The organism is Aliirhizobium smilacinae, assembly GCF_006335145.1.
In the GTDB taxonomy this organism is placed as follows: domain Bacteria; phylum Pseudomonadota; class Alphaproteobacteria; order Rhizobiales; family Rhizobiaceae; genus Neorhizobium; species Neorhizobium smilacinae.
On record NZ_VDMN01000007.1, the window covers coordinates 284,058 to 329,166 of the forward strand.

The window sequence follows — 45,109 nt, forward strand, 5'->3', positions numbered from 1 at the left end:
CGAGCAGCTTGACCGCTTCCGCCCCGTTTTTGGCCTCGCCGACGATTTTTATGTCATGCGCATTTCGCTCGATGATCGAGCGCAGGGCGCGCCGTTCCAGTTCCTCATCTTCGACAATGGCCAAATTGAACATCAAGATCTCCTTTCAAGCTGAGCCCCACGCCTTCAGAAGTCGAAGGGCTCGAATTCCAGGGGGAAACGCATGCGCACCAGCGTTCCGCGCCCCTGGCGAAAAGGACTGAGAATCTCCAGTCCGTGATCCGTACCGAAATAATAACGAAGCCGGCTATCGATATTGTAGATGCCGATACTTTTGCGCCCGCCGCGATCCGCCTCACCGCGCAGAACCGCCTGTTTGCGTTCCGGCGATATGCCGTCGCCATTGTCGACGATATCGATGATCAGCTCGACCCCGTCGCGATAGGCCGAAATTTCGATCAGCCCACCGCTCTCGCGTGGTTCTATCGCGTAATTGATGCAGTTCTCGACGATCGGCTGCAGCACCATGACGGGACAGAGCACGTCGAGAAACTCGTCCGGCACGTCGAGCGAAAACTCGAACCGGTCACCGACCCGAAGCCTCAGAAGGTGAAGGTAATTGCGGACATGCTCCACCTCCATCCGCAATGGCACGAATTGAGAGCCGCTCTTCTTGAGCACGTAACGCATCATGTCGGCGAAGGCATGCACCGTATTTTCGGTCTCCTGCGCGTTTTCGACCAGTGCAAGCCTGCCGATCGTATTGAGCACATTGAACAGGAAATGCGGATTGACCTGATAGGAAAGCGCCTGCAGTTCCGCCTCGCGAAGCAGCCTTTCGAGTTCGGCCCGCCGTTTCGATTCCTCCGCCAGCCGCAGGTTCTTGGCGTAAAGCTCCTGCGCTACGCCGCGGGAATAACTCTCCTCGACGATATGCGACGCGATATAGAACAGTGAATAGGCCGCCGACCGCAGCTTCTCATAGGAAACCTCATTGATCCGATGATGTTCGTCCAGCAGCGGCTGATGTTCCCGCCACGACCCTTCGATGGGAAAGATGTTGGAGAGATCGATCAGACCTGTCGCTTCTTCATCGGACGTGAGCTTGACCTGGCCACAGATTACCGCACCAAGATATTCGCCGCGCACGATGATCGGGGCCGCGAAATCGACAAGGCTGCAATGACATCGATAAATGGATGGGGAGCCGGTGGAAAGCGCAGTACGGCCACCCACCGCATCGCAGTGGAAACATCTTTCCCGCCAATCGGCGCGGGCGCGAACCGCACGGCAGAAGTCCGAGAAGCCGGACGGCTTTGTCACCGGCACCCCTTCGGGATCGACGATCACCATGGCGACACCCACCGCCGCGCTGAAATTGTCCTGAACCTTCTGGAGCATTTCGGTGCTCATCAGTTCCAGCAATCTCTTGCGCCGCGCAGTCTTCGTTGTAAGCGAACTGCCGGCGGGTCGATCGACCATGCCTGAAAAGACTTCCGGCAACTGCATAACTTCCGGTTTTACCTCCGGCACCGCCTCCTCAGGCTGTCCGCTCGGTCGGTCTGCTCCCATGACCACCCCTCCGCATTTCGGCCAAAATGGCCATAGGACGCGGTTTTCTCGAAGATCGGACGCCTAAGTCCGAGCACATCGATCATTCCGGATACGCTGAGCGGAAAAAGCTCGCGTACCGCCTCCTCAAGCAAACCGGAATCGACCGCCAATTTCTCCGCGGATGATACGGCCACCATTTCCGGTTCCGTCTGACCTATCGCAAACGCCAGAGAAATTTCGCAGTTTTTCGCAAGCCCGGCGGCAACGATGTTCTTGGCGATATACCGCGCCATATAGGCGCCGCTCCTGTCCACCTTGGTGGCATCCTTGCCGGAAAAGGCGCCTCCGCCGTGCCGGCCGATGCCGCCATAGGTATCGACGATGATCTTGCGGCCTGTAAGCCCGGTATCCGCCGCAGGTCCTCCCTTCACGAAACGCCCGGTGGGATTGATGAGGACACGCGTATCGCGCGTCAGCCATCGCCCCATTACCGGCACGATCACCTCTTCCAGCACGCCGCGCAGCAGCTGTTCGCGTTCGATATCCGCCGAATGCTGAGTAGAAACCACGACGCTGATCAGTTTCTCCGGCCGTCCTTGTGCATCGTGAGCAAAGGTCACCTGCGCCTTTCCGTCCGGACGAAGCCATGGCAGAAGGCCGTTTTTGCGCACCTCCGCCAATCTCCGGGTCAGCCTGTGGGCGAAGTCGATCGAGACCGGCATCAGGCTTTCTGTCTCATCGGTTGCGTAACCGTAGAAAGTGCCCTGGTCACCGGCACCGAAATTCTTTTCCTGCACAACGCCCTGCGCGATATCGGGCGATTGTTCGTGCAGATCGACAAGAATGAAGCAACTATCGGCATCGAAGCCGAGGTCAGGGTCCGTGTAACCGATGCGACGGGTCACCTCGCGAACGATAGCTGACACATCGATCCTGGCTCTCGACGTCACCTCGCCTGCGACATGTACCATATTGCCGGAAACCATCACCTCGGCCGCGACGCGTGCCATCGGATCCTGCGCAAGATGCGCATCGAGAACGGCATCCGAAATCTGGTCGCAGACCTTGTCGGGATGACCTTCGGTCACCGATTCTGCTGTTGTGTAGCGCGCGACCATCATCGCCTCCTTGCCTAAGCCCGAGATACGATCCCGGGTCATTGTCTTTTTCACTCAGCCGCCAATCATGCAGTGGAGACCGAGACCTTCGATTGCCGCCTTCAATGGCGTCATGTCTTCGGGCGTAAGGTTGGGAGCGTCCGCCATCGGATACGGCCGGCCAAGCAGCTCGTATTTATTCTCGCCATAAGTGTGATACGGCAGCAAATGCACCGTATCGACGCCCGGCATGAGCTTGGCGAAATTGCCGATCGCGCTCACCGCCTCGACGCTGTTGTTCACCCCTGGCACGACCGGAATGCGCACGACCGTGTGCGTGAGCGACGATATGCAGAGCGCGTTTTCGAGAATGACGCGATTGTCGATGCCGGTATTGGCCTGGTGCACCGCCGGATCGATCACCTTCAGGTCCATCAACACATGATCGACGTAGGGGATGACGTCACGGACGATCTCGCGCGTGGTGCAACCGGTCGTCTCCATCGCCGTATTCCAGCCCTGCTCGTGGCAGGCCATCAGCAGATGTTTGGCGAACTGGTGCTGGAACAGCGGTTCACCGCCGGACAGCGTTATCCCGCCGCCGGAACGACGGTAATGATGCGCATCCTTGCGCAATTCCTGCATCACCTCGGCAATGCTCATCGTCTTGCCCGTCCGCTTCAGCGCCTGGGTCGGGCAGACCGTCGTGCAAGTGCCGCACTTGATGCATTTGCTGCGATCGACGAACCCGGCATTGCCCGGATCGAGTGCCTTTGTCGGACAGACGGGAATGCACTGGCCGCATCTAATGCAGGCCGAGCGGCGATAAAACAGTTCCGGCTCGGGGTTTTGCGATTCCGGATTGGAGCACCAGCGGCAACGCAGCGGGCAGCCCTTGAGAAAGACGATCGTGCGCACACCCGGCCCGTCATGGATGGAATAGCGCTGGATGTCGAAGACGGTGCCTTCCTTGTCATAATCGATCGCGTTCATTTCACTATCCTGTCTTTTATGCCCGGTTCCGGCGCCTCCTCCGGCGCGGTTCAGAATCCGGTCTGTTGCGCCGCCGCGATCGCATCCATCGCCATGCGCACAGACGATGTTTCGCCCATGACCGCGAGCGACGTGACGTGTTGGGGGCAGGTTCCGTAAAGCTCCACGGTGAACACCCCGGCAGCCTTGAGCGCGAGATCCGAGAAGTAGAAAAGATCCGCCACCGGGATCTGCATCAGCCCGACGGAATCGACGCGGTTGGCCTGGACCCAGGCCCTGCCATGCGGCGGCATGCGCCGCTGAAGCATCTGCAGCACGTCGGGATGCGGAGCGTTGATGATACGGGTCGTCATGGCGGGTCTCCTCTCTTCAGCCTTCGTTTCAGGCGACGTCCTTGCCTCAGCGGACGTTCAATGCCTCCACCATCACGCACTTGCGCCGGCGGGCGAAAGACTTGGGCGAGGTCAGCCCCTCGCCGGTCGGCCCGGCGATGGTGAATGTCGTGTAACCCTCGCCGCCGACGCCGATACCGGCATAGGACGGCCCGTTCTTGACGAAGATCGTCGTCTGGATCAGCTTCGCCATCTTGGTGATCTTGCGCACGTCGGTGGAATGGATCATCGCGGTATGGCGATTGCCGTGTTCCAGTTCGACGGCAAGGTCGATCGCCTCGTCCACGTCAGTTGCGCGGACCAGCGGCAGGATCGGCATCATCAGCTCTTCCTGCACGAACGGATGTTCCTTCGGCAGCTCGATAAGGACGACACGGATCTCGGGGCCGACCGAAATCCCGACCTTGTCGAGCAGGTAGACCGCACTCTTGCCGACGCAATTGGTCTGCGGACCGCCCTTGGCGGTCAGTACCAGTTCCTCAAGCTTTTTGACGACGGCCGGGTCCTTGACCAGATAGGCGCCGTTCTTCTGCATCTGCGAAATCAGAAAGTCGGCAATCTGGCTGACGGCGATGACCTCCTTTTCGGCGATGCAGGGCAGGTTGTTGTCGAAACTGCAGCCGCTGACGATGTCTTTTGCGGCCTTTTCGATATCCGCGGTTTCGTCGACGACCACCGGCGGATTGCCGGCACCGGCGCCGATCGCCTTCTTGCCGGTCGACATCACCGTCTTGACGATAGCCGGCCCCCCGGTTGCCACCAGCATGCGCACTTTCGGATGTGCCATCATCGCATTGGTATTGTCGATCGAGGGAGCCTGAACGGTGACGACCAGGTTTGCCGGCGCGCCGAGTGCTGCAAGCTTGCGGTTGATCATCTTGATCGACAGTAGCGACACGATTTTTGCACGCGGATGGGGGCTGAACACGACGGCATTGCCGGCGGCCAGCATGCCGATCGAATTGCAGATGATCGTTTCCGTCGGATTGGTGGTCGGGGTGATCGAACCGATCACGCCATAGGCGGAATATTCGACCAGCGTCAGACCACCATCGCCGCTTTCGGCTTCTGTCTTCAAGTCCTCGATTCCGGGGGTCTTGGACGCGGCAAGCCGGTTCTTGATAATCTTGTCGGCAGCATTGCCCATACCGGTCTGTTGGACGGTCATGGTGGAAATCCGCTCCAGCACCGCCTGATCGAGAAAGACCTCGCGAATGCCGTCGACAAAGCTTTTACGCGCCGCCATGGAGCAGAAAAGATATTGCCTCTGCGCTTCAGCTGCGGCTTCCACGGCTTCATCCATGGTCGCGAAGACACCTTCGCCAAGCGTAATGGCATCTTCATCTGAGATATCGAGCGAGACCGGTGCGGAAGAAAGCGCGCAGTCGCTGCGTTCGCAGCAGGAGCAGTTCACCTCGCCCGCTGCCTTGGTCACCATCCCGTCCGTCACGATGCAGCCTTGGGCGAAGGGCGCAGTCGCATCCACGACCGGCTTTACGCCTCCCATTTCCGCAATGATGCGCGCCACGGTATCCTCGACCGAGGGTGCAGAACTTTTTATCGGAGGAGGGGCAGGAACGGGAGCCGGGGCGGGTGCAATTGCGCCGTTGAATCCGGCAAGCACGCGACTGACTGCAGCGCTGATATCGTGGTCGTTCATAATCCTGTTCCTTCCTTGGGGACCGTTCCCCTTCTTGCGGAAAATCCATCAATCGCATGGCGAGCGATCTTCATGTCTTCAGCGACCGTACCGCCACTGATGCCGATGGCGCCGATCACGGCGCCTCCGGCGCGGCAGGGAATGCCCCCGCCGAAAAGCACAACCTGTCCTTCGCCCGAGCCGTTACCGGCCCCGCTTCCGGTATGACCGACACCGAACAGCATGCCGCCCGGCTGGGCCAGCTGCCCGAGTTCATCTGTCCCCATCCGGTAAGCGGCAGCCGTCCAGGCCTTGGCGACGGCAAGCTTGGTACTTGCGGGCAGACTGCCCTCCATCCGGTGGAACAGCACCGGCCGTCCCTCGGCATCGGCAATGCAGATACAGACCGGCACCGCCATCTGCCGCGCACGGTTTTCCGCACGCTCCGCAACCGCGCAGGCATCGGCAAGAGAGAGGCCAGTTGCAGCAAACGCGCTGCCGACAGCTCGACCGGCCAGTTCGGCAGCAAGTGCCATTTCGATCCGCTGCATGTCGTGGGCGGCAAAATCACGGGTGGCGAACATCGCGCACTCCCCCGTCGGTTTCGACCGTATCGACGATGCCGACAATGCTGGCATCCACCACGGATTTCTGCAGTGTTCCGGCGAGACGGCTGGCGCTGCCGGATGTCACGATAACCGTTTCACCATTGCCGGCTCCGACCGTATCAACGGCGATCTCCGTCCGGTCCTGCGGCTCCAGCCGCTCGTTGAGCCGGGTAATGATCAGAAGCTTCGAGCCCGAGAGGCTCATGTCCTTGGTGGTGGCGACCACCCGTCCGATGACTTTGGCAAGATACATGACTTGGTCCTCACTCCCTCACGAGCGTGATGTCACGCGCCCGCAGTTCCTCGGCTGCGGCAGGCGTGACGATCACGGCATGACCCAGATGCAGTTCCCAGCCTTCCAGGCTGCGCGCCTCGCGCAGGCCGAACACACCCTCGGTCCGGGCGGCGGCAATCTTCGGCATCGCCAATGATGGCGATGGCACGGGCTGGCTACCGCCGACCGTCGCGGCAAGCTTCGCCGCCCAGCTCAGTTCGATCCCATAGTCTGCAAGCGTCTGCAGATATCCGCTCATCACCGCCTGATAGGCAGGGTTTGGCAGCAGCTCGCGGGCGCCCCGATCCCGCCCATTAGGGCAAACGCCGTCGCGGGCAGCGACGATACGCGCCCCTCTTTCGAGCGCTCCCTGAAGAATCCCCGAAAGCGGATCGTCGGCAATGCCCAGCGCGACCTTGGCGGCAAGCGATATGCTCAGCGCCGGAACCAGAATGACGGGGTGGCGGCCGACCAGTTCGCCGGGCTCGCCTTCGATTTCGGCAGCTTCCAACCCTGCAAGCCGATCCGTAAGGAATGGCCTCGCCTCGGGCGCAGTGACCGTCTCGAAAGACCAGCCCGCTGCATGAAGCTGCTGTAACTGGCCGAATGCGGGTTCGAGACCAAGATCCGTTCTGGCAAACAGCACCAGCGCCGAACGCGCCTTTGCCTGCACCCTGCGGCGCATCCGCTCGATGATACGATCGGAAAGAAGATCAAGCAGGATCCGATCGAGAACGGCATCAATGCTCATGCCTGACCTCCATCGTCATACATCGCGATGCCGAGCGGCGTCACCAGCAATGGCTCGACGGGCTTGATGACCCGGCGGCCGGTATGGCTGACGAGAACGGCGGCGAAATCCTTGAACGAGCAGGCGCCGCCGACGACATGGATCGTATCGACTTGAGGATAATCAGCGAGGAAGTCAGAGACGATGCGTCCCATCTTGTCGGCCACCGGCCGGATGATCGAAAACACATCCCGTTCGAGCGCATGATTGAGCTTTTCGGCTTCTGCATCCTCGAACGAAATCTTTCTGGCACCGGCCAGAACCAGCGTCATATGCGTGCCACCGGTCGGCTCGTCGAACGTGGCAACCACCTCGCCGTCCTTGAGAACGGAGATACCCGTCGTGCCGCCGCCGACATCGACCACGGCACCGTTTTTCACGCCCAGCAGGCGTGCGGCGGCCGTTGGTTCGTCGATAATTTCAGCCAGCTCAAAATCAGCCGCCTCGACCACATGGCCGATCGCCTTCGCATTGCTCGGATGGACGCCGGGAGGGATGGCGGTTGCAGCGCGCATGAGCGGCTGGCCCAGCCTTTCCTCAAGCTCGTCCTTCATCCGGCGGACCGCATGAACCGCACCGATATAGTCGACGACGATACCGTCGCGCACGACCGTCGAGCGCCAGGACGTGCCGGCAACCGGGTTGTTCTGCGCATCGACCACCGAAAGCACTAGGTTTGCCGTGCCGAGATCGACGCCGACCTTCAGCCGACCGGGCGCCCATTCCGGCTGCGGCACGATCGTGCCCTGCCGGACGAGTTCCCCGAAAGCCTTGAGCTTGCTGTCGATGGTCGACATGACTTTTCTCCGATCAGACTTTGCGGATCCGCACCATCGCGTCGTTCTTCAGGCCGAAAGCATTGGCCTCCTCGACATCGATATGCATTTCCATGACCGAGGCTTCGGCAGCGCGGATCGTGACATTGTGCATGATGCCCCCGCGCACGCCCCCGATTTCGACGTCAACCTCGTCGCCGTTCTTCAACCCGAGCTTTGCTGCTTCAGCCGGCAGCATGTGGATGTGGCGCAAAGCCACGATCACGCCGCGCTCTTTCTTGATGGTCCCATAAGGACCAATCACCTCGATCCCAGGCGACTCTTCGAGTTTTCCAGACATGCGCAGCGGTGGCTTGATACCGAGGGTGAAACCGTCGGCAACCGAAACCTCGATCTGCGTTTCCTTGCGCAGCGGTCCGAGCACCCGCACCTTGCCGATCTGTCCCTTTGGCCCGCGGATCGTCACCGTTTCCTCGGCCGCATATTGGCCGGGCTGTTTCATCGCCTTCATCCGCGTCAGTTCTGAACCGGGACCGAAAAGCGCGTCCATGTCAGGTCGGGAAAGATGGATGTGGCGGTTCGACACGCCGATCGGCACGAGCCACGGATCGGTATCCTGAGCGCATTTGGCGACCGGTTTTACCTGTTCCGCCGAGGCAGACAGGCTCTGTGCCAGAAGCTCGGCGATCACGCGTTCGATCATGGGTCTGTCTATTTGCATTGTGGTGTCCTGTTCGTCTCACCCGGCGTGACGACCGGGCCTGTCATGGGCGCAACAATCCACCCGGCGGTTTCTGCCGCCGGCGTTCGCTGTCGTCCTCAATGGTCTTCTTTGTCCGGTGCCGGTTACCGCCTGCGATGGCGCCGATCTGCCCGCGATTGCGACTGGTTTGCAGGTGTAGATGTCGCCTCGGCCACCACCTCAGCCTCTGGTTCAAGGGCAGTTTCCTCAATCGTGGAGAGTTCCGGTTCTGCGGCATCAACCTCCTCAACCGGTATTTCGGCAGCTTTTGTCACCGTAACTTCCGGCGCGGCTAATGGCTCACTCACCGGTTCATCCTCGACAGGCAGCGGAATTTCTGCCGCAGCAACTGCTGCGGCAGGTTGCTCCACACCAACCGTCTCCCTGCTGTCCACGATCTTTGCCAGGTCGTTGGCAGGGCGCGCGATGACACGGGTTGAAACGACCCGCCCGACGCGTCCCGCTTCTGCCGCGGCTGCGGAAACCGCAGCCGTGACGGCCCCCACATCACCGCGGAACTTGATAACCGTCATGCCGTCACCATTGGCGAGTTCGTAACCGACCAGAATGACATTGGCGGATTTCACCCCCGCATCGGCGGCTGCGATTGCAGCAGTCAGTCCGATGGTCTCGATCAATCCAAGGCTTTCCTGCGACATGACAGTCTCCTTTCAGGGTCAGATATACGGCTTGGTCGAGGAGGCCACCGTGGCGGGGTCAAGCGTCCCGAGCACCTGCTTGCCGACATCGCGAGCAGCACGGATGGCCTGACGAACGGCACCGGAATCGCCACTGAACATGAAGATCGCTTCGTTCGAGTAGCTCGTGCCGCCATTGCCCGGCGAGGCAAAACCGACCGGGGTAACCGTTGCGGCCTTTGCAGCAGTATCCGCCAGCAGCACGCCGATCGCGGCGGGAGAGCCGACCGTAATGCCGAAAGCCTGGCCGATCGGCGCGCCGAAAGCTTTGTTCAGCGCGTAGCTGGCCCGGGCGGTATACTGGAATTCCAGATGACCGGCTGGCGTGCCATAGACATCACCGAAAGTGCGGTCGAGCTCGGACAGCGTCACTTCAACGGCACGGCGGGCGTCGGAAACGTCCTCTGCACCGAAGACGATCAAGCTGCCGTGGCCACCGCCGCCTTCCGTGTCGCGCGGCAGTTCGATCAGCAGCACTTCACTGTTTGTAGCCTTCACCGCTTCGTCTGCGGCAAAGATATGCGGACCTGCACCGGTGCGTGCGCCGACGATGCCGATCGACCGGTACTTCTTGTCGATCTTCATCTGCTCGTGCAGCAGCGGGTCCACGTTGGCGATCACCAGACCGACGGTATGTCCGATGGCAGTGCCGACGAATTCGGTGAGATTACAGGCCTTCGGTGCCGCGGTGCGGACAGGCTTCTCAGCGGGAGAGGCGGCGACCGGGGCCGGGAAGCTTTCGCTCCCACCCATCTTCCGGATCACCTCGTCCATGAGTTTTTCGACAAGAGCATCCTGCATTGTCGATCCTCCTTCTTGCGTTCAGGGGTTCAGGCTACCTTGTGTTCCGGCAGAACCTTTTCGACTTCCATGTGAGGACGTGGGATCACATGGACGGACACAACCGTGCCGACCTTTTCGGCAGCGACGGCGCCGGCATCGGTAGCGGCCTTCACCGCACCGACGTCTCCACGGACCATGACGGTGACTAGGCCCGAGCCGATCTTTTCGTAACCAACCAGGGCGACGTTTGCCGACTTGACCATGGCATCGGCGGCTTCGATGGCGGCCACCAGACCTTTGGTTTCGACCATTCCGAGAGCTTCCTGTTGCATGACTTAACTCCTTAGCGTTTCGGTGTTCAGACGTTGATGTGATGACCGTTTATCGCGGGTTGGACTATCGTCGGCCCCCTCCCTCCCGGCCTAGCCCCCGGCCCGGCCGAGGAGCATTGAGAGCTCCGCGAGCGTAGGCTTGCGTGGGTTTCCTGCAGTGCAGGCGTCCGCAAGCGCGGCCGCTGCCATATCGGGCATTGCCCGACGATATTCCTCGGCATCCATGCCGAAGCCACGAAGCGTGGACGGGATAGAGAACCGCATATTCAGCGCCTGGATCGCTCGGATCAGCGCGATGACGCCGGCCCGCACGCTCGGCACATCGAGCCCTATGCGGCTGGCAATGCGCGCATAACGACCGGCAGTTTCCCAGCAACCCGGTGCATCGTCCTCAAGCCCCGCGTTCCAGGCTATGACATGCGGCAGAAGCACTGCATTGATACGGCCGTGAACAAGATGCATCCGCCCGCCGATGGCATGGGCGAGACCATGGCTCACCCCGAGCCCCGCTTCGCTGAAGGCAAGACCGGCGAGGCAGGAAGACTGGTGCATCGCATCGCGTGCCTCCATATCGTTGCCGTCGTAATAAGCGCGCGGCAGGTGGGCGAAAGCGAGTTCGAGCGATTTCTCGGCAAAGGCGTCGGTGAAATGTGACGCGCCCTGCGCCACCACGGCCTCAAGTGCATGAGTGATGACATCCATGCCCGTGTCCGCAGTTACCTTCGGCGGTGCCGTGCGGACGAATTCAGGATCGAGGATCGCCACATCCGGCACCATCTCCTTTGCGATCAGCGGAAACTTCAGTCCGTTTGCAGGGTCTGAGATGATGGCGAACGAGGTCACTTCCGACCCCGTACCGCTGGTCGTCGGAATGGCGACGAATTTTATGGTTTGCGCCGTATCCGTTGCCCGGACGACCGACAGGATGGCCTTGGCCGCATCGATCGGCGACCCGCCACCGAGTGCCAGAAGCACCTGCGGACGGAATTCGGCAAAGATACCTGCCCCCTTGGTGACCGTCGCAATCGGCGGTTCGGGAATGGCTTCGTCGAAAACCTTGACCTCGCAGCCATCGAGATAACCAAGCACCCGATCGAGCGGACCGGACTTTGCCATGAACGCATCGGTAACGATCCCGACCCGCTGCCCGCGATAGGCATGCAGCCGATCAAGCAACCCTTCGCCAAACACGATCTCGGTTCGGGGGGAGAAGCTCTTGTAGGAAGGCATTTGTCACCTGTGGCAGTTCGAGTTTCGCGGTTTGTCTGGCTTGGAGAACACGGGCGGGCTTCAACTCCGCCCGTGCTTTTTCCTGTACGGACCCCGCAAATCGCGGGGCCGGGATTGCCGTGTCAGAAATGCTGTTCTGTACGGCTGATGATGTCGTCCTGCACTTCCTTGGCGAGCACGACGAACTGGGCAGAGTACCCGGCCACGCGAACCACGAGATCGCGATGTGCTTCAGGATCCTTCTGGGCAGCAAGCAGGGTTTCGCGGTCGATCACGTTGAACTGTACGTGCATGCCCTTTTGGTCGAAGTAGGAGCGGACTAGCGAGGCGAAGTTGCGCAACCCGTTGTCGCCGGCAAGCGCCGAGGGCAGGAACTTCTGATTGTACAGGGTACCGTTCGAGGCGATGAAGTGGTCGAGCTTGGCCACCGAGTTTGCCGCAGCCGTCGGTCCCAGATGGTCCTTGCCCTGGCGTGGTGAGACACCGTCTGCAAGCGGAGCCTTGGCCGGACGACCGTCAGGCAATGCACCGACATCCTTGCCGAACAGCACGTTGGCCGAGACAGGATAGATACCGGCCTGGAACTGGCCGCCACGCGGATTCTTGTATTTCTCGACTTCGAGGCAATAGATCTGGGCGCATTTGCGAGCGATCAGATCGACGTCGTCGATGTCGTTGCCAAAACTTTCGGCCGAGTCGAGAAGGCGGCGGATGCCGTCATATTTCGACGAACCGGCCGGAGCCGTGATCGTATCGGTCGAAAGCGTGCGATAGACCTCTTCCTTGAGGGCCGTCACATCCATCGATTTGTTGGACGAGAGCACCTTGCGGACGGCCTCGTAGATCTGGCCTTCCGTCAGTTCGCCGCCGCCGACCGCATTGGCCTTCTGGCCGATGGCAAGCCCAAAATTGGCGTCGAGCGCTTCCTTCAGTTCGGCCATGGAGAGCTTCTTTTCGTCGAAGACGAATTTCTTCATGGCGTAGACGGAGTCACCCGTGTCGGCGACGCCGAAGGCCTGCGGACCGGTGAAATTGTAGAGCGCTCCGCCTTCCTGCAGCGACTTGCCACGTCCCATGCAGTCTTCGACCATCGGTGACAGGAACGGCAGCGGCGCGCGTTCGCCATGAGCGATGTCGACGCAGTTGTCTGCTTCGGCCAGATATTTGACGAAGAAAGCCATCTGCTTGTTGAAGGCGTCGTAGAAGTCTTCGATCGACGTCCACCGCTTCGGATCACCGGTGACCGGGCCAAGCTGCGTGCTGCCGACCTTGCCGTCGTTCAGCGTGATTTCGAGAACCTTGGCGACATTGAAGAATGCAGCATCGTGCCAGCCTTCGGTCTTGTGGATCGCCTGCGGCTCGACGCAGCCGACAATGCCGTAGTCGCGGGCATCGGCCAGCGAGACACCGCGGTTTTGCAGCGACGGAATGATGACTTCGTCGTTATAGACGGCCGGAACGCCCAGACCGAGTCGGATGACTTCGGCTGCACGGTAGAGGAACTCGTCCGGCGTTCCCTGCCAGACACGGATGGAGAAGGACGGTGCCGGCAGACGGCAATGCACCGTTGCTTCCATGCACATGTAAGAGACGTCATTGGTCGCATCGCGGCCTTCCGGCGTCTGGCCACCGACGCAGAGATTCTGGAACACGGCATAACCGGCAAAGGCCTGGGCCGAGACTTCGTCGCGGGTCTTGTTGACGTCGTTGAGCTTGATCCAGATGCAGTCAATCAGTTCCTGGGCGAACTCACGGCTGATCGACGTGTCGGCCTTCAGGAAGGGATACATGTACTGGTCGAAACGGCCGGGCGAGATCGAGTGGCCCGAGGATTCGATCTGCAGCATGCACTGGATGAACCACATCGTCTGGCAGGCTTCCCAGAAGTTGGAAGCCGGATATTCAGGCACGAGGCGGCAATTCTTGGCGATCTGCTCCAGTTCGGCCCTGCGCGTCGGGTTGCTTTCGCGGCTGGCCAGTTCCTGAGCCTTTGCCGCATAACGATGGGCAAAGTCGATGGCGGCCTTATAGGAGATGATGACAGCGTTATAGAACTGCTGCTTCTTGATATAGGAAGGATCCATCTGGTCGAGCGCTTCGAGATGCCGGACCGCTTCTGCGATCACACCGCTGAAGCCGATATTGAGGATCTTGCCGTAATCGACGCAGACATGCCCGACGCCGCCATAGAAATAGTTGCCGACCGTGAAGACACCATTCGCGATGCAGTCCTTGGCCTTCTGCGACATGTAGGATGAGGCGAGATCACTGGTTGTGCGTCCCGGCCAGTATTTGAAGGCCTCGCGCAGCTCGTCGGCCGTCTGCTTCGAAATTTCGAAGGGATCGGCAACGCGCGTTGCCATTGTCTCGAATTCCTTCTCGACCCAGTCGAAAGAGAATTCCGGGCAAATTTCGGTCGAGCGCGGGTTCTTGGTGATGGCACCGACGACCAGTTCGTCTTCGCGAATGGTCACCGGCAGCTCGTTGAAGATCTTCTCGACCACCTTGGCACGGCGAAGGATCGGCGACAGGCCTTCGGTTTCCTTATAGGCCTGGGTCGCCAGCACGGCGCGCTCGGACTCGACATGCGGGCGCGCGTCGATGATCTGTTTCTTCAACCGCAATATGCGGTCGGTCGGTTTGGAAAAGCCCTTCTCAATCATTACGTCCTCCAGGAGTGAATGTCGTTCCCACGGCCTCGGGCCAACGGGAGCGCGTCTTGCAGTTCAGGGTGTTGGGCAGTTCAGGATGGTGGGAGAAACCAGGCGTGTGAAATCGCGCATCAGTTTCGGATGCGCCGGCCATGCCGGCGCAGTCACAAGATTTACATCGGTCACGGTATCGTCCGCCGCCACCGAAACGAAGTTGCCGCCAGCCAACCGCACTTCCGGTTCGACGGCGGGATAAGCTGTCAGCTTGCGCCCGCGCACCACATCGGCAGCGGTCAGCAATTGCGGGCCATGGCAGATTGCAGCCACCGGCCGGTTCTCAGCCATGAAAGCCTTGATGATGTTCAAAACCTGCTTGTCGAGGCGCAGATATTCACAGGCGCGGCCACCGGCGAGATAAAGGCCCGCATAGTTCTCCGGCTCCGCCAGCGCGAAATCCGCATTGATCCGGAACAGATGACCGGGCTTTTCCGAATAAGTCTGGTCGCCCTCGAAATCGTGGATCGCGGTCTTGATCATCTCGCCACGGCGCTTGCCGGGACAGACTGCATCGACCTGAAAACCGATCATCTGCAAGGCCTGAAACGGCACCATCGCTTCATAATCCTCGGTGAAATCACCGACGATCATCAGGATCCTGTTGTCGTTGAGCTTTGCCATGAATTTCACTGTCTGCCAGGGTCGTTCGTTGATCGTCCGGCCCGGCGCCTCCTGTTGAAAAGGTAGGCCCGCAGTACTTGGAGGGTCAACGAGACCGCCTTGACCAGCGCGGGTAAATAATTGACCTGACAGGGAAAATCGGAAAACACCTTAGAAATGAGGCGGTTCGGTTGATTGCCGGCGCATTTCGGCGAAAAGGACATGACAAGGGATCACCACATGCGGTGTTTTCTTGTCATTGAAGAAGGCAACCGGAACAGCGCCTAGGCTGTTCCGCCGGGTGAAAAAGCCTGCGACCAAAAGCGCAAGCCACTGATATCCATAAAATTTTCTCGGAGCAGCCGGCATCACGATCCCTGCTGTCAAGAAACTACCCATCAAGGCCAAACCCGTTGCGTTGACCCTTTCGACGGCGTCTCGATAATCTTCGCCTTGATCGACATTCCTTAAAACATGGAGTTCGCAACACGCATTAGCGCTTGCGACGGCCGGGCCTTTGCGCGCCGCCAATGGGGACATGCGCGCGGAGAATACAGGAATGTGCGGTCGGGACATGAGGTGAGAGGTGTCCGCGAGATTTTGGACAGGTGAAGGCCGGAGCGGCGAGCGCCGATACCCCGGCATCCCAAGGAGGAAATGGAATGACAATGCTCGGTCTGCTCGTCGCTTTCGGCGGCGGGATATTCGGCGCCGCAATCGGCGCCTTGCCTGCTTTCGCCTTCGTCGGCATCCTGACGATGCTCGGCGTCGCCATCCAGCTTGCGGTTGCCCCCGCAGCCACGGATTTTTTCGGTATCTCTTTCGGCGTATTCGGCCCCCATGTGGGTGGCTTCGCCTCGGGTGTTGCCGCCGCAGCCTATGCCGCGAGCAAAGGCAAGCTTGATACCGGCCGCAATATCGTGACTGCCGGCATGGGTCTCAACAGCCCGGATGTGCTGCTCGTCGGCGGCGCCTTCGGCATCGTCGGTTATGTCATCTTCTGGCTGCTCACCATGGTGCCGAATTTTTCGCCCACGCTCGCCTGGACCGACCTGCCCGGCATGACCGTCGTTATCTCGGCATTCATCGCCCGCTTCATCTGGGGCACCTGCGGCCTCTGCGGCAAGGCCGAACCCGGCCACAAGTTCTTCGCACCGACCGACGCCACCAAATGGCTGGTCTTCCAGAGTGGTGTCGGACAGCTGGTGATGATCGGCATCGGTGGCGGCCTGCTCGGCGGATGGCTTGGGCTTACATATGGCACGCCGGGCGCGCTTCTCGCCTTCGGCATCGCCGCGTCCAGCCTGTTGTTCCTGACTGTTGGCGTGCTGACACCGGTGACCCACCACATCATGCTGCCGGCCGCCATCGTCGGGGCGTCCTCGGGCAGCATCCTGTGGGCAGCGATTGCAGGCCTCGCCTGCGCCTTCGTCGGGGAGTTCTTCGCCCGGCTGTTTCTCTGCCACGGCGATACGCATATCGACCCGCCCGCCTGCACAATCGCGTTGATGACGCTTGTCTTCAATGGCCTGACCTTCCTCGGCTTCTGGGCTCTGATCCCTTTGCCGGTATGAAAAGGGCCATCCGGCCCCAGGCGGTGCGATAATCCCTCCCGATCGCGCCGCCACCATATGCCCCGGTGAAGCCGGTCAGGCTGTTTGAATCCGGCACGGCCTCCTGACTGCTTTCGATAAAAAACGTGCCCCGATCGCTCGGGGCACGTCGATATTTCTTCACCCGAAGGTTTCCACCTTGCGGGCCTGGATAAGGCTCAGGCCTTGTCGAGGAACGCCTCGAGGCGTGCGAAGGAGAAGGGCTCTGCGGTGAGGTAACGAAAATCCTCAGCAACCTTGGCGCGCAGCAGCGGCGTATCGATCGACCGACCCCAGAAGGCGGTGTCCTGCAGATAAGCCGCAACCATGGCCTCAAGCCCCGCATCCGTCCCGTCATCAAGCGCGCCGATAGTTTTGATCCGCTCGATCACCTCAGCCGCATCACGCGGCGCAAACGCCTCCGATCCCTTGAACCTGCCGAGATAGAAAGCCAGCCACGATGCCAGCGATAGTGTCATCAGCGGTGCCGGCTTGCCGAACTTTTCCTGATAGGCCAGCAGCCGTTCAAGATTGCGCGTCTGGTATTTGACGATGCCGTTGAGGCTGATGTCGTACCAGAGATGGCGGATATAGGGGTTCTGGAACCGGCGCAGCACGGCTGCGGCAAATTCCTCAAGCTCGGCCTTCGGCAGGGTCAGGAACGGAATGACTTCCTCGTTGAGAAGCCGGTCGAGGAACTTCGCACCTGCCGGTTCCGATACCGCCTCGCCGACGGACTCGATGCCGGCCAGAAGCGAGAGAGCGCAAAGACCTGTATGCGCGCCGTTGAGGATCGCCACCTTGCGCGCCTTGTAGGGCGTCGCATCCTCGACGACGATCGTTCCCTCGTCATGGTCGGCAAGCGGGATCCGCAGATCCGGCATGCCCGGCTTTTTCTCGATAACGAAGAAATGGAAGAGTTCCGCCGCGGACATGAACTTGTCCTCGTAGCCGAGCTCCTCGATAAGGGCATCGGCCTCGGCACGAGGAAAGCCGGGCACAATCCGGTCGACCAGCGTGTTGTAGAAGGCATTGTCCTTTTCCAGCCAGGTGATGAAGGCCGGATCGAGCTTCCATTCGTTGGCATGCTGCAGAACGATCCGGCGCAGTTCGTCACCATTGTGATCGATGAGTTCGCAGGCGATCATCTGCAACCCGGCTTCGGGCTTTCCGTCGAATGCCGTCCAGCGCTCGAAAAGGAAGCGGGTCAGCTTGCCCGGGAATGAGACCTGTGGTGCGTCTTCAAATGTCACCGTCGGGACATAGGCAATGCCGGCATCCGTCGTATTCGACACGACGACGGTGATGTTGGGATCATGCGCCAGCGCCAGCACATCCTGCCAGCTCTCATGCGAGGGAATTTCCTGGCGCACGCAGGCGATCAGCCGCGGCTCGGAGACCTTCTCGCCGGCATCGTTCACGCCACGCGACAGAACCGTATAAACGCCGTCCTGTTCGTTCAACGTGAACGGCAGGCCACCTGCGATCGGGCGAAGAACGATCACCCCCCAGTCCGCACCGGCCTTTTCGTTCAGAAGGTCGATCTTCCAATCGACGAAGGAGCGCAGAAAATTGCCTTCCCCCCACTGCAGAACACGCGGGGTCGGGCGCGCACGGCCGTTCAGAAAGCTCTCATCGAGACGTTTCATATGTTTTTCCTTGATGCAAAGGCATTGATGAAAGAGTGACCCGCGATTTGAAGATGACGGCATCGTGGATGTCTTTGATCTCGCTACGTGTCGCAGCGCCATTTGCAATTTTCAGGACATATTCGATGAGCAGAATAGAAGGCGACATCTTGCGCAAGCCTTCATGAGCGGCCGCATGATGCGTTTAAACTTCCGCGGGCAGATCGTTATGCCGCAGCTTTTGCAGACATCAACCTTAGGCTTGTCCGCGATGACAGACCCAAACGACTTTCAAAGCCTGCCATACCCATCTAATTCACTGAAATTATTATCATAAAAATCGAAAAATGGATGAAGTCATCAAGCGCAATCGGTAACGATGGTGTATCATAAAACCGGGCGCTGAATGGTTTTCGGCAGTCGCAGAGCCAAGGCCTGGATCAATCTCGACATGCTTGCATGCATCTCGATAGCTGCAGAAAAACGGACGCCAGACCAGGACGGAATGTCTCGGAAAGCTGCTGGCGACATCTGGTCGCGCCGTAAACTTGAGATCACAAACGAGAAGATACTAAAATCGCCGTCACAGAGGAAAATAACGCCAGTCGAACAGAGAGGCCTGACAACGCGATCCGGGGCTCAACCAGTAGATTAGGCATGACCCTCTCCGCCGCACCAACCTCACCCTCTATCTCAACAAGCCGGTATAGGTAACGATCCAAACCAAGCCAGATTCGCTTGAACCTTGCCACACAACGCGAGCGGAGATAGCGTCAGGAAAGGCCAGTATTCCTTGCTGTAGCGGACTGGATTCTTAAGGGCGAGCGCTTCAAAAGCGTCTCCGAGACAACAGATCTCATAGCCGCAAACGGGCGGGTTTGCCGATCAGCTTGTGATCGTGGATACACTCGATCGCCGCCCCGATGTCAATCAACGCCGGAGCGGCACTATTCACGTAAAAAAAACCAGAACATCTACGCTCCCGTCGATGCCTCTGTCATTTTGGCAATCACCTGCTCGAGACTGAAGCTCGCCGACTTCTGCCGCGGTGGAAAGTCCTTGAAGGTCGCCAGAAACTCGGCAACGATCGCCTGCGCCGGAACCAGTAGGAAGATGTGCCGGAACATCCAGTCGTAGAACGTGTTCGACGTGATCTGCGCTCGCTCGTAGGGATCCATGCGAAGATTGAAGATGTAGGGCGTACGGAGTGTAACGAACGGCTCTTGCCAGATTTTCAGCGTGCCAGGGACGCGCTGTTCCATGAACAGCATCTTCCAGTTGTCATAACGAAGAGCCGCAACATCACCCTCGTCGGTAAAATAGATAAATCCCTTACGTGGGCACTCTTTCTCTGCACCGGTAAAATGCGGGAGCAGATTGTAACCGTCGAGATGCACCTTGTAGGTGGTCTTGCCAATTTTGTGTCCCTTTTTCAGTTTGTCAGCGATGTCTGGCTCGCCGGCGACTGCCAGGATGGTTGGAAACCAGTCCTGATGACTGATGATCGAGTTGGACACAGACCCAGCACGGATCTTCCCAGGGTAACGGATCACGCAAGGCACTCGATAGGCACCCTCCCAGCTTGAGTTCTTCTCGTTCCGGAACGGCGTAGTTCCCGCGTCTGGCCAGGTGTTCATGTGCGGGCCGTTATCGGTGCTGTACATCACAAACGTATCGTCGGCGATTTTCAGCTCATCGAGGAACGCCAGCATCTCCCCGATGCATTTGTCGTGGTCGATCATCACGTCGTGATATTCCGATTGCCAACGGCCAGATTGCCCGCGGCTCTCGGGCTTGATGTGCGTCCATGCGTGCATGTGCGACGTGTTGAACCACACGAAGAATGGCTCGTCTGCGTCATGTGCAGCCCGAATGAATTTCTTGGCCGCGGCCAGGAACTCGTCGTCGCATGTTTCCATGCGCTTCTTCGTCAGCGGCCCCGTATTTTCGATCTTCTGGCCTCCCTTGCCATCCGCCCAGCAATGCAAGACGCCACGGGGGCCGTATTTCTTCTTGAATTCCGGAAAATCCTTTGCATTCGGATAATCGACCTCCTCGGGCTCTTCCTCGGCGTTGAGATGGTAGAGGTTGCCGAAGAACTCGTCGAAGCCGTGCACGGTGGGCAAGTGCTCGTCGCGGTCGCCGAGGTGGTTCTTGCCGAACTGGCCCGTCCGGTAGCCGAGCGGTTTGAGTGCTTCGGCGACGGTGATATCCTCAGCCTTCAGGCCGAGCTCGGCGCCGGGAAGTCCGACTTTCGTCAGCCCCGTCCGCAATCCACATTGGCCGGTCAAAAATGCAGCGCGGCCTGCCGTGCAGCTTTGCTCGGCGTAGGAATCGGTGAAGATCATGCCTTCGTTGGCAAGTCGGTCGATATTCGGCGTTTGATAACCCATCAATCCTCTGGTGTAACAACTGAGGTTCGACTGACCGATGTCGTCTCCCCACATGACCAGAACGTTCGGTTTTTTGGTCGCCATTTCTGATTTCCTTCTTCCGATTGGTTTCTGCCTGTGTGCGGTCCCTGACCTGCCGGATTGCCCTTGAGGCCATCTTCAATGCCGTGTTGAAAACCTGCTCTGCGATCCGATGACCGTCCAGTTGGACCTTGGTCCACCTAGTTCGACTGGCCGCTACACGGCCGGCAGCAACAGGATTTCCGTCGCGCCCGAGCCGAAAAAGGCGCGATTTTCTCCATGGATTTCGACCGTCAATCCTTCCGCTACTTTGGAGCTGTCACCGTTCCGTCCTCGTCGCCTTCCTTTTGTCGCTCGCGTAGTTCATCCATGTCCCTGTTGATGAAGAAGTTCAGGAATGTTCGAACCGCGGCAATTGCCGCGAACCGGCCGATCTCCTCCCACGTCGGAGAGATGGATGTCTCGATGATGTCGGCAGCGAGCTGGAAGGTCAGTCCAGCCACAAGCCATCTTCCAAACCGCAACCAAACCAGACCGCGCTCATCTTCGAGCAATGGCCTGACCAGAATGATCTTAACTGCGGTGGCAAAAGCCTCGATCGCGCCGAAGACGACGACGACGAGAGCGAACGCATTGATGACCAGCACGGCGCGCTCGGTGAAAAAGACGAGCCACTCTTCCATTTTCAGCCCCTGCTTCGACAACGTGGGTTCATTGATAACTACCGCGGTGACAACGCCTCCCGATCACGCCCCTTGCGCCAGCGTAAATACGGGATGGAGACGAGTGCGCCGACAGTAAGGTGCAAGATTATGACTGCCATGAACGCAGCTTTTTGGTCCGGGAAGTTCGTTGCGGCTATCATAAGAGCCATACCGGGATGACGGGTGCTCGTTGCCAGGGCCAGCGCGGTTCGATTGCCGGGTTCAGGTCCACCCAACACGTGCCCTACTCCGAGCCCGAGTATCGTGAAGCAGGCTAGCGCAATAAGAGAACCGTTGACAATCGTGGCCCAGATCGTCCCCCACATCGTGAACAGGATTGGCACGACACCTATTACCAGAAGGATCATGGACAAGATCGACACGGACCGCCGTACCCTTGCGGCGAGGTTAGGGAGCAACCAGTTGGCCATCATCCCGACAGCGAGCGGAACGATCGCCGTGATGAGTACGATCGACACGATGTTCGATGCGCCGACACGCGCATCCGTTCCAAAATAGCGGCCGATCCATTCGATCGACCAGGGAATAAAAACGAGCGACAGCAAAACGGCGGCGACCAGCAACCCGACCGCGTAGGACCGGGTAGCGCCATGCTTGTGTTCCTTGGTAGGCAAAAGCGGCGGCATTGGAGAGACCGCCAAGGCCAGAAGTGCGACCTTGACCGGAAATGTCAGTTGAAAGAACGATGCGGCGACGACAACGATCAGCACCATGAGGACGTTCATCGAAAGAACCGCACGCAGCAACAAAAATGGCTTGCGGAAAAGGTATGCTGCGTCCTCGAGGCCGGCAGCAAGACCTAAGGCCAGGACGTTCAGGAAGATGCTTGCCGTCAAGACGAGCGGTATGATCTGGGCAAAGGTCACGCGTAGATCCTTCCCGAAATATCAGCCAAATGGTCCGATGCCGAATGTCATGCCGACGATCGCCACCAGCCCGGTCATGAGAAGGAGAACAGCGATGATCATTGTGAACGAGACGGGAAACCGGCTCTGACCGTGAATGAGGCCGTTGACGACCATTTCTCGGCGCTCGTCGCGGAGGCCGGACATGAATTGGAGATGATAGACAATTCCGACGATCAGCATGCCCACACCGATGACAACCAGGGCGAGACCAAAGCTCCGGGGCGAGCCGTTCTCCAGGGTTCCGGCTGCCTTCAGTTTTGCGAAGAACTGAAAAATGGTGAAGCCAAACCCGATCAGCGAAAGCGATGTGCGGATCACCGACATCAACGTCCGGTCGGCACTCATCCGCGTCCGCTGGAACGACATTCCCGTGCGTTTCGAAGACAGTTCCGTAGAGGTTTCAGCCTCGTTCATCCTCCCCTCCAACACGAAAGGTGCTCGGCAAACTGGGCGCTCCGGCAACGAGCTATAGCCAGCATCAACTACACCATCGGACGTGAGCCTCGTAATTGGCCTTAGGTCCAACAGACCAGGTGCATCCGGTCTTCAAGCGCATGACGCGTGCTTTGCTCAGATGGCCCAAGGTCCACCTATACTTCTCCGCTCTATCGAGAAGAATCCGCGGTTCGACCGGAAGTTACCGTGCGGATAACCGAGACGGCGAACCACGGAGAAGCCTAATGAGGAGCCCGCTTCAGTCATACAATCCGTGTCTATTTTCGTTCACGATCGCCATCGTGGTCATATCAGCGTGCGGCGCGGACACAGGCTCGATCGAAGGATTGGTACGCCCTCTGCGCAGATGGATAAGCCGAGACAGGGCCACTACTGCACCAATAGCCTGATCATGTCAGACACGGTTTCCCGTTCGACAGGCTTAACGAGATAATCTGCCGCTCCAGCCTTCAGACAGCGCTCGCGCATCTTGGGAACATCGCCCCCGGTGATGATGATCACCGGCACGTTGTACCCGTCCCTTCGCATTCTCGCCATAACATCCACGCCGTTCAGACCGGGCATGTGCAGGTCGATCAAAGCGCAGGAAAAGGTATTCTCTGAAAGAGCGGAGAGAAAGGTTTCACCCGTGGCGAATTCAACAGGATCGAAGGACAATGACTTGATCATCCGACGCAGGGCGCGACGAACGATTTCGTCATCATCCACGATGGCCACCCTGAATTTTACGCTCTCCATCCTGCCGTTTTACAACATGCAGTCGACCGCCGTAATTGACCTTCGGTCCTATGGTTCAGAGCGACGTCCATCAATGATGCGTCGCCACCGACAACCGCACGAGATCGGCGACCGTCCGCACACCCATCTTTTCCATCATGCGACCGCGATGAACCTTTATCGTCTTCTCTACCGTTCCAAGTTCAGCCGCTATCTGCTTGTTCAGACGCCCGGCGACCACACAGCCTAAAACCTCACGCTCACGTGCCGTCAGCGATGCCATGCGCTGTTCGATCTTGTGCCGCACCGAGGCTTCCTGGCGCATATTGGCGTCGCGTTTAAGGGCTGCGTCTACAGCCGCGAGCAAGCATTCTGCGTTCACCGGTTTGGTCAGGAAATCGACAGCACCGGCCTTCATCGCACGGACACTGGCTGGAATATCACCTTTCCCGGTCAGGAAGATAATTGGCCGTTCGACGCTTTCGGCAACCAGAAGCTCCTGAACGGCCAAGCCATCCATGCCCGGCAATCCGAGATCGACGACCGCGCAGCCATGTGCTTCCGGATCATGGTTTTCCAGAAAGCTCTCCGCACTCGAATACGGATCGACGTGATGCCCATATGTCTCGAGCAAGCGCCTAAGGGCCTTCAATATCGCCTCATCATCGTCGATCAGATAGATGATTGGTGCTGTTACGTCGCTCATCATGCTCCCCCCTTATAAAGACGGCAGAACAAGTATGACCCGCGCGCCTTTTTCGAAGTTTTCATCGAACTGTAACGTTCCCCCATGGGCTTGCACGATCGATCTGCAGATAGCCAATCCAAGCCCGAGGCTAGATTTTTTTGTGCTGACAAAGGGCTTGAAGACCTCTGCGTGATGTCCGGTCTCTATTCCCACGCCACGATCTGTCACAGTCAACTCGCACGTGCCATTTTCGCGCTTTTTGGTTTGAATAGCAATCTCACGCTGAGCAGGTGTCACATTTGCCATCGCGTCGGTCGCGTTCAGGATCAGGTTCAGAAGAACCTGCTGGAGCTGCGGCAGGTTTCCGCGGATAGGGACGTCCGGCATGTCGAACATCACTTCGACATTCGTCTGTCGCGCCAGAAGCTCGCTACGGGCGAGAGCCAAGGTCGTGGTGGCTGCATAATTGAGATCCATCGGTTCGAGGCTGGTTTCGCCCCTGATCATCAGCCGCCGCAACTGGGTTATGACAGTCGCGGCCCTCTTGTTGTCGAGAACGATGTCATTGAGGATGTCGCGTAGCTCATCGATGTCGATGGGTTTGTTCTCCAGCAACCGTGTACCCGACTCCGCGTTTGAGAGTATTGAGGTAAGTGGCTGATTGAGTTCGTGCGCGAGCGCACCGGACAATTCGCCAAGCTGCGAAGTCCGGGATAGATAGGCGAGTTCCAACCTTTCAAGGTTGAGTTCGGTCTGGAGCCGAAGCTTTCGTCTCCTCTCCAAAAAAAGGGCCACGATCGTCGCTGCCTGCAGGAGAATGACCGCCAGCATGGTCAAGATTTCAATTCTGTATTTCTCCCATGCAGGCATCTGGTAGTTCAGCACCTGGGCGTCCTTGGGTATGCGTATCGGATCGATGCCCCAATGTTTGATCAAGTTCCAATCGATCATAGGGCCGCCTTCGAGCAGGTAGGTCTGGGGACCAGAAAGATCGCCGGCTAAAATTCGGCTGGCGATGATCCCCATCTCCTTTCCGATATCCTCGAACGTTCCGACATATCCGGCCATGACGCCTGCTCCAAAGTGGGAACTATAGACGCTGTAGGCCGGCGCTTTCGAAACGGAAGAGATCACCTGTGTGACATCGCGAGGGTAGAATTTGCGGCCATCTGCATCTTCGAAGATGTTCAGGACCATCAGTATGGCGTTTCGCGGAAGCGCACTTGCCACTGTCTCGAAACCGTCGAGCGTCAGTTCTGACTTGTAGTCTACAGGGACGCCTCGGTAGCTGTCAGTCAGCGCCTCCTTGGCGGTCGCCTGCCAATTCCGGTCGAAACCTGAGGAGCCGGTCATGATGACGATCTTGCTGGCGTCCGGTTGCAATGTCAGAGCAAGATCGATCGTCTTGCGCACATCGAAATGGCTGACGACCCCCTTCACATCTGGCGGCAAGACCTTGCTTCGTAGCGAAGTGTCACCGACCGCTCCGAAAACGATCGGGGCGTTACTGCCTATCGTGGAACGATGGTCCAGTGCAAACAGCAAGGCTCCCGGCCCCCCAGCGAGGACCACGTCGAACCTAGTAGCCACATATTTGCTCGTAAGATAGTCCGCTATGCGAACGACATTCGCCGGGTCTGGGAAGCGGTCCGTGTCGAGATATTCACTGTATATCTCGACACCCAGAGGCATGTTGGCCAGCATGCTTTCCCTCAGCCCAGCGGCAACCTGCACGACCGCAGGAAGTGTCGCTTGGTTCTCATAGAGGATAAGTATTCGCTTTATCGGCCCCGTCGCACCTTGGGCAAGCACGTATTCCGCCCGGATCACTATCAAGAACAGCAGCAACGGAACCCAACGCAGCCACATTATTCTCGTAGCCGTCCCTTTTTCTGCAAGCATTCATGACCATCCAGGCATGATTACGTTTGGAAGGCACTTCAGAGCACGAAACAGGTGCGAAGCCTGAGAGAGTTTTATATGCCTAATAAATATAAAGTCAGTTCTTTTAATATGCGGTGCGAATGAGCCAGCTCTGCTCAGCTGACTTGGTCATAGCAGCGCCGAACTGGGCGTCCGGGAAAGCGGCGGCAAACGCACTCGAGGCCGGCATCACCATTGAATTGCAAACTGACGCTCAGTATTAAGCTGCTTAGAACGTGTCGCGTATTCATAACCTCCGTTTCGGCAACTAGAGAAGCAGCAGTTTCTTCACCAGCGACAAGACCTCTTTGATTGGCACCTTCGTCGATGCGACGATCGCGAACGGCACTAACGCAGCCGCAGAGACCGGAAGAAGTGTAGAACGGCTCAAAAGCACGATCGATAGCTTGCGTGTCAGTTCGAACTGCTTGGTAGGATCAGCGACCTCCTGATCCCGCCGGTCTTCAGACGTAGCCGCGACAGCGACGTTGCTGCCGATCAGTTTTCGTTCGACCATTCGATGATATTGAGTCGCCTGCGCTCCCAGCCTTGCCATCGACACCCTCTTCAGGTGGGAGAGCGGACGGGTAAATGCCGAGAGAGGGAAGGCGAACAATGCGAGGATGATGACTAACCAGGCGGCCATGAGGATCGTGATATTGGTGATGGTCGCCGTTTCGTGCAGCAAGTTCTGCGCGATGGTGGCTGCAACCGCGCAGCTCACGCCAAACACGCAGGTCGTGTAGGCGTTCGGATAGTCCGCCAGAAAAGCTATGCCTCCCTTGCCGTCCGGATGCGTAGAGACGAGACACAAATCCAGTCTAGCAAGTCGCCGCAGCAACAGCGACCAGACGAGATGACGCCACAAACCACGGGCGGTCAAAAACCAGAACAAAGGTATGCTGACGATTATCGACCACCAACCGGCAGGTGTCACGGAGTTACCCATTGGAGACGCAACAACTGCCCACGATGACGCGTCTACCATATAATGATGCCTGAGCACGACGCAGGCAGCGACAGCGGCAATCAGCACGCAGAGGACTTCAGCGATACGCGAGTTTCGCCGCACCAATGCCTGGTTGACCGCATATGCGGCCTCAGTCAATGACGATGGTGCAATGATGGATGCAGAAACCGCCTGCTGAAGTTTCTCCTGCAAGCTTTTTTCGACTTGCTGCTCCGCGAAGACCAGAGCTCCAATGCCAATCACGAATCGCGCCCAGACGGTGACGTCCGCAACATATGTCAGGCCGCTCGACACATCGAATGAAAGGCTTTGTGGGAGCCCGAGGAGAAGCGGAATACCCCAGGCCAATCCGATGAACACGACAGCGCGTCGACCCGACATCAGGGCATGCTCGTGCAGAAGCCTCAACCTGCGTTGCAACTCATAGAACGGTCCGCCGTGGGACACGAGAAACTGCTGTGTGGTCTGTGGAGCGCATGCAGGCATATCATTCATGCCACTCTCCTTTCAGATCCTTGTTTCAGTCGTCAGTCACGTCCCAATTGTCATCCGGATTAAAGATCTTGATACTAGGGGCGATGGTATCGGTATTCTTGCCGAGATCGGCCTGATAAACGGTGCCGTTGGCATTCACCAGGAAAGTGTGCACACCTGTCTCCCCATAACGGACTGGCCACGCGGTCAGCCCGAAACCGGCGATCATGTTGCCATTGATGACGTAGTCAAACTTGCCACCGGCGATGTTCGGCCCTTGGCCGGTCAGAATACGATAGCGGTAGCCAAAATATCCGGCCCCGCTTTTGGCCTTGCTGAGAACGTCTGCGCTTTCAAGGGCGGCGCCTGCCGGACTGGGTCCGGCACCAATATCCGGCGACCAATACAGACCATCGGTCTGACCGTCGCTGCTCATCAGCTTCTGGGCGTATTCTAGAACCCCGTCGCCATCATGGTCCTCGGCCTCGTATTCCTTCTGTGCATCGACATAGGCGCGCATGGTCGCAATCGCCTGGAGTTCGTTTTCCCCGACGCGGCGATTGATGATTTCCTCGAAACCGGCATACGTGTCGAAAGACCATTTTCCGTCTTCGCCCTTGACGATCGGAAAAGGTAACGGCCAGAGCTTCTCGCCAATCTCCAGGATTCGACGGCCATCTGCCTCGCGCACAGTAAGTTGTTTTCCTGCGCCCTCGCGTATCTCGGCATATGTGTCCATCACGCCCTCGCCCGACCTTGCTTTCTTTGGATCGAGGCCGAGCAGGTTGGCGAGCCTGTCGAAGTCGTCCGCGCTAAGTGCGGCCTTGAATGCATCGACGGCAGCTTCAGGCGTGTCGAAGACGAGAGGTTCCGTTTGCGAAGCGAATCCGGCGATGGTTGTCCCTTCTGACGGTTCGACAGCGCCAACAGCGATCGGAAAAACGGCGATCCCGAAGAGCGACACGGTAACGACCGAGCTTAGCATCGTGGCTGTGACTGTCCTGATCATGACTGTCTTCCTATGCTCGAGAGTTAACGACGACGACCGCCGCCGCGATGGGGAACGGTGCGATGACCGCCACCACCGCCGCGAACGATGGCGCGACCACCCCCATGGTTTCCGCGTCCTAGACTGGGCCTGCTCCCCCCGCCCATGGCCAGCCGACCGCGCTCCGATTGCAAATGCGCACGTCGGCCATTGTCGACATGACCGAGTGCTGAAGGCTTCTTCGGCCTATTATCCAGCCGCGCAGCGGGCCTTGGCTTTCCCGCAGGCCGCTCGAAATTTGCCTTGGCCGCAAGATTGCCTGAAGGCCTGTCCGGGCGTGCAGACGGCATCCTGTTCTGCACCCGTTGCGAGGGTCTGTCGCCGATCTTGTCACGCGTCAATCGATCGGCATCGATCTTGCTGTTGCGAACGTCCCTGACGCTGACGTTCCCCGCCTTATTGCGGATTGCCGTGTTGCGGTTGCTTCCGATCGCTGTCGCCTTGGCCCTGATGTCGTTGCCGCCGTTAGCCTTGATGCTGTTTCTGATCGACGTGCTGTCGATCTTGTTGAACTGGTCGTGGTCGAATTTGATCTTGCCGCGGTCAACATTCTTCCAGTCGACGTCATTGAGATTAATCCTGCCGTTGATGTTGTTGAGGCAATGGTCACAATCAATATCGACGTCGCCGCGCCAGCGACCACCCCATACACCCCAATCGTCCCAATCAACGGCGGCGGCCCAGATGGCACCAGTTACGGCTGCGGCGAAGAACGGTGCAGTCGGATATGTATAATTCGGATAATAATCGGGATAATAGCTGATGGGCTGCGGTACGTAGCCAGCTTCATAGAGCATCTCGGGAGCGTATCTCGGAACGTAAACCTTTTCCGCACTGGCTGACTGGATTACGACATTGTCGTTTTCCTGAATGACCCTGATCTTGTCATCGGTCTTGATAATGCCTTCAGCAACCGCCTTGTCTCGCAACTGCTGTATCGCGATCAGGACATCCTTCTGCTGGTTGCCCAAGGCCTCACCGAGCGATTGCGTCCAATCGAGATCGTCGCTCATCATCTTGACGATATCGGGATAGTTCAACAGCGAGATCACGCTGCCATCCCATGTGTCTTTCGGTTTGAGCTTCGTGTCCTTCCTGGCATCATCGAGATAGCGCTGGGCTTCGACTATCTGCAACGGATAGAGCGACGCGGAGGTGACTACGGCGACCAGATCATCCGGGTAGAGCGCAATGCGGGCAACGAGAACTTCGAGTTCATCGTCAGTGAGAGGCTCGGGAGTATCGTCCGCCGCTGTCGTTTCTGCTCCCGTGTTATCCTGCGCTCGTGCGATGCTGGTTGCGGCAAACGAAAGCGGAAATCCGCCAACTGCAATAATGATCGCAAGCGCGGTAGCAAAGCCCATCTCCCCAATACGAGGCATAGTGAATTCCCCCGCCGGCCGAACTGGTCTGCGCGCCGCTCTCCGCGACCGTGATCACAGACTGATAGATTGGGACCGGAGCCTCTCGGCATGAAGACGCAGCCCATTATTGGCCGGCATATTCGTTCCGCGGTCGCACCAAGTATAGTTGGACCAAGGGCCAATTGCGGCTGTGTTCGGGAAGGGGATGATGCAACGCTGTAAAGCAAGAAACACGCAGGCGTATATTCCCGGTAACGCGCCGGTCTTGTCGGCCGGCGCGAGAAAGCTCTCGCATCGATTGGAGATTTATCGCGATGCGTTCCGGATTAGCGGACGCGAAGGTATCGATCCAGCGATCTCCGATTTCGATCTCGGCCACATACCCGCCTAGATGAAAACATAGCGAGCCTCACCGAGGTCGGTGCGCTCCACAAGGGGTCCTCCCCCTACCGTCGCCAGATCGCGACCGGCAGGAGGACCTCTGTAGCCCCGAATATTCAACCATTCCTTCCGCTCGCATGCCACCCTTGCGCCATACGGCAAACCCGTGCCGTATGGCGCAAGGGAGCGACATCCCGCAAGCGAGTGTCAGGCGGGGAGCGCTCCGGATTTCTTCGCCACCCATGTCGCGACATAATCCATAAGGCCGGGCGAAAGGCAGTCATAGGGTTCTAGCCCCAGCTCCTTGAGCCGGGCCCTGATACCGTCCATACGCTCCGGATTGACTCCGGATTCAATGATCGACGATACGAAAGCAGCGAACCCCGGAGGCGCCCAACCGCTCTCTTGAAAACGCTCGGGATGGATGAAATCCAGCCCCTTGAAGGCGTGATCTCGTTCGACCGGCCCATACATATGCACGCCGCATTGTTTGCAGGCATGCCTCTGGATGAGCGCGCTCGGATCAACCACGGCGAGCTTGTCGCCGTTTTCAAGCACCGTCACCTTGTCGTGAGGTACAACGGCAACGACCGAGAAGTCTGCGCCTTTCGGCTTCCAGCATTTGGTGCAACCACAGGCGTGATTATGTGCCACCTGCCCTTCGATCTTTACCTTCACCGGCCTATCGGTGCATTCACACACCAATGTGCCGCCGGAAAAGCCGGCGCCAGCGGGCTTTACGCCACCATCCACCGCAGGATGAATGCGAACTTGAACTGCACTGTCCATTGCAAGTCTCCTCCTCTGTTTGAACGTTCCTTACCTATCGCAATCGTCTGCCTACATCTCCTCGTCTGTTCCGGCAGAAGGTGGTCAATAGACCACCACGCCGCGAATGCTTTCGCCCGAATGCATCAGCTCGAAGCCCTTGTTGATGTCGTCGAGCGGCATGGTGTGGGTGATCATCGGGTCGATCTGGATCTTGCCGTCCATGTACCAATCGACGATTTTCGGCACGTCGGTACGCCCGCGGGCGCCGCCGAAGGCCGTGCCCATCCAGTTGCGGCCCGTCACCAGCTGGAACGGACGCGTCGAGATTTCCTGACCGGCGCCGGCAACGCCGATGATCACCGACTTGCCCCAGCCGCGATGCGACGATTCCAGCGCCTGCCGCATGACCTTGGTGTTGCCGGTGCAGTCGAACGTGTAATCGGCACCACCGATCAGGTCGCCATGGCGCTTGGTCATGTTGACCAGATAGGGAACGATGTCGTCGCCGACTTCCTTCGGATTGACGAAGTGGGTCATGCCGAACTTTTCGCCCCATTCCTTGCGGTCATTGTTGATGTCGACGCCGATGATCATGTCGGCACCGGCAAGCCGTAGGCCCTGCAGCACGTTGAGGCCGATGCCGCCGAGGCCGAAGACGATCGCGGTGGAACCGATCTCTACCTTGGCGGTGTTGATCACCGCGCCGATGCCGGTCGTCACGCCGCAGCCGATGTAGCAGATCTTGTCGAACGGGGCGTCCGGGTTGACCTTGGCCACCGCGATCTCCGGCAGGACCGTGTAATTGGCGAAGGTCGAGCAGCCCATATAGTGGTGGATCTTGTCCTTGCCGATCGAGAAGCGCGACGTGCCGTCGGGCATGACGCCCTGGCCCTGGGTCGCGCGGATCGAGGTGCAGAGATTGGTCTTGCGGCTGGTGCAGGAATAGCACTCGCGGCATTCCGGCGTGTAGAGTGGAATGACGTGATCGCCCTTCTTCACCGAGGTGACGCCGGGGCCGACATCGACGACGATGCCCGCACCCTCATGGCCGAGAATGGCCGGGAACAGGCCTTCCGGATCGGCGCCCGAGAGCGTGAAGTCGTCGGTATGGCAGATGCCGGTGGCCTTGACCTCGATCAGCACCTCGCCGGCACGCGGGCCGTCGAGCTGGACCGTCATCACTTCCAGCGGTTTTCCTGCCTGAACGGCTACAGCGGCGCGGACATCCATCTTCCCTCACTCCCCTTTGAATATCCCTTGAGACAGGCCGGCTCTTTTGCGGCCGCAAGCCTGCCCTTATCTTCACTGGGTAATTCTCTGATCCCGTTCGTCGAGCAGCGGCACGCCATAATCCAGCAACAGCTTGTCGATTTTCGCCTGGTTTTCCTTGATGAACGTATTGAGTGTGCGCTTCCAGCTTTGGTCGGAGGGGCGAACTCCCATGGTAATCCGGTAGATCATGCGCTGGCCGCCCTTTTCATGGATAAGCGGCACGAGCGTCATCTCGGCACCGGATCGAGAGGCATAATAACCGGCCATCGGCCCCCAGAGGACTGCGGCGTCGATTGCCCCAGACTGCATGTCACGCATCGCCAGCTCTGCCATGGATGGCATGGCGCGCGTATCGACCATCAGCGGATAGACCTTCGCCTTGCCCATCAGCTTCGCCTTGGCCATGTTGGCGGTCGGCGGCGTGCCCTCGACAACCCCGATGCGCTTGTCTTTAAGCTTCGGGTCGGCAAGCGTTTCGACACCGGATAGATCTCCGCCCTTCCGATAGACCAGCACATAGGACGAGCGGTAATAGGCATTGGTGTTCTGCACCAACTCATCTCCCTGCGCATATCCCATGATGATGTCGCAGCGATTGGAACCGAGCGTGTTGCGCACGAAACCATTGATCGAGGGAAACCACGTATAGGCGACCGATTTACGCCCCGTCGCCTCTGCAACAATCCGTGCCAGCTTGTCCTCGAAACCCTCACCGCTTTGATCGGAAAAAGGCATGTTGGACGGATCGGCGCAGACGCGCAGGACGTCCGGATCTACAAGTTCTCCCGCCGCGCCAAGACCAGCCCCCTGCGCATGAGCCTGATGTGTCATGACGCTCATCACCGCTGCGAAAATCGCCATCATCCATCCGCCGTGAGCGGGATTCCGCACTATCGGAAAGATGCCGAGTAAAACACCATGCTTCATCTCAGCCTCCCATGCAGGAGGTTTCGTAGTCTTTCGCCCCTTGTGGTTTATCGGCCTTTTTCGGCGGACGGCCGCGAGGGGCTGCACCGACCGCACGCGCACGCAGATAGACGTAGATGTCGTCGAGATAACAATAGACATTCTTGTTATCGCCAAAAGCCGGCATCACGTTTTCCTTGCCGCCACCGACATTTTTGCGCCCTTCCGCCACGATCGACAGGAAACTCGCATAGTCCATCCGCTTGAGACTATCTGCCAAGGCCGGCGCATAACTGGACCCGACGCCATCTGGCCCATGACAGACATGACAGTCGGAATGATATCGCCGGTAACCGCTGAACGTATACCAGTCGACTGTACCGTCTGCCTGAATCTTGAAGGTTGGATTTCCGTCCTTGTCGAGAAACTTGCCATCCTCCTCAGTCACCGCCGCTGCCTTCTCCTTGTCATCGTCGGCTAAGGCCATTCCGGATGTTGGAAATGGGCAGGATGTCAGAAATGAAATTGCCACGATGCCAAATGCGAGAGCTGCATTGCGAAAAGCCATTGATGAACCTCACATGTGAAACATTTCGGGAGCGATGAAAAAGCCCCGCCTCAAAGCTCCCAGCCAAATGAAGAAGCCCGCCCGCACAGTCGTTTCGGACGATCATTCGATGCCTTTAGGGCCGCGCCACACGAGCGCGACCCGTCGACGGAGGATTCCGTGGTCAGTTGTCCGGGAGGCCGAACACCGTCAGCTGGCCGCCGAGCGTGGTGTAGTCGGCAAGCGCCGCATATCCACCGACAGCACCGAGGCCTGCCGTTCCGACGACGGCGGTTTCATCCTGACCGCCGCGTCCCTGGTCCACCGCGCCATGCCACGCCGCAGCATTTTCGGGGGAGAGCAGGCCACCGGCAAGACCGATGCCGGCCCAGCCGCCAACACCCGAGAGCACGGCGATATACTGTTTTCCGTCATGCTCGAACGTGTTGATATTGCCGATAATACCGGAAGGCGTCTTGAACTTGTAAAGCTCCTTGCCCTTCAGATCGACAGCCTTGATATAGCCTTCCAGCGTCCCGTAGAAGACCACGTCACCAGCCGTGGCAAGTGCTCCCGACCAGACGGAGAACTGTTCCGGTATCGACCAGACGATCTCCCCCTTGGCGGCATCCCAAGCGATGAAATTGCCCATGCCGCCATGGCTTTCCGGCGCCGGATACATTGATACGGTCGCTCCGACATAAGGCTGGCCGGCCGTATAGCTCACCTTGTAAGGCTCGTAATCCATGCAGACATGGTTGGTCGGCACGTAGAAAAGGCCCGTTTTCGGTGAATAGGTCGCCGGCTGCTGATCCTTTGAGCCGAGCGCGGCAGGGCAGATGCCGGTGGAGTTGACGTCCTCGCCATTCTGCTGCGTCGAATATTTCGCGACCACCTGTGGCCGCCCATATTGCTCGCTCTTCGGATCCATCACGACTTCCGTCGCCCAGTTGACCTTCGGATCGTATTTCTTGGCCACCAGCAACTCGCCGCTCACCCGGTCCAGCGTATAGCCGAAGCCGTTTCGGTCGAGATGCACCAGAACGTCGTGTTTCTTGCCGTTAACCTCCATGCCGTCGACGAGAATGTTCTCGTTGACGCCGTCATAGTCCCACTCGTCATGCGGGGTCATCTGGTAGAGCCATTTGGCTTTGCCGGTATCGGCATCGCGCGCCATCAGCGTCATCGACCAGCGATTGTCGCCAGGCCTTTGAACCGGGTTCCAGGTCGAGGGATTGCCGGTGCCGTAATAGATGAGGTTGGACTTCGCATCATAAGAGAACCAGCCCCAGGTCGTGCCGCCGCCGGTCTTCCACTGCTCGCCTTCCCAGGTGCTGATGCCGGAATCCTTGCCCACCGGTTTGCCCAGATGGGTCGTCTTTTCCGGGTCGATCAGCGTCTCGGCATCAGGCCCGGTCGAATAGGCTTTCCACGCGAGCGAGCCGTCCTTCAGGTTATAGGCCGCAGTCCAGCCGCGAACGCCGAATTCAGCACCCGAAATGCCGATCAGCACCTTGTCCTTGACGACCAGCGGCGCGGCCGTGCCGGATTCGCCCTTGCCGCCGTCGATCTGATCGCCATTCTTCACCGACCACACGACCTTGCCGGTCTTGGCATCGAGCGCCACCACCGTCGTATCGGCCTGGTTCAGGATGATCTTGCCGTCACCATAGGCTACCCCGCGATTGACGGTGTCGCAGCACATGATGCCGATGACGTTTGGGTCCTGCTTGGGTTCGTATTTCCAGAGAATCTTGCCGTCGTTCTTCAGGTCGAGCGCATAAACGATATTCGGGAACGGCGTGTGGATATACATCACGTCGCCGATGACCAGCGGCCCGCCTTCATGGCCTCTGAGGACCCCGGTAGAAAAGGTCCATTTCACCTGCAGGTTCTTGACGTTGCCTGCGGTGATCTCCTTGAGTTCCGAATAGCGATGGTTGGCATAATTGCCGGTCGGCATTGCCCAGTTCTTCGGGTCTTTGGCAAGCTTGGTCAGGTCGTCGTTGGCGCAAGCCGCTCCGGCAAACCCCGTGGCCAGAACGCCCGCGGTCGCCAATGGCAGAAATAGATTTCGTGCAATGTTGGAATTGACAGGTATCCGCATGTGAAATCCTCCCGATGCTTCCACATCCGGCTTTGCCCGCATGACATCAAGCGCAGAGCCTTCCCGACGAAGGCTGGCCGCCAGATCACGCTGGCGTTGCGCATAACGGGCGATGCCGGAGATGACATGACTGCGCTCGCCATTCATCTTGTCGAACAGGCCCTGTATCAGCATGGCAATATGTTGTGGCCATTCGTCTGTCGGTAACGTGTCGCGATAGGCTTTGATCTTCTCTTGCGCTTCCGGCAGCGGAAGGCGTCGCGCAGCGAGATCATCCACCAGTTCCGACACCGCCTTATCTTTCGACCAGTCTGCGGCCTGTGGCGGCAGCTCCGGCCCGGTCCAAATCTGGCCGATTGACAGCTCGGGCACCTTGCGCTGGATGCAGGGCCAGTCCGGATCGTCTCCTTGAGCGGAGAACGCCGGCGACGACAATGCTGCATACCCCACCAAGGTCACAGCGATCAGAACACGCATGATCGGCAGCATCAGCCATTTCCTCCCGTATCCCTTTTGCGGCTCAACAGCCCTTTGGCAGGATCATAGGCGAGGATGGCGCCGCCGAGAAAAAGCACCGTGAAACCGCAGACGACCGCGAGCGATGTCCAGTCGATCCGGCCGTAAAGCGCAAAGCGGATCAGCTCAACGGCATAGGTGAAAGGGTTTGCTTGGCAGATACGGAAGAGAGGTGGACTGGATTCCTGAATTCGCCAGAGCGGGTAGAGCGCGGACGATGCAAAATACATCGGAAAGATCACGAAATTCATGATGCCCGCAAAGTTTTCCAGCTGGCGGATCATCGAGGACAGCAGCATGCCGAGCGCACACAGCATCATACCGGCCAGAACCAATGCCGGCAGAACCAGCAGGTAACCGATCAACGGCGGCTTGACGCTCCAGAACCAGGCGATGGCAAGAAACACATAGACCTGCAAAACCGAGACGGCGACACCGGCCAGAAGTTTCGAGACCAGCAGAAACCAGCGCGGAAACGGGCTGACGAGCAGGGTGCGCATGTTCCCCATCTCGCGGTCATAGACCATGGAGAGCGACGACTGCATGCCGGAAAACAACAGGATCATGCCGCAGAGACCCGGCGTGATATAGACCTCATAAAGAACATAGGTCTTGTAGGGCGGGATGATCGATACACCCAGAACCTGGCGAAAACCGGCTGCAAAAACGAACAACCACAAAAGCGGCCGGACCAGCGAGGAGATGAAACGTTCGCGCTGATTGAGGAAACGCAGGCCCTCGCGAAGCATGATGCCGGTGAGGCACGCACCGTATTGAGCAACGCCGAAGCCACGTGATGGGCCACCGGAGATGGTACCGGTTTGGGCCGGAATGCTCATCGCGCCGCTCCGACCAACGGAGCAGTCGCATCGACCTCGCAGCGCGCGGCAAGGTCGCCGCTCCCCTCAATCGCGGCGGCGGTAACCACACTCAATCCGGAATGCAAAGCTCCGCTCGTCAAACCTGTGAAAGCCCCACCGATATCTCTCGCCCCCGACTGACGCACCATATCCGCAACCGCGCCCGCCACCAGCACGCGTCCCTTGTCGAGGATCACCACATCGTCGGCCTGATCCACCTCGTCGATCAGATGCGTTGCCCAAAATACGCTCAGACCGGTCTGCTTCACCAGCACCCGGATCGCGGCCAGGATGTCGGAGCGCGATCGGATATCAAGCCCGACCGTCGCCTCGTCGAGCAGGAGCAAAGATGGCCGGTGCAACAGCGCACGCACGATTTCCACACGCCGCATCTGCCCGCCGGAAAGATCGCGGGCCTTGTCATGCAGCCGGTCAGCCATATCGACTTGCGCCAGGAGGTCCTTGATCCGCACCATTGCATCCCGCCTGCCGATGCCATGCAGCGCCGCGTGATAGGCGAGGTTCTGGCCGACTGAGAGGTCGAGATCGAGCGTGCGCGCCTGAAAGACGATGCCGAGCCGACGTAAGGCTTCGCCCGGTTCGCGCCTGATATCCCGGCCAAATACGCGGATCGATCCGTGACGGGTGTCGTAAAGGTGGCTGACCAGCGAAAACAACGTTGTCTTGCCGGCACCATTCAGACCCAGCAGAACGGTGAAACTGCCTGCGGGAAGGGAGAAGGAGACGGCATCGAGCGCTTTCTTTTGCCCATAGGAATGACTGACCATGGCGACCTCCAGCGCCATGGCTTGTGCTGGGCCGCCCTCGTCTTCGATACCGTGCATCATGTTTCCTCCCACGCTCACTGCTGCGCCGGCCAGACGCCACACAAACTTATTTTCCTATTTGATGGTAATCGTCCCCTTCATTCCCTTGTCGGCGAGATCCGGCACTGACCATGTGTAACTGCCGGGACGAACAGCGGTGAATTGCACCTGCATCGTGCCTTCGCTGTCGAACTCGAGCCAGGCCGGCGCGCCGTTCATATGGACTTCTAGATCGTTGATGACGATCTGGTTCATCCAGACATTGCGAAACAGGTCGGTGACGAATTTGTACTCAAGGCCCGCCGCAGAAGTGATCTTCCAGCGATAGCCCTGCCCTGCCACCAGCTCGAAATCCTTGCGGTTTACGACAAAACTGTCCTTTGCCGAGCCGAGGATCAGTTCCGGCACATCCTTGCTCGCCCGCGTTACCTTTTCAGCCGAAACAGCAGTTTTGGCTGCCGGCTTGTCATCGTCATCATCATCCTTGTCCTGCGCAAAGCCGATGCCCGCAGACAGAAACACAGCCGCCAATGCGACCAACCCCACTGTCCGATAATCCAGCATACTTTCCTCCTCCCGTTATCCCGGTTTCCTATTTCGGCGAAACTACCACTCCCCAGGGCATCGCTCCGACCGTCACCGATTGCACCGGTTCGTCGCTCGCCACGTCGATGAAAGTAATGTCGTTGGAAACGCCATTGGTGCTGATGATCGTCTTCTGGTCCGGCGTGAAAGCGAGCTGCCACACCCGCTGACCGACCAGCACATATTTCTCCACCTTGTAGGTGGCCGTATCGACCACCGCGACGCGGTTGGCCGGTCCCAGCGCCACATAGGCTTTTTTGCCATCGGCGGTGATGCGCACGCCGACCGGCTGGATCGCCTCGGAGCGCAGGCCGGCGATCTCGAAAGTGATCTTCTGCTTCACTTCCCGGCTGGCATTGTCGATGACCGAGACCGTACCGCCGATCTCCGCACTCACCCACACTTCCGATCCGTCCGGCTTGAATTCGGCAAATCGCGGCCGCGCATCCACCAGCACGTTATGGGTGATCTCATGGCTGTCGGTATCGATGAAATGCGCCATGTTCGTCGTCTCCGACGTGTTGACCATGGTCTTGCCGTCGGGGCTGATGCCCATGCCCTCCGGCTCCACGCCGACGGGGATTTCCGCCAGCACATCGCGGCTTTCGATGTCGATGACGGTGACCAGATTGTCATCCTCGTTGGCGACATAAAGCGTCTTGCCATCCGGCGAGAGCACGAAAAGTTCCGGATCCGGCCCGGAGGGAAGCGTGTCGACGATCTGGAGCGTCTCCGTATCGATCACCTCGATCGTGTCGTCGTCGCTGGCGCAGAGATAGATGAACCTTCCGTCATGCGAGATGGTGATGCCGCGCGGCCGCTGCCCGACGGGAAGGGTCTTCACCACGGCGCCTGTTGCCGTATCGACAACGGTCACCGTGTTGTCCTTCTCGTTCGACACATAGGCCATGAAGGCTTCGGCCGGCTGCGTGCCCAGAAGCCCGCCGAAAAGCATCGTGGCGAACATGATGGCGACAGAAGTCGGTCTTTTCTGCATGTTGGCCCCTCCCAAGGCGCTCTTATCTCTCACCCTATTTCAGCACGCACTTCGTCTCCGGCCTGTCGATGCCCAATGTGTCGAGCTCGGAGAACTGATGCAGAAATCCCTCCTGCGGTGAGGTCGACACCACCGATCGTCCATCGCCGATAAAGATTGGCTGTCTCAACTGCCAATTCCATCGCCGAAACGTCAGCTTCTGCCCCTTGAAGGCGGCAATGGAAAAGTCGTCGGAGCGAATGAACGCGGCGATTTCAGCAGGGTCGGCACTCCGCGTACGCGTTGCCGCCTCGCCGATGATGCGTGCTGCCGTCCAGGCAGACATATCCTTCGATAGCATCCGCCGTCCTGTGGCCTTGAGGAAACGATTCTGGATCTGGGTGCCGCCCCATTGTTCGCTGGCCGGATGCCAGGCGGAAGGCATCAGCCCCGCCGTGCCGGCCACCGGCCGTGGTTGCCAGGTGCGAAATGGCACATAGGTGCCGAAAACCTCACTTTCATCGGCGACCAGCAGAACATCATGCTCGGCCAGTCCTTGGGTAAAGACCGGCATCTGCCGCTGGATCTGCACCACACCGCTATCCGTGCGCCGCGCCGTACCGGTATCGGTAAATTCCTTTTCCGCGACAATCTCCGCGCCGAACCGCTCCGCCGCCCGGCGCAGAGCGTCGGCAAACAGCCGGTCGCGCTCATGCGAACCATAAACCAGCGCCCAGCGCCGCCATTGTTTCCAGATCAGATATTGCGCCAGCCCGTCTGCCAGCATGCTGCGCGTCGGTGCCGTATGAAAGACGTTTGCGCGGCAATCCTCTTCCCGCAACCGGTCGTCCGTCGCGCCAACATTGAAGACGATTATTCCTTCGGCTTGGGCTGTATCCGCCAGCGCCAAAAGCTGAACTGCAGAAAGATCGGCAAGAATTGTCGAAATCCCCTTGCCCACCATCACATCAAAAACGGCAAGCACATCCGAATCCGGCTTTACTTCAACGACGTCCAGCGAGAATTTCTGTCCCAGAAAACGGCCGGTCGTGTTGTTGTCGGATATGGCTACGCTTGCCCCCGCCACCCCTTCGTCGCGCGGTGGTACATCGAGAATCGACAGCGCAAGTTGCGGCGCATAGGCGCGAATGTAGCCGAGCCTGACTTCGGATACCTCAGGTTCAGGCACCACCAGACCTGCTGTTCCGGATTTGGATGAAGCTTGTGCGCTAGCCTCTGCGAGAGGCAAAACCGCAAGAAAAACTGAAATGAGGAAAAAGACGAAAACAGCCACCACACATCCCATATGCTCGCAAAAGAACACACATCTCCGATACTGTTCGGATCTGCCATGGATTATCGGTGCCTTGGTCAGCTTAGCGCAGACGCATCGGATTACAACCTGTAAATGTGAAGCTGCCTCCAAACTTCGCATTCATCTACCGTTGTACATCGCAGGATTGCGCGTATGATGATCTTGGCCGAAAAGGCCCTTTATGAGGAGGAGAAACTTATGAAGAAGATCTGGAAGAAACCGACGATGTGCACCGTCCCCGTCGGAATGGAAATGTCACGTTACTTTCCCGCACAACTTCCGTCGAAAAAATAAGCAGTTAAAGCAGCCTCATCCGGACCCCGGGTGGGGCGTCTTTCAGATATGATATTGAGCCGTGACGATATCTCGTCAGGGGATGGGTTTCATGTACCTGAAGGTTGTGGGGTCCGCCGCTGGGGGCGGCTTCCCCCAGTGGAACTGTAATTTTCATTTGAGCCGCGATGCCCGAAAAGGTGCGGAAACCATCCGCCCCAGAACTCAGTCGAGTCTTGCCGCAAGTGCCGACGACGCACATTGGGTATTGTTCAATGCGTCGCCGGATATCCGACAGCAGATTGCCGCGACACCGGAACTGCAGCCGGCCGAAACCGCCCCACCGCGTTCCACCCCGATCTCCGCCGTGGTGCTGACGAATGCGGATGTCGATCATATTGCCGGCCTGCTCAGCCTGCGGGAACGGCAGCGGTTCGTCATCTATGCCACTGCCCGTGTTCTTGCGGTGCTGGCGCAGAATGCGATCTTCAACGTGGTCGATCCGGCCTTGGTCGAGCGTCGTGAACTGAAGTTGCATGAAATCTCTCCCATTCTGGACTGGCAGAACAGGCCAACCGGCATTTCGGTGGAAGCATTCGCGGTGCCCGGCAAGATTGCCCTTTTCCTGGAAGATCAGGCCAAGGCCGAACAGGGTTTCGGGACCGAAGAGGGCGATACGATCGGCCTGAAGATCACGTCTGAAAATGCCGTGTCGGCTGTCTTTTACATTCCGGGCTGCGCCCGTATCGACGGCGACCTCAGACAGCGCCTGGATCAGGCCTCGTGCCTTCTCTTCGATGGAACAGTTTATACCGATAACGAGATGCTGACCTCCGGGGTTGGTTCAAAAACCGGGCAACGCATGGGCCACCTGCATATTTCCGGCGATGACGGCTCGATGCATGCTCTGGCCGATCTTGCGATCAGACGGCGGATCTATGTGCATATCAACAACACCAATCCCATCCTGGACGATCGTTCGCCCGAAGCGACGGCGGTGCGCAAAGGCGGCTGGGAAATTGGATATGACGGAATGGAGATCCGCCTGTGAACGAGTCCGCTGATGCTGCAGGCAATGGACTGACGCCGGATGAACTTGAGGGCATCCTGCGCGAAATCGGCCTTTCCCGTTATCACAACCGCCACCCGCTGCATCACAAGATGACCTCGGGCCAGCTTTCGAAGGGGCAGTTGCAGGCCTGGGCGCTGAACCGCTATTGTTATCAGGCCGTTATCCCCCGCAAGGACGCGATGATCCTCTCGCATGCGGAAGATCCCGCGTTTCGGGCCGAATGGCGAAAGCGGATCGAGGATCACGACGGCAGTGACGGCTGGAATGGCGGCATTGCCCGCTGGCTCAAACTTGCGACAGGCCTCGGGCTCGATCGGGATTTTGTGGCCAGTCAGCGGGGAGCACTGCCCGCCACCCGCTTCGCCGTCGGCGCATATCTGTCCTTCTGTACCGATAAAAGCCTTCTGGAGGCGGTGGCATCTTCCCTGACCGAGCTCTTTTCGCCGGTCATCATCGGCGAGCGGGTTCCTGCCATGCTGGCGAAGTATGATTATGTCACCGAGGATATTCTCGAATATTTCAAGCCGAGGCCGGTGCAGGCATCGCGTGATGCCGACTATGCGCTCGCCTATGTTCGACATCATGCGAACACAGTGGAACAACAGCAAGCAGTGATCAATGCCCTCGTCTTCAAATGCGACCTGCTCTGGGCCATGCTGGACGCGCTGGAACAGGCTTACGGCGATCACGGTCACATTCCACCCGGCGCCTTCGATCCGAAACAGCCATGATGAGACCGCAAAGGCAGCGCATCCTTATTTCTTCCGGATCGACGCCGACGCTGAAGCCGCATGTGCGGCTGCAATATGACACTGTCCGGCAGGCCTGGGCTTTGCTATCGCCGGAAAAGGTGTTCTGGCCGGATGAGGTGAGCCTCGATATTCTCAACCTATGTGACGGCGCGCATTCGGTGACCCGGATTCTGGAGGAGCTGTCGATGCAATACGACGCACCCATCGAAGAGATAGCGGCAGACGTCGAAACCTTTCTGCAAGACTGGTCCGACCGGTCACTGGTGATGTTATGAGCGAAGCGGTCCTTCCCCCGATCGGCATGCTGGCCGAATTGACGCATCGATGTCCGCTTCAATGCGCCTATTGTTCGAACCCGCTCGAACTTCTGAAGGCAAACCGTGAAATGGCAACGCAGGACTGGCTGTCCCTGTTCGATCAGGCAGCCGATCTCGGCGTGCTGCAGATCCACCTGTCGGGAGGCGAACCAACGCTGCGGCCGGATCTCGAAACCCTCGTCCACCGACTGAGCGATCGCGGCATCTACACAAACCTGATCACCGCCGGCGTCGGTATTCGCGAAGGACGGATCGATGATCTAGCGAAGGCCGGGCTGGATCATGTTCAGATCAGTTTTCAAGGCGCTGTCGCCGCCACCACCGAAAAGATCGGCAACTATCGCGATGCGCATTTCAAGAAGATCGAGACGGCCAAAAATGTACGTGCATCTGGCCTGCCTTTGACGATCAATGCCCCTATCCACCGCCATAATATCGATGAGATACCGGCTTTCATCGACCTCGCGCTTGAACTTGATGCCGAGAGGCTGGAGATCGCCAATGTGCAATATGCCGGCTGGGCGCTTCTCAACCGTAATACCCTGATGCCGGACCGTGCCGCCGTGGAACACCAGGTGAATGTCGTGCGGGAAGCGCAGGAACGGCTTCACGGCATTCTCGCTATCGATTTCGTCACACCCGATTATTTTGCGGTTTACCCCAAACCCTGCATGGGCGGCTGGGCACGCGACGCCTTCATGGTTGCGCCGGACGGCACTGTTCTTCCATGTCACGCGGCTGGCACCATACCCGGTCTCGTTTTCGACCGTTTCGGCGAAAAGAGCCTGGCTGACATCTGGCACGATTCCACTGCATTTAACGCCTTTCGCGGCACGGACTGGATGGCGGAGCCTTGCCGTAGCTGCGACCGCAAGGAAATAGACTGGGGCGGTTGCCGTTGTCAGGCAATGGCGATTGCAGGAAACGCCGCAGCCACCGATCCCGCCTGCATCAAATCTCCATTGCACGCCCGCATGGCAGCCTTGATCGAGGAGGCAACGACATCCGGAGGAGCTGCCTTCCACTATCGCCGAATAGGAAGCGGCATGACGAACCTGGCACCAGACAGCACCGAAGCAGTGCCGCAACTCGTGCCGCCTTCATGGCCACACTGATCACGACGGCAAAGCTCAACGACATCGATCCGCAGGCTTGGCTTTCCAATGTTCTGGCCCGCATAGCTGACACGCAGATTACCAGGCTGGACCAACTACTTCCGTGGAAGTGGGCACCGCCCACCATAGACGCCCGAGCGGCCTGATCAGCGGCCTTTCATCGTATGCCTACGCAAAGATCGCGCTTTCGATCAACGCCAGAGGCCCGCTTGGGGAGCATTTGTGGCTTGCAGAGACGTCTTTGGGTGTTGGCGGTATTCGGTATCGACGGGTATTTCGGGGAAAATGTTTTGGTTGCGGGGGCAGGATTTGAACCTGCGGCCTTCAGGTTATGAGCCTGACGAGCTACCGGGCTGCTCCACCCCGCGCCAAGCGCAAACTTTGGTTTGCGCGACTGCGTCACAGCTTTGCTGTG

General features: G+C 58.7%; 44 protein-coding genes, 1 tRNA gene and 1 pseudogene (1 of these 46 running past the window's edge). 6 read left to right on the top strand and 40 right to left on the bottom strand.

Translation table 11 applies throughout. The features are described from left to right. The 18 genes from FHP24_RS24615 to FHP24_RS24700 form a co-directional block, all read right to left on the bottom strand. Positions 1–133, bottom strand: the 5' end (the start) of a protein-coding gene (locus FHP24_RS24615) for a response regulator (RefSeq protein WP_139678883.1). The gene continues 959 nt to the left of window position 1, outside the view; the window shows 133 of its 1,092 coding nt (coding positions 1–133); its start codon is at positions 131–133; its stop codon lies beyond the left edge, outside the window. A gap of 32 nt (positions 134–165) precedes the next feature. Beyond that, positions 166–1,551, bottom strand: coding sequence for a sensor histidine kinase (locus FHP24_RS24620; protein ID WP_246091917.1), 1,386 nt, complete (start codon positions 1,549–1,551; stop codon positions 166–168). Further along, entirely contained in the window at positions 1,500–2,693 is a 1,194-nt protein-coding gene (gene metK, locus FHP24_RS24625) for a methionine adenosyltransferase (RefSeq protein ID WP_449224057.1), read from the bottom strand. The genes FHP24_RS24620 and metK overlap by 52 nt, the downstream gene beginning before the upstream one ends. A gap of 12 nt (positions 2,694–2,705) precedes the next feature. After that, on the bottom strand, positions 2,706–3,623 hold the full coding sequence (locus FHP24_RS24630; RefSeq protein WP_139678884.1) for a glycyl-radical enzyme activating protein: 918 nt from the start codon (positions 3,621–3,623) through the stop codon (positions 2,706–2,708). A 50-nt stretch (positions 3,624–3,673) separates the two neighbouring features. Then, on the bottom strand, positions 3,674–3,976 hold the full coding sequence (locus FHP24_RS24635; protein ID WP_139678885.1) for a BMC domain-containing protein: 303 nt from the start codon (positions 3,974–3,976) through the stop codon (positions 3,674–3,676). A gap of 46 nt (positions 3,977–4,022) precedes the next feature. Beyond that, positions 4,023–5,675 carry an aldehyde dehydrogenase family protein gene (locus FHP24_RS24640; RefSeq protein WP_139678886.1) on the bottom strand — a complete coding sequence of 551 codons (1,653 nt, stop codon included), beginning with the start codon at positions 5,673–5,675 and terminating at the stop codon, positions 4,023–4,025. Next, positions 5,672–6,238, bottom strand: coding sequence for a GlcG/HbpS family heme-binding protein (locus FHP24_RS24645; RefSeq protein ID WP_180356114.1), 567 nt, complete (start codon positions 6,236–6,238; stop codon positions 5,672–5,674). The genes FHP24_RS24640 and FHP24_RS24645 overlap by 4 nt, the downstream gene beginning before the upstream one ends. Beyond that, complete coding sequence (locus tag FHP24_RS24650) at positions 6,222–6,515, bottom strand: EutN/CcmL family microcompartment protein (protein ID WP_139678887.1); 294 nt, start codon at positions 6,513–6,515, stop codon at positions 6,222–6,224. Before FHP24_RS24650 ends, FHP24_RS24645 begins: the two co-directional genes overlap by 17 nt. A gap of 10 nt (positions 6,516–6,525) precedes the next feature. Then, on the bottom strand, positions 6,526–7,287 hold the full coding sequence (locus tag FHP24_RS24655; RefSeq protein WP_139678888.1) for a hypothetical protein: 762 nt from the start codon (positions 7,285–7,287) through the stop codon (positions 6,526–6,528). Further along, complete coding sequence (gene eutJ, locus FHP24_RS24660) at positions 7,284–8,123, bottom strand: ethanolamine utilization protein EutJ (RefSeq protein ID WP_139678889.1); 840 nt, start codon at positions 8,121–8,123, stop codon at positions 7,284–7,286. The genes FHP24_RS24655 and eutJ overlap by 4 nt, the downstream gene beginning before the upstream one ends. Positions 8,124–8,136: 13 nt before the next feature. Continuing rightward, complete coding sequence (locus FHP24_RS24665) at positions 8,137–8,823, bottom strand: phosphate propanoyltransferase (protein ID WP_139678890.1); 687 nt, start codon at positions 8,821–8,823, stop codon at positions 8,137–8,139. 125 nt (positions 8,824–8,948) lie between these two features. Continuing rightward, the gene (locus FHP24_RS29455) at positions 8,949–9,503 is read right to left on the bottom strand and encodes a BMC domain-containing protein (RefSeq protein WP_139678891.1); all 555 of its coding nucleotides are present in this window, start codon (positions 9,501–9,503) and stop codon (positions 8,949–8,951) included. Between the two features lie 18 nt (positions 9,504–9,521). Then, complete coding sequence (gene pduB, locus FHP24_RS24675) at positions 9,522–10,343, bottom strand: propanediol utilization microcompartment protein PduB (RefSeq protein ID WP_139678892.1); 822 nt, start codon at positions 10,341–10,343, stop codon at positions 9,522–9,524. 29 nt (positions 10,344–10,372) lie between these two features. Continuing rightward, positions 10,373–10,657 carry a propanediol utilization microcompartment protein PduA gene (gene pduA, locus FHP24_RS24680; protein WP_139678893.1) on the bottom strand — a complete coding sequence of 95 codons (285 nt, stop codon included), beginning with the start codon at positions 10,655–10,657 and terminating at the stop codon, positions 10,373–10,375. A 90-nt stretch (positions 10,658–10,747) separates the two neighbouring features. Continuing rightward, positions 10,748–11,887, bottom strand: coding sequence for a 1-propanol dehydrogenase PduQ (locus FHP24_RS24685; RefSeq protein ID WP_139678894.1), 1,140 nt, complete (start codon positions 11,885–11,887; stop codon positions 10,748–10,750). Positions 11,888–12,009: 122 nt separating this feature from the next. Continuing rightward, complete coding sequence (locus tag FHP24_RS24690) at positions 12,010–14,550, bottom strand: glycyl radical protein (protein ID WP_139678895.1); 2,541 nt, start codon at positions 14,548–14,550, stop codon at positions 12,010–12,012. 63 nt (positions 14,551–14,613) lie between these two features. Then, positions 14,614–15,216, bottom strand: coding sequence for a DJ-1/PfpI family protein (locus tag FHP24_RS24695; protein WP_139678896.1), 603 nt, complete (start codon positions 15,214–15,216; stop codon positions 14,614–14,616). A 150-nt stretch (positions 15,217–15,366) separates the two neighbouring features. Beyond that, on the bottom strand, positions 15,367–15,771 hold the full coding sequence (locus FHP24_RS24700; protein WP_139678897.1) for a hypothetical protein: 405 nt from the start codon (positions 15,769–15,771) through the stop codon (positions 15,367–15,369). 86 nt (positions 15,772–15,857) lie between these two features. Between FHP24_RS24700 and FHP24_RS24705 the strand changes: the two genes are divergently transcribed. Then, entirely contained in the window at positions 15,858–16,769 is a 912-nt protein-coding gene (locus FHP24_RS24705; protein WP_139678898.1) for a permease, read from the top strand. Positions 16,770–16,966: 197 nt separating this feature from the next. On the opposite strand, the gene FHP24_RS24710 is transcribed toward FHP24_RS24705, so the two are convergent. The 21 genes from FHP24_RS24710 to FHP24_RS24810 form a co-directional block, all read right to left on the bottom strand. Then, entirely contained in the window at positions 16,967–18,436 is a 1,470-nt protein-coding gene (locus FHP24_RS24710) for a tagaturonate reductase (RefSeq protein ID WP_139678899.1), read from the bottom strand. A 953-nt stretch (positions 18,437–19,389) separates the two neighbouring features. After that, positions 19,390–20,892, bottom strand: a complete 1,503-nt coding sequence (locus tag FHP24_RS24715) for an arylsulfatase (protein ID WP_139678900.1) — start codon at positions 20,890–20,892, stop codon at positions 19,390–19,392. 242 nt (positions 20,893–21,134) lie between these two features. Then, on the bottom strand, positions 21,135–21,512 hold the full coding sequence (locus tag FHP24_RS24720) for a DUF1622 domain-containing protein (protein WP_139678901.1): 378 nt from the start codon (positions 21,510–21,512) through the stop codon (positions 21,135–21,137). Positions 21,513–21,550: 38 nt separating this feature from the next. After that, on the bottom strand, positions 21,551–22,420 hold the full coding sequence (locus tag FHP24_RS24725; protein ID WP_139678902.1) for a Na+-dependent transporter: 870 nt from the start codon (positions 22,418–22,420) through the stop codon (positions 21,551–21,553). A 21-nt stretch (positions 22,421–22,441) separates the two neighbouring features. Further along, positions 22,442–22,876, bottom strand: a complete 435-nt coding sequence (locus FHP24_RS24730) for a YidH family protein (RefSeq protein ID WP_246091918.1) — start codon at positions 22,874–22,876, stop codon at positions 22,442–22,444. Between the two features lie 411 nt (positions 22,877–23,287). Beyond that, the gene (locus tag FHP24_RS24735) at positions 23,288–23,626 is read right to left on the bottom strand and encodes a response regulator transcription factor (RefSeq protein WP_246091919.1); all 339 of its coding nucleotides are present in this window, start codon (positions 23,624–23,626) and stop codon (positions 23,288–23,290) included. Positions 23,627–23,726: 100 nt separating this feature from the next. Further along, the gene (locus tag FHP24_RS24740; protein WP_139678936.1) at positions 23,727–24,341 is read right to left on the bottom strand and encodes a response regulator transcription factor; all 615 of its coding nucleotides are present in this window, start codon (positions 24,339–24,341) and stop codon (positions 23,727–23,729) included. Between the two features lie 12 nt (positions 24,342–24,353). Beyond that, on the bottom strand, positions 24,354–26,225 hold the full coding sequence (locus FHP24_RS24745) for a sensor histidine kinase (RefSeq protein WP_139678904.1): 1,872 nt from the start codon (positions 26,223–26,225) through the stop codon (positions 24,354–24,356). A 289-nt stretch (positions 26,226–26,514) separates the two neighbouring features. Further along, positions 26,515–27,711 carry a hypothetical protein gene (locus FHP24_RS24750; RefSeq protein WP_139678905.1) on the bottom strand — a complete coding sequence of 399 codons (1,197 nt, stop codon included), beginning with the start codon at positions 27,709–27,711 and terminating at the stop codon, positions 26,515–26,517. 25 nt (positions 27,712–27,736) lie between these two features. Beyond that, entirely contained in the window at positions 27,737–28,699 is a 963-nt protein-coding gene (locus FHP24_RS24755) for a DUF2950 domain-containing protein (RefSeq protein WP_139678906.1), read from the bottom strand. Positions 28,700–28,722: 23 nt separating this feature from the next. Then, the gene (locus FHP24_RS24760) at positions 28,723–30,120 is read right to left on the bottom strand and encodes a DUF3300 domain-containing protein (RefSeq protein WP_246091920.1); all 1,398 of its coding nucleotides are present in this window, start codon (positions 30,118–30,120) and stop codon (positions 28,723–28,725) included. A 570-nt stretch (positions 30,121–30,690) separates the two neighbouring features. Next, on the bottom strand, positions 30,691–31,272 hold the full coding sequence (gene gfa, locus FHP24_RS24765; protein WP_139678907.1) for an S-(hydroxymethyl)glutathione synthase: 582 nt from the start codon (positions 31,270–31,272) through the stop codon (positions 30,691–30,693). Positions 31,273–31,356: 84 nt separating this feature from the next. Then, positions 31,357–32,484 (bottom strand): S-(hydroxymethyl)glutathione dehydrogenase/class III alcohol dehydrogenase, encoded by a 1,128-nt coding sequence (locus tag FHP24_RS24770; RefSeq protein ID WP_139678908.1) that lies wholly within the window; start codon positions 32,482–32,484, stop codon positions 31,357–31,359. A gap of 72 nt (positions 32,485–32,556) precedes the next feature. Next, positions 32,557–33,387, bottom strand: a complete 831-nt coding sequence (locus tag FHP24_RS24775; protein WP_246091921.1) for a substrate-binding domain-containing protein — start codon at positions 33,385–33,387, stop codon at positions 32,557–32,559. 67 nt (positions 33,388–33,454) lie between these two features. Then, positions 33,455–33,919: a c-type cytochrome, methanol metabolism-related gene (locus tag FHP24_RS24780; RefSeq protein WP_246091922.1), complete on the bottom strand. Its 465-nt coding sequence runs from the start codon at positions 33,917–33,919 to the stop codon at positions 33,455–33,457. 244 nt (positions 33,920–34,163) lie between these two features. After that, a complete protein-coding gene (locus tag FHP24_RS24785) occupies positions 34,164–36,086 on the bottom strand; it encodes a methanol/ethanol family PQQ-dependent dehydrogenase (protein ID WP_139678938.1) in 1,923 nt (640 codons plus the stop codon). A 488-nt stretch (positions 36,087–36,574) separates the two neighbouring features. Beyond that, positions 36,575–37,441, bottom strand: a complete 867-nt coding sequence (locus FHP24_RS24790; RefSeq protein WP_139678911.1) for an ABC transporter permease — start codon at positions 37,439–37,441, stop codon at positions 36,575–36,577. Continuing rightward, a complete protein-coding gene (locus FHP24_RS24795; RefSeq protein WP_139678939.1) occupies positions 37,438–38,307 on the bottom strand; it encodes an ATP-binding cassette domain-containing protein in 870 nt (289 codons plus the stop codon). The genes FHP24_RS24790 and FHP24_RS24795 overlap by 4 nt, the downstream gene beginning before the upstream one ends. A 57-nt stretch (positions 38,308–38,364) precedes the next feature. Then, the gene (locus tag FHP24_RS24800; protein ID WP_139678912.1) at positions 38,365–38,853 is read right to left on the bottom strand and encodes a hypothetical protein; all 489 of its coding nucleotides are present in this window, start codon (positions 38,851–38,853) and stop codon (positions 38,365–38,367) included. 28 nt (positions 38,854–38,881) lie between these two features. Then, a complete protein-coding gene (locus tag FHP24_RS24805) occupies positions 38,882–39,871 on the bottom strand; it encodes a YVTN family beta-propeller repeat protein (protein WP_139678913.1) in 990 nt (329 codons plus the stop codon). Between the two features lie 34 nt (positions 39,872–39,905). Continuing rightward, a complete protein-coding gene (locus FHP24_RS24810; protein WP_342782356.1) occupies positions 39,906–41,039 on the bottom strand; it encodes an ABC transporter substrate-binding protein in 1,134 nt (377 codons plus the stop codon). 511 nt (positions 41,040–41,550) lie between these two features. Here FHP24_RS24810 and pqqB point away from each other — a divergent pair. From pqqB to FHP24_RS24840, 5 genes and pseudogenes are all read left to right on the top strand, one after another. Next, positions 41,551–42,489 carry a pyrroloquinoline quinone biosynthesis protein PqqB gene (gene pqqB / locus FHP24_RS24820; RefSeq protein WP_139678914.1) on the top strand — a complete coding sequence of 313 codons (939 nt, stop codon included), beginning with the start codon at positions 41,551–41,553 and terminating at the stop codon, positions 42,487–42,489. Next, positions 42,486–43,241: a pyrroloquinoline-quinone synthase PqqC gene (gene pqqC / locus FHP24_RS24825; protein ID WP_139678915.1), complete on the top strand. Its 756-nt coding sequence runs from the start codon at positions 42,486–42,488 to the stop codon at positions 43,239–43,241. Before pqqB ends, pqqC begins: the two co-directional genes overlap by 4 nt. After that, positions 43,238–43,537 (top strand): pyrroloquinoline quinone biosynthesis peptide chaperone PqqD, encoded by a 300-nt coding sequence (pqqD, locus tag FHP24_RS24830; RefSeq protein ID WP_246091924.1) that lies wholly within the window; start codon positions 43,238–43,240, stop codon positions 43,535–43,537. The genes pqqC and pqqD overlap by 4 nt, the downstream gene beginning before the upstream one ends. After that, complete coding sequence (pqqE, locus tag FHP24_RS24835) at positions 43,507–44,694, top strand: pyrroloquinoline quinone biosynthesis protein PqqE (protein WP_394344670.1); 1,188 nt, start codon at positions 43,507–43,509, stop codon at positions 44,692–44,694. Before pqqD ends, pqqE begins: the two co-directional genes overlap by 31 nt. After that, a pseudogene (locus tag FHP24_RS24840) lies at positions 44,670–44,840 on the top strand (transposase domain-containing protein); the annotation flags it as partial. The gene pqqE and the pseudogene FHP24_RS24840, both read left to right, overlap by 25 nt. A 145-nt stretch (positions 44,841–44,985) precedes the next feature. Here the strand turns inward: FHP24_RS24840 and FHP24_RS24845 are convergent. Further along, a tRNA-Met gene (locus FHP24_RS24845) sits at positions 44,986–45,062 on the bottom strand. Positions 45,063–45,109: the final 47 nt, after the last annotated feature.

Bases quoted from the DNA above. Each gene is read 5' to 3' on its own strand.
- FHP24_RS24745 (WP_139678904.1), bottom strand. From the start codon at position 26,225: ATGCTTGCAGAAAAAGGGACGGCTACGAGAATAATGTGGCTGCGTTGG.
- pqqB (WP_139678914.1), top strand. From the start codon at position 41,551: ATGTACCTGAAGGTTGTGGGGTCCGCCGCTGGGGGCGGCTTCCCCCAG.
- FHP24_RS24690 (WP_139678895.1), bottom strand. From the start codon at position 14,550: ATGATTGAGAAGGGCTTTTCCAAACCGACCGACCGCATATTGCGGTTG.
- FHP24_RS24635 (WP_139678885.1), bottom strand. From the start codon at position 3,976: ATGACGACCCGTATCATCAACGCTCCGCATCCCGACGTGCTGCAGATG.
- FHP24_RS24715 (WP_139678900.1), bottom strand. From the start codon at position 20,892: ATGGCGACCAAAAAACCGAACGTTCTGGTCATGTGGGGAGACGACATC.
- FHP24_RS24800 (WP_139678912.1), bottom strand. From the start codon at position 38,853: ATGCTGGATTATCGGACAGTGGGGTTGGTCGCATTGGCGGCTGTGTTT.
- FHP24_RS24710 (WP_139678899.1), bottom strand. From the start codon at position 18,436: ATGAAACGTCTCGATGAGAGCTTTCTGAACGGCCGTGCGCGCCCGACC.
- pduA (WP_139678893.1), bottom strand. From the start codon at position 10,657: ATGCAACAGGAAGCTCTCGGAATGGTCGAAACCAAAGGTCTGGTGGCC.
- metK (WP_449224057.1), bottom strand. From the start codon at position 2,693: ATGACCCGGGATCGTATCTCGGGCTTAGGCAAGGAGGCGATGATGGTC.
- FHP24_RS24685 (WP_139678894.1), bottom strand. From the start codon at position 11,887: ATGCCTTCCTACAAGAGCTTCTCCCCCCGAACCGAGATCGTGTTTGGC.
- FHP24_RS24760 (WP_246091920.1), bottom strand. From the start codon at position 30,120: ATGCCTCGTATTGGGGAGATGGGCTTTGCTACCGCGCTTGCGATCATT.
- FHP24_RS24795 (WP_139678939.1), bottom strand. From the start codon at position 38,307: ATGCACGGTATCGAAGACGAGGGCGGCCCAGCACAAGCCATGGCGCTG.
- pqqD (WP_246091924.1), top strand. From the start codon at position 43,238: ATGATGAGACCGCAAAGGCAGCGCATCCTTATTTCTTCCGGATCGACG.
- FHP24_RS24700 (WP_139678897.1), bottom strand. From the start codon at position 15,771: ATGTCCCGACCGCACATTCCTGTATTCTCCGCGCGCATGTCCCCATTG.
- FHP24_RS24785 (WP_139678938.1), bottom strand. From the start codon at position 36,086: ATGCGGATACCTGTCAATTCCAACATTGCACGAAATCTATTTCTGCCA.
- eutJ (WP_139678889.1), bottom strand. From the start codon at position 8,123: ATGTCGACCATCGACAGCAAGCTCAAGGCTTTCGGGGAACTCGTCCGG.
- FHP24_RS24655 (WP_139678888.1), bottom strand. From the start codon at position 7,287: ATGAGCATTGATGCCGTTCTCGATCGGATCCTGCTTGATCTTCTTTCC.
- FHP24_RS24775 (WP_246091921.1), bottom strand. From the start codon at position 33,387: ATGGCGATTTTCGCAGCGGTGATGAGCGTCATGACACATCAGGCTCAT.
- FHP24_RS24705 (WP_139678898.1), top strand. From the start codon at position 15,858: ATGACAATGCTCGGTCTGCTCGTCGCTTTCGGCGGCGGGATATTCGGC.
- FHP24_RS24755 (WP_139678906.1), bottom strand. From the start codon at position 28,699: ATGATCAGGACAGTCACAGCCACGATGCTAAGCTCGGTCGTTACCGTG.
- FHP24_RS24740 (WP_139678936.1), bottom strand. From the start codon at position 24,341: ATGAGCGACGTAACAGCACCAATCATCTATCTGATCGACGATGATGAG.
- FHP24_RS24805 (WP_139678913.1), bottom strand. From the start codon at position 39,871: ATGCAGAAAAGACCGACTTCTGTCGCCATCATGTTCGCCACGATGCTT.
- FHP24_RS24730 (WP_246091918.1), bottom strand. From the start codon at position 22,876: ATGAACGAGGCTGAAACCTCTACGGAACTGTCTTCGAAACGCACGGGA.
- FHP24_RS24720 (WP_139678901.1), bottom strand. From the start codon at position 21,512: ATGGAAGAGTGGCTCGTCTTTTTCACCGAGCGCGCCGTGCTGGTCATC.
- FHP24_RS24695 (WP_139678896.1), bottom strand. From the start codon at position 15,216: ATGGCAAAGCTCAACGACAACAGGATCCTGATGATCGTCGGTGATTTC.
- FHP24_RS29455 (WP_139678891.1), bottom strand. From the start codon at position 9,503: ATGTCGCAGGAAAGCCTTGGATTGATCGAGACCATCGGACTGACTGCT.
- FHP24_RS24650 (WP_139678887.1), bottom strand. From the start codon at position 6,515: ATGTATCTTGCCAAAGTCATCGGACGGGTGGTCGCCACCACCAAGGAC.
- FHP24_RS24630 (WP_139678884.1), bottom strand. From the start codon at position 3,623: ATGAACGCGATCGATTATGACAAGGAAGGCACCGTCTTCGACATCCAG.
- FHP24_RS24620 (WP_246091917.1), bottom strand. From the start codon at position 1,551: ATGGGAGCAGACCGACCGAGCGGACAGCCTGAGGAGGCGGTGCCGGAG.
- FHP24_RS24750 (WP_139678905.1), bottom strand. From the start codon at position 27,711: ATGAATGATATGCCTGCATGCGCTCCACAGACCACACAGCAGTTTCTC.
- FHP24_RS24645 (WP_180356114.1), bottom strand. From the start codon at position 6,238: ATGTTCGCCACCCGTGATTTTGCCGCCCACGACATGCAGCGGATCGAA.
- FHP24_RS24770 (WP_139678908.1), bottom strand. From the start codon at position 32,484: ATGGATGTCCGCGCCGCTGTAGCCGTTCAGGCAGGAAAACCGCTGGAA.
- pduB (WP_139678892.1), bottom strand. From the start codon at position 10,343: ATGCAGGATGCTCTTGTCGAAAAACTCATGGACGAGGTGATCCGGAAG.
- FHP24_RS24780 (WP_246091922.1), bottom strand. From the start codon at position 33,919: ATGGCCTTAGCCGACGATGACAAGGAGAAGGCAGCGGCGGTGACTGAG.
- gfa (WP_139678907.1), bottom strand. From the start codon at position 31,272: ATGGACAGTGCAGTTCAAGTTCGCATTCATCCTGCGGTGGATGGTGGC.
- FHP24_RS24665 (WP_139678890.1), bottom strand. From the start codon at position 8,823: ATGCAAATAGACAGACCCATGATCGAACGCGTGATCGCCGAGCTTCTG.
- FHP24_RS24640 (WP_139678886.1), bottom strand. From the start codon at position 5,675: ATGAACGACCACGATATCAGCGCTGCAGTCAGTCGCGTGCTTGCCGGA.
- FHP24_RS24790 (WP_139678911.1), bottom strand. From the start codon at position 37,441: ATGAGCATTCCGGCCCAAACCGGTACCATCTCCGGTGGCCCATCACGT.